A 57671-nucleotide genomic window follows, 5' to 3' on the forward strand; every position below is an offset into this window, starting at 1 on the left:
AATGAAAGATAACTGCTTACTCTCCGGGATTATGCTAAATTTGTTAACAAAACCTGGTGAGTTGTGCAACAGGCACAAAATGTAAATTTAATGCGGGTTTCAGCCGGTAATTCAACAGCAGTTCTTCGTTGCAACACCGCCAATTCGTCTTTGACGATTGACGAAAAATTTGAAATAATGAATAAACGAATTGGCTCCGTGCGAGCTTGAAAGTTCATCACTTAAAATCCCGCACTCCACTTACATAAACCGTTATAGGGCATTTTGAGAGAAAAAATCATGCAGACAAGAAAACATACAGCTTGGAAGAAAAATCGAAAATTCGGAGACGTAATGGGTGGACGAAAAAGACTCAAACTTGCTGATAATGTGTTTAACAGACAGCATAATTTGACCGCTCCAACTGACGATGAAGAAAAACCAATTTTTATAGTTGACAATCCTTCGCGTGACTTTTACTTTCCTGTGACAGTAGACGAGGTTAAAAAAGTTCTGGAACAACTTCCCAAAGAGCACATAGACCATTTGACACATATTTGGTTTCAAAAAATTAAAAAATCAGATTATCTGAACGGGAAGACATTTCAAGGTTTATTTATTTGCGGTAGCGGAGTTTATTTAATTGTTCTTCATCCATTTCCGACAGATAACAAAATGAGATTTGGAAAAACAAAACCACTAAAGAAAATTCTAAATTTCTATAAAAACTATACCGTAGAATTACACGAAGATAACGACAGCTGGTTTTTACAATGGACTGAAGAAACAATAAAAAAGTATTACATGAACAACCTACTACTTCACGAAATTGGGCATTCAATTGACAGTTTCTACAAAAGATATTGGAGCAAGGCGACAGAACAGAAAAAAGAAAATTGGGCAGATAATTATGTTGCCGTTTGGGCAGACCAAATACGAGAAATTTATGAACCGAATGAAAAAAACGTCCTATAACAAAGAACTATTTCAGGGCGGGGTTTGGTGGTACGCCAACTGCGTTCCGAGTACTCGGGATCGTTTCGCAGTTCCGTGTCCTTCGGACAGGAACACTCTCCGATCCCGATAGCTATCGGGACGCCCCGACAACTTGCAAGTGACCATTATGCTTAAATTTAAACGATGAAAAAGCTACTGACAATTATACTAGTCTTTTTGACAATTAACTCCATTGCACAAGTCGCTACTATTAATGACAAGGATGGATTTACAAATGTTAGAGAAAAACCTAGCATTGATTCAAAAGTGATTTATAAACTAAATAACAATAAAGTATTTTGGTATGACTATAGTGAGAAAAACGATACATCTGATTGGGCTGTAGTATATATTCCCAAAAACGATTTATCATTAGGTTGCACTGACTTTAAATTTTTAGTTGGATTTATTCATAAATCAAGACTTGCCCCTCTTGACAAAATGGAAGAATATAAAAAATCAGATTTCAAATTCTCTTACACTCTTAAAGATTTCAATCCAGACAATCGAATTATAGATTGGATAAATAATCGTTCTGTAAGTTCTATTGATGGTCAATCTGTTTGGGGAACAGATGGAGAATTGCCAAAAACTGAAATTGAGAAAATCTCTATAAAAATTGACGGTGAAGAAATAAATATCAATAAGGCTTTTTATTCGAATTTGTTTGAATGTGACAATGAGTTTAGAGTATATAAAAAAGAAGACACTTTTTTTGTTTATCAAGACAATAGTGATGGCGCAGGTTATTATCAGATTGTTTGGGTCTTAAACAAAACCGGTCTTATACAACGATTGCTAGGTACGATTTACTAAAAAAGCAATCAGTAACTGACAAACTGTAATGAGAACTAAACTTGATAAAAAAGGAATTAAGCTTACAATCATACTTTTAAGTATTGTTGGAGTAATTGTTATTTTGTATTTCTGGGCACAGTATGGTAAATCTAATTTTCCCAAAAGTGTTATCATTTTTATTGCAGGATTCCTTGGAGTATTAGCTGTAAGAATACCATTAAAACTATTATTTGAGTTAATAATAAAATTGATAAAAAAATAAAAATCTAAGCATAACACAGCACATATCACAGGGTGGGGTTCGATGGTACGCCAACTGCGTCCCAATGCTTCGGGATCGTTTCGCAGTTCCGTGTCCTTCTGCTGGCGCCGATTTGTAAGCACCGAGGGCAACTCAGGCAAACAAAAACAATATGCAAAATACACCGACAAATCAGAGTTTAACTTTTTGACAGAACCGAACTGATTAAATACAAAATGAAATCCAAATTCAGAAATACAGGAATTACTCTTTCAATTGCTTTCATATGCTTGCTTGCAATAATGTTGGTATTTGTAATGTGGACAAGATCTGGGTTTGCCTTTTTTTTAGTAAAAGTAGCACTCTTGGTTATTGGTATTTTAGGAGTATTTATTGTTTGGGCAGCAGTGAAACATATCATCAAAATGATTAAATGGATTATAAAAAAATAAAAAATCGAACGCATAAATTGGAAATTGCATTGCTGGGTTCGTGCGATGTCGTAGGCTGGATTCTCGTTTTGCAATTTCGTGTCCTTCGGACAGGAGCGCTCTCCGAAATCTGCAACGACAATTTGCAAATGACCGTTTGCAACAAGCAAAATAAAGCTATAGCTTTTTCAGAAGATATAAATTAAAGACTATGAAAATAACAAATGAAAAAACTTTACTAGCAGTTATTTATAGCTGTATTATATTTGTAGGTTGTGTAAAGGAGGATAACAATATAAAACCTACTATTATGTTCTTGCAACCTCAAAATAATTCTGAAATTTTAGAGGATTCAGTGTTAAGAATTATTGTTGTTCCTAATGATGAAGATGGTAGTATTTCTGAAATCGAATTATTTCTTGATGAAAAATTGTTGAAATGTTTAACAGTTACTCCATATCAATTTGATTGGGACCCTGACATTCAAGATATTGGATTACATGTTTTGAAAGCAGTTGCATATGATGATAAGAATGCGAAAGGGGAATCAGAACTTCAAATTAATATTGGAGATTATAGAGAATTCATTACTGGCGACTATAACGGAATACAAGTTAATACAATTATGGGATTAAGCCCTATATATGGTTCTTATCACGACACTTCAACTGTAACGGTCACTATTTCTATGTCACAAATTGATTCTATTGTAGATCTTGATTTTACTCCTGATTATCCATACGAGAATATTCCATTTAAATATACCATGGGTAGTTTGTTTTCTATTGAAATGTATCATTCTCCATATTTAAAAATTATAAACGACAGCCTATATTATAAGCATCGGCCAGGATTAGGTCCTAGTTGGACTGAAGTTTTTGCCAAAAAGATAGAATGATTTTACACCCCCAGTTGTCGAAAAGCAGAATTTTGAAAACAATGATTACAGATTTATAAAAGAAATAATGCCAGTTGCCAACATTTTGCATAAGTAATGGCAGGCAGTGTGGTTAATATCAAAGGTTTCTAATCCGCTCTATCTACGTAACGATTTGGCAGGAAAGTGCTGCGCAATCAGCCACTCCACATCTATTTCCCGTCATGCCCCATTGCACCCAACAGCGTCTGTTATCTCCCAAAAGATCATAATTCTTTCTGCGGATATTCCACAAGACTGATTTTATCTTATTGCTACACCAGCACAGCAAGTTAGCATTCCGGAAAGCGTAACTATTGGATGCGATTGGCGAAAATTTTAAATAACTTTACGGGTAATTAGAAAATCGGTACAATGAAAAAGATACTGTTAATTTGGTTGGTTTTCTTTTTCGGATTGTCCAATCAATTATTTGCAAAAGCCGGGATGGCAAATGACGAAACTGAATTTGCTTTGGCCCTGGCTGGTTTTCTTCTCTTAGTGGCAGGATTTTTTGAAGGAATCGGCTATCTGAAAAAAAATGGCAAGGGCCTTTTTATCAGGTTTCGGACATTTCTCAAAAATAAGCTGTTAATGCTAAGGAACTCTCATTGAACCCCTGCCGCACGGAAATCACATAATTGGAATCAAATAAAAAAAGAGGGTGTCCCAAAAGCTGTTAAAATCAGGTTCTCGCAAAGACACAAAAGAAGCGCAAAGCTCGCAAAGTGCACATCATCAGTTTCTGTTTTTGCGCTCTCTGGGTAAAACTTGGCGGACTTTACGTGAAATATACTTTTGGGACATCCTTTCTCTTCGGGCTTCGGGCTTCTTACTTAACAATATCCATTTCGTTTAGCAAATAGCCAGCGCCGGCAAACTTATCGACAATAAACAAAACGTAACGAATATCGAGCGAAATGTTGCGGCACACCTTCGGGTCGTACATAATATCGCTCATGGTTCCTTCCCAGCAACGGTCGAAGTTCACGCCAATCAGTTCGCCGTTGGCATTTACCACCGGGCTGCCCGAGTTTCCGCCCGTTGTGTGGTTGGAAGCGGTAAAACATACCGGAACCGTTCCGTCAACTCCGTAAGCGCCAAAATCTTTGTTTTCGTACAATTCTCTCAGGCGGTCCGGCACATCGTAATCGTAAATCTCCGGGTTATCTTTTTCCATAATACCGGTTAAGGTGGTGTAATACTTGTATTCCACCCCATCCACAGGCTCGTAACCTTCCACTTTTCCGTATGCAACGCGTAACGTGAGGTTCGCATCCGGGTAAAATGCTTTCCCTACGTTCTTCTCCATTAAACCGGCCATGTAAATTTTCATGGCTGCATCAATGGCTGCACTGGCTTCTCTTACTTTTGGGCTAACCGTGGTTTCGTTGATGTAATCGATTTGCTTGTACAGATTCACAAGCGGGTCTTTACGAAGTTTCAGCAATTGTTTGTCGGAACCATCCCGCAGCAACTTTTCCAGTTTTTCGCGGTTGGACAAAACCGATTTACGGTACACTTTTTCGACCAGTTCACGGCCACCGTATTTCTGCACCATTTCCTTTAGTTCAGCCGGAACAAACTCATCCGACAAGCCCGCTGCCAGCAGGGGCATCAGTTCGGCAAAAAGCTTTTCGTCGGTCGGCTGGTTGAAGTTTTTGTAGAAACCTTCCAAACCGGCCACCGCAGCTGCACGCCTTACTTTTGCCACTTCATCCTGCTTCCCTTCAATAAAATTAATGATTGAACTTACCGCCTGTGCATGCCGGAAAACCTCCACTCCGCGCAGCACAACCTCCGAATAGTAATCACTTGCTTTTACATATTTTGCATACACTTCGTACTGCTTTTCAAACTCGTCGAAAACAGGTTTATAGGTACTTTCCCAGGTTCCGTTTTGTTCGGCCCAGGCTTTAAACTCCTGTTCGTAAGCCAGTTTTTTATTCACTGCATCCAAACGTTCAAGGCCTTTTATCTCGCCCTGCCACTTTTTCCAGGCATTGCTTATGCTCTGGTACTTGGCAGCATACTGAATGCGTATGGCCGGATCAGATTCCATGTCGGCACCGATGATCTCCAGTTTTTTATCGCGCAGCATAATGCGATCGGGATCCCGCTGATTCATGGTAATATCCACCGCCTGGTGTGCCCAGTATTCGGTGGTTGTTCCGGGGTTACCAAATACCATGGTAAAATCGCCCTGCTGAACACCTTTCATCGAAACCGGGAAGAATTTTTTAGGTTGGTACGGAACATTGTCGGGCGAATAATCTGCCGGTTCGTTGTCTTTGTTGGCATACACCCTGAACAGCGAAAAGTCGCCGGTATGGCGGGGCCACATCCAGTTGTCGGTATCGCCTCCAAATTTTCCGATGGCCGACGGCGGAGCGCCTACCAAACGTACATCGCGGAAAACTTTGTACACATACAAAAAGTACTGGTTGCCATAAAAAAGCGGTTTTACCGATGCGGAGAATTTTCCTTCCTGCCCGGCATTTTTCACAATAGTTTGCGTGTTGGAACGGATCTTATCACGAAGAGCGGTTTCATCGAGGCCTTCGGTTCCTTCCATCACCTTGTCGCTTACGTCTTCCATGTATTCGAGAAAGCTGACAGTGAGTCGTTGGTTTGGGAGTTCCTCGCTCTTATTCATGGCCCAGAAACCGTTGGTAAGGTAATCGTGCTCAACCGAACTGTGCGCCTGAATGGCACCATACCCGCAGTGATGATTGGTAATTAACAGGCCTTCGTCGGAAATAAGTTCACCGGTGCAACCCCCGCCAAAAATAACCACGGCGTCTTTCATGCTTGCATGGTTCACATCGTAGATATCCTGCGCAGTGAGTTTAAAACCCATTTCCTGCATTTCCGCCAGGTTGTACTTTTCCAATAAAATGGGAATCCACATTCCCTCTTTGGCCGAAACCTGAAAGGCCAAAAGAAATACCAGCAATACTGCCGTCCAGTTTTTACACAACATAAGAAGTATTTGTAATTAATTCGTAAATGGAGTAAAAATCACGCTCTTAAAAAATGATTTTCAACAACCCCGGACAAAGATATAAATTAGTGGTACTTAGCCATGGAATTTCGGGCGGGCTTGCGCCTTTCAGTGGCTGCTTTCAATCAAAAATCATGATTCCGGGGAGTCACCAACAGAAATGAAAGTTAAGATCAATACTCGTATCCGGGATTTGTTTTTATTTTTTAATGCAGAATATCCAATGTTGAATTCCCAATATCCAATTTCCCGGACTTTGTTGGATATTTTACATTCAAAATTGAGAATTGGATATTTTTTAAAATTAACTCTCAAACAAAAAAAGCGGAAGTATACACCCCCGCTCAAAAAAAACTAACGTTAAATATAAAATCTCAAAAACGTCAAGAAGCCTATCTTTTGTTCTTTCTCACTTTTACTTTTTCTTCCTGCTTCTTTTCTTTCTTCTCTTGTCGCTTTTCCTTGATACTCTTTTGGGCTTCTTTCTGCCCGTCTCTTTTCTTTGCCATAGCATTTAATTTTAGATTACTACTAACATTGAATTTTATACTGTATTATAAAGCACTGACTGACAACAGCCAGCAACTCGTTCAAACAACTTCTCCCCGGCATTTGCACCGCGGAAAAAAAACTAAAAAGCAAGAAGGATTAGTTGACAGTAAACTGCCAACTAACCTTCCTGCCAAATGCAGTTACCTGCATTGAACTAAAAAAACGGAATGAATTAAAAAATCGCTAAACGAAGTTTCTCTAGGATAAGAAACCGGTTTATATATTAAAATCACCAACAGCTTCTGGCTGATAATGAATACTTAATACTTTTATGCGATGCTCTTTCCCCCATGCCTGGTAGGTAATTACATCGTTGCTCTTACGAAGAAAGATGGCCGAGCCCAGGTTTGAAAACACCGAGATTTTATTTTCTCTTACATTTTCAAATTCGGGATAAACCAACTCTAGTTTAAAAGTAAAATTATCGTCGTCGGTTTTTATTTCAATCACCGACCCCATGGTAATAATATCAGGCGGAATTTCGTCAACCTGTACCTTTTGTGCAGCCAATACCCTTTTTTTAAGCTGTTTCAGATTTACAATCTGATCGGCGTACTCCTTCTCTGCAGTTACAATGCACCGCATAATTCTCTCAAAATCCAAAACCGAGATGATCTCATTCTCCTGTGTCATTGACGTCATGGTTTAAATTATGTAATCCGGAAGCAGGTATTTCAAATTATAATTCGTACAGCACTTTTCGGCTCCTGTTATTTTCTGAAGTTCAGGTGGTATAATCGCCGTTTGCCTCGGGTTGAAACACGATGTTGCAGATTTTCATCTTTTTAAGCCCGCCGGGAACTTTAAATGAAACTACACTGTCGGTTTTGTACCCCAGCAAGGCACTTCCGAGGGGCGATAAAATAGAGATGTTACCTTTCTTAAAATCGGCATCTTTGGGATATACCAGGCGAATGGTCATTGATTTATTGGTGTCCATATCCACAATCTCCACCTGTGTATTCATCGTGACAAACTCAGCCCCGATTTTTTTTGAATCGATTTTTTTGGCCCTTGTAAGCTCAGTCTCCAGAAAGCTAACTTCTTTTGAAGCTTCCTTATTAAACTGTTTAATTGAACTGATAATGCCGTTCAACCTCACATAATCCAATTTTGTAACTTTTATAATATCTTCCATCATCTAATAGATTAAATTTTAACTAAAAAAAATAAACGGGATAATTCTAGCGCGAAAAACGGCTAGCTGAATGGCAAATACCAAGGCTTGTCACGTTTCCGGCAGCTACAGGAAAGAAGATCCTGTAACCTTCCACTGACAGTGGACGATCGCCTGAAACCAGCACATGTATATTTACTTTTTTTCTCATCTATAAATCGTATCCGATATTTTTATATCGTATCCGATGTAAATATATAAATTAATTTTATTACTTTCCATATAAAAAGTACAATACCGATGAATTATAGCTTGCTCAGGCAAACAATTGACTTACTGGAAGAGTATGAACAGTTTGAACAACCCGCTGATATTTTGGACTTTGCCTACTGGCTAGTTGGGAAGTACAGTACCGAAACAAAAGAAAGCATCTCCTACCCTTCGCAGCGGAAAAACTCGGAAACTACTGACAGCCCACTGGCTATCAAAAACTTTCGGCAGGAAACCCGGTTCCTGGAATACGTGGCTCGCATTGCCCGCTACCACGAATTTTACGTTCGAAAAGCCTTACAGGACCTGGACATCAACACCCGGCTCGAGTTTCTGTTTCTGCAAACCGTTGAGAGTTCTGACCTGGTGAAGAAGACCGACCTTATAAATATACACCTGTTGGAATACACCACCGGGATGGATACCATCCACCGCCTGATCAAGAAGGAATTTATAAAGGAAGTGCAAAGCACCGAAGACAAACGAGTTAAGTTACTGGCCATTACCGAAAGAGGAAAAGAAGTGCTGGAGCAAACCTCGAAAAGAATACTCGAAGAAAATGAAATGTTCTTTTTAGCCATCAATAACCGGTGGAAAAAAATGACTCCTCTCCTCGAAGAAATCGACAGTTTCCACCACAAAATTTATCAAAATCATAACAATAAACCTTTTGCCGAAATCAGTAACCTGATGGATTCGCTGAAATATTTATCGCAGTAAAATTTCCCCTTGTTTTACAGCAACTCTTCCAACAAAATATTCCCGATAACAAAAACCAACCGGAAATTCACATTCTGCGCTGATAAAAGCAAATTTTGAACGGATTCGTTTCAAAATGACACGATGCTAACAAAAATCATTTTAAATCATAATTAATTTCATTTTTCGTTAGTAGATGCGCTTTACTTTATTTGTTAGTTTTACCCCTTTCAACAAAATCTAAATTACAGTTTATGATTCTTGGCTTATTAAAAGAGTATGGAACTGAAACACGTGTTGCGTTGTTGCCTGAAACCGTAAAGAGCTTTACTGATCTGAAAGTAGAAGTTTTGGTAGAAAAAGGCGCAGGGGAACATGCGTGTGCCACCGACGCCGATTACGAAGCAGTGGGTGCCAAAGCAGTTTCGAGAGCAGATGTTTTTGGCAAAGCAGATGTTTTGCTGCAAATTCAGCCACCGGCAGAAGGCGATGTCGACAAGATCAAGGACTCGCAGGTATGGATCAGTGCTTTTAACCCGCTGTGGGAAACCGGGCTGGTAAAAACATTCCAGAACAAGGGAGTAACTACCTTCAGCCTCGACATGATTCCGCGTACCACCCGTGCGCAGGCGATGGACATCCTGTCGTCGATGGCAACCGTTTCGGGCTACCAGGCAGTGCTGGAAGCCGCGGCCAACCTTCCCACCTTCTTCCCCATGTTTATGACGGCCGCCGGTACCATTCGCCCGGCCAATGTGCTGATACTGGGTGCCGGAGTTGCCGGATTGCAGGCCATTGCCACCTCGAGGAAACTGGGTGCACAGGTTCAGGTGTTCGATGTTCGCTCGGCAGTAAAGGAAGAAGTAATGAGTTTGGGCGGTAAGTTTGTGGAAGTGGAAGGCGCTACCGAAGACAAAGCTGCCGGAGGTTATGCAGTAGAGCAAACCGAAGAATTCAAGAAAAAACAACAACAGGCCATCAACGACCACGCGGCAAAAGCCAATGTGGTGATCTGTACCGCACAGATACCGGGCAGAAAAGCTCCTTTGCTGGTTCCAAAAGAAGCCGTTGACAATATGAAGGCGGGTTCGGTGATCATCGACCTGGCAGCCTCCACCGGCGGAAACTGCGAACTCACCAAAGACAACGAAACAGTGGTTTACAAGGGAGTTAGCATTATCGGGCAGTCGAACTATCCGGCTAAAAAACCGATTGATGCCAGCCGCATGTTTGGAAAGAACGTGCTGAACTTCATGAAACTGATCATTGCGGAAGAAGGCGCCCTGAACCTGAATTTTGAAGACGACATTGTAAAGGGAACCTGTATTACGCATGCAAAAGAGCTTTACAACGAACGCGTTAAATCAGTCATCGAAACCAAATAAAAGAACCAGATATGGAAAACGTATTAACTTTTTTAACCGCGAATAAAGATGCGATATTCATTATTGTTTTATCGGTATTTCTGGGTTTCGAGGTTATTTCAAATGTACCGTCGGTATTGCACACGCCCCTGATGTCGGGAGCCAATGCCATCAGCGGGGTTATTATTATCGGGGGCATTATCCTGGTAGGACATGCTTCCACCACCTTTGAATGGGTGCTGGGTTCGCTGGCCCTTTTTATGGCTACACTGAATGTGGCCGGAGGTTTTGTAGTTACCGACCGAATGCTCGAAATGTTTAAAAAGAAGAAAAAATAACGATGAATGCTATGATTATACTAAATACATTAATGCCCGGACAGGTAGTCCTGGAATACAGTTATCTTCTTTCTGCCATTATGTTTGTAATCGGGCTGAAGCTTCAGAGCCACCCCGAAACCGCCCGTAAAGGAAACTTCTGGGCCGCTTCGGGTATGATTCTTCCGATGATTACTACCTTGATATTAAACCGCAACGGCGCCGGCGAAGCAATCGGGATGGGGAACGTAATTGCCATTCTGCTGATTATTGCCGCCGGAACAGTAGTGGGTTCCATTATGGCACGCAAGGTGAAAATGACCGCCATGCCGCAAATGGTATCTTTCTTTAACGCTACCGGAGGTGCTGCCTCTGCTGCGGTGGCACTGATCGAATACACCAAAAACCCCGACCAGGCAGTGCTGGTTGGCCTCCTGGGGCTGGTAGTGGGAAGTATCGCTTTCAGTGGGAGTATGATTGCCTACGGAAAGCTCGACGGCAAAGTAGGCGACATTTTTGCCAAATTCATGACCTATGTGAACCTGCTGTTCATGGCTGTGATTGTTGCCGTGATCCTGCTGGTTTTGTTCGGAGGCTTTGATGCACAAACCCGTACTTACCTGGTTTTCGGATTGCTCGTAATTAGTTTGGTTTACGGTGTAAGCTTTGTAATGCCCATTGGCGGAGCCGATATGCCGGTGGTTATTTCGCTGCTGAACTCGTTAACGGGTATTGCAGCTGCCATGGCCGGTTTTATTTACCAGAACGAAGCCATGATCCTGGGCGGTATTTTGGTAGGTGCTGCCGGAACCATCCTGACACTTCAGATGTGTAAGGCCATGAACCGTTCGCTGATCAACGTGATCATCGGATCGTTCGGAGGCGGTGGAGCCAGCCATGCCGATGTACAGGGCAGTATCAAGGAAATTACCTTGACCGACGCAGCTGTTTTGCTGAGCTACTCGCAAAAAGTAGTGATTATTCCGGGATACGGTTTGGCCGTTGCCCAGGCACAGCACATTGCACACGAACTCGACAGCCTGCTGGGAAGCAAGGGCGTTGAAGTAAAATACGCCATTCACCCGGTGGCAGGACGTATGCCCGGCCACATGAACGTATTGCTGGCCGAAGCCGATGTGCCCTACGAACAGCTGGTGGAAATGGACGACATTAACCCCGATATGCCCAACGTAGATGTGGCCATTGTAGTGGGTGCCAACGACGTGGTAAACCCAGCGGCTTACGACGACCCGGGCAGCCCGATCTATGGTATGCCGATCATTGATGCGCACCTGGCGAAGAACATCATTATCATGAAACGTGGTATGGGTAAAGGGTATGCCGGTATCGAGAACTTCCTGTTCTTTAACGACAAAACCCGCATGCTGTTTGGCGATGCCAAAGGTACCATGACCAAACTGGTAAGCGAAATCAAGAGTATGTAATTGAGCCGCAAGCTACAAGCTTCGAGCTTCGAGCTTTGAGTGATAAGGAAATGCCATTTCTGTCAGCTGACGGAAGTGGCATTTTTTCTGAAAGTGACCGGATTCCCGAAACATTCCCCCCTATTCATCAAAAACAAGACACTGCAAAAGAGAAGCATATTCTTTTGGAAGGTCCTACCGATTCAACATTGTTTTTAGAGAAATTGATCAAAACAAAAAACAACTATCCCTTAAAAACAGTTTTAAAGCTGAAAAAACCGGAACTACAATTTAAAATCCTCGAAATAAAGCGAATGGACAAAAATTTAAAGCAAATAAAAACGAAGATTTACGATAGATGTTCTTTTGAAATTTCAGACTTCAAACTTGAACAGGAAAGTAAAGAGTATGATGCTTGCCGGTTTAATTTAAACGGAAGCAGAATAGTAAGCAGAAATGCGAAAATTACACCTAAAAAGATTGGACAATTTGTGACATTTTGGAAGAGAAATGGAAACGGGCCCATTGAACCTTTTAATGACAGGGATGAAATCGACTTTTTTGTCGTAAACATAAGAACTGAAAATGAATGGGGGCAATTTGTTTTTCCAAAATCTGTGCTAATTGAAAAAGGAATAATCTCTACGCAAAAGAAAGAAGGAAAAAGAGCTTTCCGGGTTTACCCAAGCTGGGATAAAACAAAAAGCAAACAAGCGGAACAGACTCAAAAATGGCAATTGAATTATTTTTATGAAGTTGGAGAAATGACTGATTTTGAAAAAGTAATTCAATTATACAGCAAGGGATGAAAACAGTATTGTCTCGTAATAAGCCCGGAATTGCTTTCGAACAAAAAGAGGCTCCCATTCTTAGCAGGAATGCATCTGTTAATGCTAAATACGAAGCAGAAAGTCAAAATAAAGTCAAATTATTTGCCCCTTAACTCCAACTGCCCTTAATTTACCTCTATGAATGAAGTGGATAAATACATCGCCGGCTTTCCGGAAAATGTTCAGGTTTTGTTAAGCCAAATGCGAAATTGCATTCGGGAAGCTGCACCGGAAGCTGTCGAAAGCATTGCATACGGAATGCCGGCATACAAACTCAACAAAAAGCCGCTGGTTTATTTTGCAGCTTATGCCAGGCACATCGGTTTTTATGCAACACCAAGCGGTCATCGAGAGTTTGCCAGCGAACTGTCGGTATACAAACAAGGCAAAGGTTCGGTTCAGTTTCCGATTGACGAGCCTCTCCCATGCGATTTAATCCGAAGAATAGTAGCATTCAGAGTAAAAGAAAACGCGCTGAAATAATTGGGCATAAAACTATTCCATACTGTCAAATACCTGAGAGTGTAAACCTTTTTTTGTAATTTTGATCAAGGAACCAATAACCTAAAAGCCCATGAAATCAATTTTGCATATCCTGGCTTCTTTATGCTTCGGTATCGCATGTTTCTTACCTCTGACATCTCTTGGACAGAGTTCTCCCTCCGAACAGGACACCACGATTATGAACGACCAAATTGAGGAGATCACCATTACGGCTTTTCGTTCTCCTTACAATGTTTTTAATACACCGGCACCGGTCAACCTGATTCTGAGCACACAGTTAGAGACAGGGAATGCGCTCTCCCCGGTTGATGCCTTAAACCGCATTCCGGGAATTCTGATGCACCACGGGACACTCAATACCAACCGCTTAACCATTCGGGGAATTGGGTCGCGAACGCCTTACGGCACCAATAAAATAAAAGCCTATTTCGGAGAGATTCCGCTTACGGCCGGCGACGGAGAAACAACCCTGGAAGATCTTGAGAACCTGTCTATTCAGCGGGTGGAAATCATCAAAGGCCCCTCGTCGAGTTTATATGGAGCAGGACTGGCCGGGGTTATTTTGTTCCATCCTAAAAATGTCAACAAAGATTTTGTCCAATACAACAACACAACGGCTTCTTTTGGTACGTCAAAAAATACCTTGTCGGCCGGAATAAAAGATGGAAAGCTGAATATTTTTGCGCTTGGCTCGCTGTTAAACAGTAACGGTTACCGCGACAACAACGAAACCGACCGTGGAAGTCTGTTTCTGAATTCAGTGTACAAATTCTCCGAAAAAACACACTTACAGGCGCTGGTTCGGGTTACCAAAATGAAGGGGCATATCCCAAGTTCGCTCGACCTGGAAACATTCAACACAGCTCCCCAAAGTGCCGCAGCCAACTGGCTCGCGGTAGCCGGATACGAGAAATATACAAAGGCCCAGTTTGGCATTGCATTAAACCGCTTTACCATGCGCGACGGCAAAATTTCGGTAGCTGCTTTTGGCAGTTTCCGCAGCCTCGACGAACGAAGACCCTTTAACAAACTTGAAGAATCATCGGATTACCTGGGTTGGCGGGCCGAAATGCAAAAAGTGGTGGCTGTTCCCAATGCCCGCTTAGTACTTACTACCGGGGTTGAAATGTTTCGTGAAAGTTTTGACTGGAGTACGCACAACAACGACACCCACAGCCTGCTTTCCGATAACAATGAAAAACGGCAATACGAAAACCTCTTTGTTCAACTCGAATCAAACATCTACGATCGGATCTTTATCTCCACCGGAATCAATGGAAACCTTACCCGTTTTAACTATACCGATCATTATACGGATAACGGCGACCAATCGGGGAAACGGAACTACAAACCGGTTTTATCGCCGCGTCTGGGGATCAACGTGCTGTTACGAAACGAACTTTCGGTTTTCGGAAATGTCAGTCATGGCTTTTCTACCCCCTCGTTCCAGGAAACCTTGTTACCGGAGGGTGAAGTAAATCCGGATATAAAGCCCGAGACCGGCTGGAACTTTGAAATTGGTTTTCGTTCGCAGTTCAAAAACAGGTTACGACTTTCGGCCAGTTATTACCGCATATACATAAATAACCTGCTCGTAGCACGGCGCACCGGCGAAGACGCTTACATTGGAGTTAATGCAGGGCAATCGGTTCATCCCGGTGTGGAAGCAGAAATTACCTGGAACGCCATAACTTTTCACGGGACAAACTTGCTGATTCTTCAGGGAAGTGCCACTCTGGCTGATTATCATTTTACCGATTTTGTGGACCTGAATAAAAACTATACCGGGAAGCTGCTCCCCGGAACCGCCCGGCAACTGCTATCGTTTTCGGCTCAACTAAACCCGGTGAAAAATATTTCGTTTAATGCCTGGCATCAGTACACCGGGAAAATGCCGGTAAACGATGCCAATTCCGCGTTTTCAAAAGCATTTGGCGTTACAGGGCTCGAACTCAAATACCAGGGGAAAACGGGTCGATTGAAACTGGGAATCAAAGGTGGAATTCAGAACATTTTTGATGTGCATTATGCCTCGATGCTGGCGGTTAATGCCCCTTCGTTTAACGGTGCCTCGCCCCGGTATTATTACCCCGGAGACCCGCGAAACTATTACGTTAGTATTTTAATCGGGCTGTTGGAAAAACAATACTAAGCCAGTTTTTCCAGCTGCCGGAATACAGGAACAAGCGACTTTCCGCTTTCGGAGAGATAATATTCAATGTGCAAAGGTTTTTCCCGAACCACAACTTTTTCCAGCAACCCGGCTTCTTCCAGTTCCCGTAAAGCAACGGAAAGTGTTTGTTTGTTAATTCCTTCAATTTCGCGAAGCAAGCTGCTAAAACGCAACGGTCCATCTGTTGCCAACCGAAAGATCTCGGGTTTCCATTTCCCTGCCAACAACTTCAACATTGCCTGCGCCGGACAGGTTTCGCTATCTTCTGTATTTTTTCTGATGGTCATAAAAATCTGACTTATTGCACAACACTTAAACTATTCCAAACTTTGCGCAAAGATAAAAATTGAACAATACAGCCGTCTAATGAAGTTGACTCATCTGCTATTAATAACATTCTTAACATTGGCCGCCACAAGCTGCCAGTCTCAAAATAGAAATAATATGAACGAACAAAGCAATCCTTTGCTCTGCAATCCAGAAAGCGGAGTATGCGAAATACCCGCAAATCCTCAAAACTCCGCCGGCACCAGCAACATTCAATCAGAAAATAAACCGGTAAAAGTTATTTACTATACTGATCCGATTTGTTCTTCGTGCTGGGGAATTGAACCACAGCTGCGAAAATTAAAACTGGAATACGGAAACAGCCTCGAAATAGAATACCGGATGGGCGGCTTGTTGCCCGACTGGAGTTACAACAGCGGCGGTATCAGCAAGCCTTCGGATGTGGCTTCTCACTGGGACGAAGTAAGCATTTACTACGATATGCCCATTGATGGCGATCTTTGGCTCGAAGATCCGTTATCGTCTTCTTACCCTCCGTCTATAGCTTTTAAAGCGGCGCAATTGCAAGACAAAGAAAAAGCCCTGGAATTTTTGCGTGAAATACGGGAAATGGTCTTCCTGCAAAAAAAGAACATTGCCAAATGGGAACATCTGGAAACGGCTGCCAGGAATACCGGTTTTGACATTGAGCAATTCAAAGCAGATTACAACGGAAGAGCCCGCGAGTTGTTCAATGACGATTTGAAACAAGGCCGGGAATTGGGAGTCAGAGGTTTTCCAACGATGTTTTTCACCGATGCCAACGGAAGAACAGAAACCGTTTATGGATCAAGACCTTATTCCTTTTTTGAAGCTGCTGTGCTAAAACTTTATCCGGCGGCACAAAAAGCGAATTATGAAAAAAGACTCGATTTTGTGTTTTCGCAATACCACACCTTAACGGCCAGGGAATTTTCAGAGCTAACGGATACCCCCAGAAACGAAAGCGAAAAAGTATTAGATGAAGTGACTGCCAAAGGGAGCCTAAAAAAATATACGACTAGAAACGGGTCTATCTGGCAGGTAAACTCCGAACAAAAATAAGCGAATAAATTCTTTCGAATTATTATAACACAGGTTGTCGAGCGTATCTCCAGCATGGCTTGGCACCTGTTTTTCAATCATCTTCCCCAGACCAACTTCCTGACTTTAAAGTGTTTGTTTCTTTCCCTTTACTCCTGCTGTACCAATACTTTTTATGTTATGAAATCAGGTAGTTTCAAAAACAATGCTTAAATTAATCGTGTGTTTTCTGCCGGTCAATAAGCTCTAAACCCAAAATGCTTCATTCATTTGAAGGGAACGGATGCCTTTGACCCACAGAAGTTTGAACAATCATTTTACCTGAACAACACGGTTATGGAAGCAAGAAAATGCATGGAATGTGGCGAGCCTTTAAGAGGAAGAGCCGACCAAAAATTTTGCAACGACCTGTGCAGAAATGCCTACAACAACAATAAACTGGGCAAATCGTCGAATTACATGCGCAAAATAAACCGCTTGTTAAAAAAGAACCACGCCATTTTACGGGAGCTGAATCCGCAAGATAAAACCACTGCTTTTCGCAGCACACTCGAGAAACATGGTTTTGAATTTGATTACCATACCCATCTGTACACTACCCGCAGCGGACGTATTTACTATTTTGTTTACGATCAGGGCTATTCTGAACTCGACAACAACAAGTTTGTACTGGTAAAAAAAGAAGATATTCTGTAAGAAGAATGTCCTGTCTAAAACCTATAAACCGCGTAGCTTACACCGCAGCAACACAGGATTTTCACTGTCTGCAATTTGTTTCTGAAGCTGGTCGAAGCCTTTAACCTTTTTATTGGAAATTTTATGACCGCCAATTTTATAGGAACTAATTGGAATCAGAAGCTCGTCCTTTTCGGTCAGGAACTCCACTTTATCCCACATTCCTCCGTCAACGTCGTTCACGCCATGCGAGAAGTAGCGGGTCTCCCAGGTGTTTTTATTAACAATAGCAGTGGTTGCAGCCGATCCCACCCAGTAGTCGAGGTAAATAAAATTCCGGCTTTCCTGGTAATTCTTTACTTCTACGTGCTCCGTGTCGTGCATGTAACGCAGTGCATCTGTATCTTTCAAGGTATCAATCCTTTCCCACGCCTGAGCCAAGGTTGGCAGTACATCGCCCTGAAATACATATGCGGGAATCAACTCTGCGTTGGCATAAGTAAAAACAGTGTCGTTTATCGTTGTAAAAATATGCTCCTGATCCTTCCCTACCGAAACAACATTGGAATACAGCATCCGGCGTAAGCGATCGTTTGTAACACGGGCTACCTTCGTTTTGCTTTTCGATGGGTAAGTGCTTATTATCTGTGCAGGGTCTGTTTCGTTTACTACCACAAACCGGCCATTGTCAACAAAAAAAGAGGCTCCTTCCATGTTCGAGCGGTCCAGTTGCTTTAAGTATTTCCCATCTTTCCCTACTTCGTGAATCCCGTTGGAAGCCAGAATCGCATAGCCTTTTCCATAACTAATGATATCGAGAGGTTCCTTAATCTTCGAATTACTTCCGCCCGCCAGTTCAATAATAAAATCACCATTTTTTGAAAATCGCATGATACTGCTGCTCCCGGCCATTCGGCGTTTAATCAAAAAGTCGCCTCCAATCTCCTTTACATCTTCCATTTCACCGATATCGATACCGGCTTCCATCACTTTCAATTCAACATAGTCAACCTTCTCCACAAAACTGGAGATCGGAAGTATGTCTTTCGATTCTTTTAAAACAATGGTTCTTAAACCCTTATCGGCTGTTTCTGATGGCGAACATGCTGTTATAACTACAATGGCAGCTAACAGCATCATTTGTACTAATTTCTTCATTTCCTGTTCTGAACACAATTCTGGTGCCAAAGTAAACGCATTCAACTGAATAAGTTTGCCTGAAAAAAGAAGTTTTAACATTAAAATGAATAACGGGAAAAGCAGGGAAGGTATTATTTGGATTTTTTACCAAAGGATTTCCATTTTGAGAAACACAAAATAAGAGAAGGGGTCCAAAAAGTAATTTTCACTTAAAACGTGATCTCACCAACTTTTGGCCCCCCTCTTTTATTATTACACTACTCTTATCGGTCTAATTTAATGACTTCGCTGCCCGCCAGTAAAAAGGCGCCGGTGCCGTATACTTCCCAGCTTTCGGCTTTGAAATTCTTTTTGGGGTCTGCACCAATAGGCTGGCACCAGCCAACGTGTCCGTCGGGCTGAATCAGGCCATTTAAACCAACCCAGGCTTTTTCAACTGCCGGTAAATACTTTTCACGATCGAGTAATCCGTTGTTGATTCCCCAGGCCAGGGCATAGGTGTAAAAACCAGAACCGCTGGCTTCTCCGCCCGGGTACGAAGCAGGATCAAGCAAACTTGCCCGCCACAGTCCGTCTTTCTGTTGCAAAGCCAAAATACTCTCGGCCATTTCCCGGAAGTTTGTCACATAAAAGTCGCGGTTGGGGTAGTCGGCCGGAAGTTCAGAAAGAACGCGCACCAAACCTCCCATTACCCAGCCATTGCCACGCGACCAGAAAATTTTCTTTCCGTTGGCTTCCTTTTTGGCTTCAATGCCGGGTTCGTTCCATTTATACGACATGTCGCGGGCATACAGGTGGTATTCCTTGTCCCACAGTAAATCGTAACACTCTTTCCACAATTTATCGTTCCATTCAAAATATGTATCGTCCTGAAAAGTGACACCCATCTTCACAAATGCCGCAGGCGCCATAAACAAGGCATCGCACCACCACCAGGTAATTTCATGTATTCCTTTACCCTTGTAAGGCGTACTTATGAACTTCTCAAACGTTTCATGAAAAGGTTCAATCATTTTCTTTTCACCCGAAATACGGTACATGTCAATGTAAGTCTGGCAAATGGCATGGTCGTCGGCATGGTGCAGGCGGGGGCCGGGTTTCCACTCGTTGGCCTCCCCCATTTCGTACATGGCTTTCCATATTTTGGGCGATTGAGTGGTTTCATAAGCCGCAAAAACGCCAGCATAAAAAGCGCCGTTGGTCCAGTCGTACAGCTGGTGTTTCGGATGTTTAAGCTGCCAGTCGAGCGCCTTTTTCATCGTCTTTTTTATGTACGACTCCCTGAAGTATTTTTTGTTGTCTTTGGGGCTTGCAATAGAATGAGTTACAATTAGCAGAAGAATTAATAGAGTTGAAAAGAGTTTGTTCATCGATTTCTAATTTTTCAACAAAAATAGACATCCGGTCGGGGTTTCCAAATTAAATGTTCGCTGACTCATTTAGCCGCTAAATCAAACAACAACCTCTCGCCCTGCTAGCTGGCCATTTTCCCTTTCATCAGCATATCCACCGCTTCCTGTAGTGATCCGGCACGCGTAACTTTTCCGGTATTTACAAAATAAATAACATCGGCGTTGGCAATCGTATTCAAACGATGTGCAATAATAACTTTGGTAGTGGTTTCCGGCAATTTTTGCAGAATCTCATCCAGCAATTGTTCGGTTACCGTATCAATATTGGCGGTTGCCTCATCCAATATCAGCAAATCGGGTTTTCGAAGAACCGCGCGCATAAAGGCAATCAGCTGCTTCTGTCCTAAACTAATTCCATCCCCCGAAACATCTACCTTTGTATCCAACCCATTTTCAAAACGTTGCAACAAACTCTCCAGCCCTGTGTCTTTGAAAATTTGCATTAAGCGTTCGTTACTTATCTCTTTGAGTTCGTAGTTTCCGTACAAAATATTTTCGCGGATGGTTCCGCTAAACAGAAACGGATCCTGAAGTATAAACCCAATCCGCTTCGTTCTTTCTTCCGGGGTAAATGAACGAATATCTTCACCATTTAATAATACCTGTCCTTTTGTTGAATCGTAAAGCCTTGCGATTAACGAAGCCGTGGTTGTTTTTCCTCCACCCGTTGGCCCTACGAAGGCATACGTTCTGCCCTTTCGCAAATCGAAGGTAATTTTGTGCAATACATCGTTTCCGTTTGGATAGGCAAACGACACGTCACGAAACGAGAGCAAAGTAGCCGAATCATCCACACCTTGCGAATCGGTTTGGGGCATGTTGTTTGCCAACTCGATGATTCTACGAATACGCTCCCACGCTGCCAGCGCCACCTGGTAGGTTGACCACAGCGAGGCCATTTGCCGAAGCGGATTGTAAAAGCTGTTTACATAGGCAATAAAACTGATCAGCAAACCCACCGTAAACTGGCCGATGGAGATAAAATATATTCCGAGCGTGAGCACAATCAGCAAGCCCAGGTTCGAAAACAGCGAATACACGGGCAAAAACATGTGATTGGCAATTCCTGCTTTTATTGCCGTCTTGTAATTTTCCTGGTTAACCAGCCCAAAACGTTTTCTGAAATAATCGCGGCGATTAAAGGCTACCACCACTTTGAAATTATTCAGGCTCTCCTGCACTTCGGAGCTCAAACTTCCCACCGTTTTTAAACTCTCGGCATTTTTTCGCTTCACCCACGGCGAAGTTATTTTGGTGAATATCCAAATCAACAAGGCCGGAAGAAGTGCAGCCACACCCAGTTCCCACTGAATCGATACCAGGAATATGGCCGATCCGATCATGATCAGAATAATCCGCAGAAACTGCATCAGCGACTGCGCAAAAAACTGATTGATCTTTTCTGTGTCGTTGTTGATTCTAGATATCAGATCGCCGGTTTTATTTTGGTTGAAAAAGTCGTAGGGCAATTCCTGGAGTTTCTGAAATACTGAATTCCGCAGGGTAAACAACATTCTCTGCCCCACCGATCCCATTAAACGCGTTTGCAAATAACCGGCAAAAAGCGCAATCACATAAGCGCCCAGCAAAATGGCACCGTTGATAAGCACCCCGTGAAACCGGCTGGTCTGAATATAATTATCCACCGTATTACCTATGATTATTGGGCCCACCAGGTTGAGTACTGCCGTAATAACCATGGCCACAAAAGCGACCAGAAGCGTTTTCTTCTCCTCCACCATGTGCCCCACCAGGCTTTTGACCGATTGAAAGCCCAGCCGTTTCTTTTTCTTATCCTCGTTTCCTGTATTTAAATTGTAATTCATTGGTACAATAACTGATTGGATATTAATTACCCGGCCTCTACATCGTGGCTTACTTCATAATGGCTGGTGCTTTTTTGCGACTCGTAAATCTGAACATACTCGGGCGAAGTAGCCCGCAGTGTTTCGTGCCGGCCGGAAGCCACCACCTCGCCTTCCATCAGTAGAATAATCTGATCGAAATCGCGTACCGGACTTATTTTTTGCGTTACCGAAATCAGTGTCAGATCAGGGTAGTTCTGCTGAACGTTATTCAGGATTCGCTGTTCGGTTTGCGAATCAACACGCGCGGTAAAATCATCTAATAGCAAAATTTTAGGATTTAGCGCCAAAGCACGCGCCAGCATAATCCGCTGTTTCTGCCCGCCCGACAAACTGGTTCCCCGCTCCGAAACCATGGTATCCAAACGAGCAGGAAGGGTATCGATAAAGTCTTTTAATTCAGCTGTTTCAATCGCTTTACTCAGCGACTCATCAGTAACTGTTTCACTAAACGCAATGTTCTCCCGAAGGGTCATATTAAACATTACGCTGTCCTGAAATACAAATCCTATCTGGTTCTGAAAGGTCTCCTTGTTGTAGTCATTTACATCGGTTCCATCAAACAATATCTGCCCGTTATTGGGTTTTATCAGGCCGGTTAGCAGGTACAAAAGTTGTGTTTTCCCGGCAGCAGTTGGCCCGATTACAGCGGTACGCGAACCCGCTTTTACACGGAATGAAACCTCTTTCAAAGCCGGTTTATCGTCGTAAAAAACAGATACATCTTTTAATTCAATGTCGCCGTCCAGTACCTTTTCGATGGTTCCGGTATCAGCGGTTTCTTCGGCATTCAACACCAACTCAATCCGCTCGTAGGAGGCCGAAGCCTGTGCCATCATGTTACTGATAAAGCCAATAACAATGATGGGGAATACCAGGAGGGTAACATAACTGTTGAACGCGGCAAAATCTCCCAACGAAAGGTTTCCGGAAATAACCAGGTGCCCTCCCAGAACAAGGATGGTCAGGGTGGCCAGGTTGGCAAAAAAAGTGATCAACGGAATGAGCGTTGCAAAAAGCGTAACAATCGAAATCCCCACATCGCGGGCTTCACCACTGGCTTTCAGAAATTTCTGATATTCGGTTTGCTGCGAATTAATCACACGAATAATGGCAGCCCCCAGAATGCTTTCGTTGATTACTTTGTTGAGCCAGTCGACCACTTCGCGGCTGCGTACAAACTGCACCCGTAATTTCTTTAAAATGAAGTAAAAACTAAAGCCCACTGAAGGAATCAGCAAAAGTACCAGCAAAGCCAGCTTCCAGTTAATGACCAGCAAAAACACCGAAGTCCCCACAATCATAAAAAGTGAAGATACAATGGACGAAACACCGTTCGAAACAAACATCTTGACGGCGTCCATATCTGAAGTGAGGTTGGTCAGCAATTTAGAAGGGTTGGCCTTCAGCACAAAAGCATAACTCTGTTTCGATATTTTGTCGGAAAGTTGTTTTCGAAGATCAAAACCCACTTTTTCTGAAGCGTAAGTTTGTACCACGGTTTGTAGTACCGAAAACAAAAAGATCACGCCTACCGCAATTAGAAACTGAATCAAAATGGTGTTCAATACATAATTACCGGCGGAATAGGCGTCGATGCCGTGAGAAATAATTTTTGGAATCACCAGGTTGGCAGCGTTCCCGATCAGCGTAAAACCAATCAGCCAAAGAATCATCTTCCTGTAAGGTTTCAGGAGTTTGATCATTCCCATCCTGCCGCTACCTTTCGTTTTTTTTCCTGTCTGCTTCTGTTCCATGAATATCTCTGACTAATTTGCAAAGAAAACTAAAAACTGCCACACAGGTCACGAAATTTAAAAAGGAGTTTGCTCTCCCCCGAATTTTATACCGATCAGCTTCAAAACTGTATTAGTCTTCTTAAAATTGGGCTCCCCTTCCGGTGCCCTTATTATATTCAGCAAATAAAACCAATGGATACAAGAAATGTTCAGGTTGATTGAGATTAAGATTTGTGCTGACGAAAAGCTTTGGAGCCAGGCAAACAAGCTTTGTTACCATTTTAACTTTGCGAGCAGGTTTTCCCTGAAATGAAGGCTTACCGGTAGTTTGTATTCCCCTACTTTTACCAGGTTTCCCTCGAGGTACTCAACTTTGTTTAATGCAATTACATACGACTTGTGAATACGCTCAAAACACGCGGCCGGAAGCATCTCAATAAATTCCTTGAGCGTGCCGTGAACAGTGAGGTTTTGTTTTTCGGTTACAAAGCGCACATAGTCGCCTTGGGCTTCCAGGTAAAGGATGTGCTCCAGTTCGATCCGGTAGTCCTTTTTATCGGCGCGCAGCATAATGTGTGCCGGCTGCGTATTTTCCCTGTTCGAAGAATACCTTTCCACCGCCCGGTTAACCGCTGTCCGGAAGCGCTCAAACGAAACAGGTTTTAAAAGGTAATCCACTGCATCGATTTCAAAACCTTCCAGCGCATATTCGGGGTATGCCGTCACCAGGATAAACAAGGGGCTTTCTCTCATGCTTTTTACAAAACTGATTCCGCTTAATTTAGGCATATTGATATCCAGAAAAAGCAGGTCTACTTTTTGTTTCGCCAGCATTTGCCCGGCTTCGAGGGCATCGTTGCACGTACCTACCAGGTTCAGTTCCGGACACATCCCGGCAAAGTCAGTCAGCACATCCCGTGATAGGGGCTCGTCGTCAATTATCAGGCAGTTCAGTGTCATACAATCAGTTGATTTCGATCTGTAAATCTACAGTAAAAGTTTGTTCCGTTTCCGTAATTTTCAGTTTATGCCTGCCCGGATAAAGCATTTCGAGCCTTTTCCGAACATTTTCAATTCCGATTCCCTGGTAACGCAAATCTGTTTCCCCGGCCGATTTCCCCTTACTGTTGGCAATTTCCAATTCCAGTTTATGGTCAGAAACCGTTAACAGGATATTGACAAAAGCATTGTCGGCCCCGCCTTTTAAGCCGTGTTTAAAGCTGTTCTCGACAAAAGGAAGAATAACCATCGGCGCAACCATTTTCTCTTTCACTTCGCCATCCACGTGCAGGTTAATTTTATGCTGTTCATCGGTTCGCAGGTTTTGAAGTGTGATGTAATTCCGGATCATTCCGATCTCCTTTTCAAGCGGGATATAATCGCGGTCCGAGTCATAAATAATGTGGCGTAACAAATCGCTTAACTGAACGATTTTCTCCGGAACTTCTTTTGAATTCTTCCTGGCCAGGCTGTAAATGCTGTTCAACGAATTAAAAAGAAAATGCGGGTTGATTTGCGAACGAAGCGCTTTTAGCTCGGCCTTGTTACGTTCACTTTCTATTTCCTGCAGACGGAACCAGCCACGCGCCAGCCGCAGCAAACTGGTAGCCACCAGGTAAACGGCAAAATACAGCGAGATGTCCCAAAATCCGTAAAAAGCAATGAAATAATAGCCTTCAAAAAAGTAATCGACCCATTTATTAAAAAGCACCAGGTAAAAACCGGAGCCCAGGGCAATCAGCGACAAAATCAGCAAAGAATACAAAAGATACTTGCCTTTTTCGAGAAAAAACGGGAACAACAGGCGCAGGTTGACGTAAACAACCGCCACAATCGGAATATGAAAGATGGCCGCATAAATCAGGTCAATCGTTTTTACTTCGGCCGAAACTTTCAGTACGTTCATCAAAACCAGAAACGAAAGACACCAAAAGAACAGGTGCTGTAAAAACCTGTTCCTGATCAGCTGGTTAAAATATATTTTTAGTCTCCGCCACATATTAGTTCTTCCGATGCAGAATCACTTCCAGACCATCTTCAAAAGCTTCCTCCGAATTTACATATTTTGTTACAAATTTCTGAAGTTCCTGCGGCTTGGCAGTGAGCAAAATAAACTCGTCGTTTGCCTCATGATGTATCCTGATTTTATTTTCGCGGATCAGTTTTGCCAGCCAGTCGGGATTAAACCAGCGGATCTTCAATACATCTTTTTCCACCTCTAATTTGGCAATGGTATGCACCGGAATAACGTGAAAAGTAGAAAGTCTGAATTCACCGTCATTAGGATACTCCTTTAAATAGAAATCGAGGAAATATTGCCCTGCAAGTTTAACAATATGAACCAGAAAAGTGGATGAAACTTCTTCTCCGTTCTCCTCCGAATGCAAGGTTAAAACATAGCTGCAACTGTCCACTTCTGTCATTTCCTTATCGATGTACGGATGCGCAAAATTCCATACATCTTCGCCCTTGTTGAATTTTACAACCTGGTCGTCGTTTTCAAACCATTCTCCCGTTAAAATATCGTTCGGAAAAAGATCTTTTTCGGTATAAAGCGGGTAAAACGAAAACACCACACAGCCTGAAAAGAAAAGAGCGATCAATCCTGTCAAAACATATACTTTCTTTTTCATGACACTTTTGTTTTTGATTTTTACTCAAAGGTAGAGAGCAGAAAACCTTTCTGCCATTTTTTTCGATGACGCAAGGTATTTTATCGTTGACATAAAAAAGCGATAGCCTCACACAGGGTGAAGCCATCGCAAAATATTCTTAGTATCTCAACAGATGTTTTCCTAAAATCCTAATGTATTCGGCAACCAGAGTGAAATTTCGGGAACATAGGTTACCAGCAACAAAACAACAATCATAACCGCAAACATGGGCAATAAGGGCTTCACCACGGTTTCGATTTTTACTTCGCTCACGCTGCACCCGATAAACAGCAACGAACCTACGGGCGGTGTTCCCAAACCAACACTTAGGTTCAGTACCATAATAATTCCGAAATGAATCGGGTCGAGCCCCAGGTTGGTAACAATCGGAAGAAATATGGGCGTGAAAATCAGTACTGCCGGTGTCATATCCATAAATATGCCCACAAACAACAGAATCAGGTTGATAATAAGCAGGATTACAAATTTATTGTCGCTGAGAGCGAGCAGCGCTTCACTTACATTTTGCGGAATATTTTCGTACGCCATAATCCACGAAAGGCCGATACAGGTTGCAACCAGTAACAATACGAAGGCGGTGGTTTTTACCGAACGGAGAATCACATCGGGCAAATCTTTCCACGACAATTCGCGGTACACAAAGGCCAGTATCAGTGCATAAAGAACAGCCACCGCCGAAGCTTCGGTCGCGGTAAAGAAACCGGCAACAATACCACCGATCACAATTACCAGCAACATTAAACTGGGCAAAGCATTTAAAAAAGTTCGCAAGGCACGTTTTGCCCCCTGTTTGTGCTTGCTGGCATAAAATCCGAAACCACCGGCAAAAAGAGCAGCCAATCCGCCGTAAATAGCCGTTGCAGCTCCCGGAGAAACAAGCGATTTTACTTTGTATATTCCCACCGCAACAAGGACTATTCCAACCAATACTGCCAGGAATTTTGAAACGTTCCGAACCATTCCCTTCACCCCGAAATGTTTGTAAGAGAACATGGCCAAAGCCATTCCCATAATTCCGAGCCCGGTTAAAATACCAGGTGCATAACCGGCCAAGAAAAGTGCAGTAATGGAAACCCCGCCACTGGCCAATGAATATACGATCAGGATATTACTCGGAGGGATCGAAAGTCCCGTAGTAGCAGAAGTAATGTTTACCGCCGCGCTAAAGTTTTTATCGTAGCCTTCCTTGTTCAACTCGGGCATCATAATACTACCGATGGCAGAAGCAGAGGCAGCTGCCGAACCGGAAATGGCACCAAACAGCATATTGGCAAATACGTTTACAAAAGCCAAACCGGCGGGCCAGCGCCCTACCAGAACACGGGCAAAATCAATCAGCCGGATCGCTATTCCGCCCTTGTTCATGATGTTTCCGGCCAATATAAAAAAGGGTATCGCCAAAAGGGCAAAACTATCGAGCCCCGTTGCCATTCGCTGGGCAAAAGTGGTGGCCGCCGGTAAAGGCATGATGGTCACCAACATGGTTAAAATACCGGAAATCCCAATACTAAAAGCGATTGGAACCCCGATCACCAATAAGAATATAAAACTTACTACCAGTACAATTACGCCTAGGAATTCCATTAGTCTTCAATATTTAGGTTGAGTGAATTATCGATTGAATAGTATATAATAAGCAGACCGCTGACAGGTACCACCAGGTAAACATAACCAAGCGGCAAAGCCAGCGCAGCAGAGTTAACTCCCAGGTAAAAACGGGTGTAAACAAGCCATGCTCCACCAATTACCATCACAAAAAGAGCAAAAAGCCCCACAATACTGTTAATGATGATTTGCAGCCTGCGTTTTTTCATCCCCTTCATTTTCTGAAGCAGCAAGTCAATGGCCAGGTGTTCGTTTTTACCCGCCACGTAAGCAGAACCAAGTAGGCCGACCCAAATCAGCAGAAAACCCGCCAGCTCGTCGGTAAACGAACTGGGTGCCGAAAGAACGTAGCGACTGAATACCTGCCACAAAACATCGATAACCAGGATGCTCATCAGCGCCACCAATACAATTTCTATAATCTTGTCAATTTTTTGTCTCATAGTTTTACAACGGTTTAAAGGTTAGTCTTCCACTGCTTCAATTCTTCGAATCAGGTCGCCCAAAACTTTGTCTTCCTTGTATTTATTCAAAAGCCCCTGAACTTTATCGGCAAATAACTTTTTATCAGGATAGTGAATTTTCACCCCTGCCTCCTGCACAACCCGCAGCGATTCTTCCACCGACTCGGCCCAGTATTTCCGTTCAACCGGCACCGATTCATCGGCCGCTTCCTGCATCCATTTCTGTTCCTCTTTGGTAAGGCTGTTCCATACTTTGGTACTGATGATCAACACATCGGGCACACAGGTATGTTCGTCAAGCGAATACTCTTTGCATACCTCGTAATGGTGCGAAGTATACAAACTAGGCGGATTATTCTCGGCTCCATCCACCACCCCACTTTGCAGCGCGGTATATAATTCACCCCACGAAATAGGCGTTGGAGAACCTCCCAGCGCTTTTACCATTTCCATGGCGCTCTGACTTTTCATTACCCTGATCTTCAATCCATTCAAATCATCCGGGGTTTTGATCGGTTTGTCGATGGTATAAAAACTCCGGAAGCCTGCATCGTAAAAGCACAAGCCACGAATCCAGTATTCTTCGGTACCCAGCAGCAATTCCTTTCCGATCTCTCCGTCAAAAACATTAAAGGAATGCTCTTTCGTTCTGAAAATATAAGGCAAGCCAAGTACTTTGAACTTTGGGGTAAAACTCTCCATAACTGCGGCGGAAACTTTAGTAATAGCCAGGCTCCCGATCTGCAGTAATTCCACACACTGCTGTTCGGAACCAAGCTGTCCGCTCGGATAAATATCAATGGTAAGCTGTCCGTTTGATTTTTCGGCCAGACGCTGTGCCATGAATTCCATTCCTTTGTGCACCGGGTGTGTCGGGTCGAGGCCGTGCGCCAGCTTGAGCACTTTGTGGTGGCTTGCATTACTGCACCCCATAACAATCCCCAAAGAAAGTAAGGCAATAATTATTTTAACAGGTTTCATTTTTATTGGTTTAAGTCTGATTTTTTACGATCAAAGTATATTGAGACTATGATTTAAGGCGCTGAATGATTTGCAGCGCTTCGGCACATTTTTCGGTAATGTAGGCATAATTTCCTTCGGCCAACACTTCTTTGGGAAATAGCTGCGATCCCATTCCCACGCAGGTAACTCCTGCATCGAACCATTGTTTCAGGTTTTCTTCGTCGGGAGAAACGCCGCCTGTTGGCATAATGCTCGCCCATGGCATAGGCCCTTTAACGGCTTTTACAAAGCTTGGCCCCCCAACCTGCGAACCGGGGAAAATTTTCACGACTTCTGCCCCCAGTTCGTGTGCGCGGCCAATTTCTGTAACCGAACCGCAGCCCGGACTCCAGGCAATTTTGCGTTTGTTGCACACTTTTGCTGTTCCCTCATCGATCAGCGGCGCTACCACAAAGTTGGTTCCTAGCGCAATGTACATAGCAGCAGTTGCCTCATCCACGATAGAACCAACTCCCAGAATCATTTCCGGGCACTCCTGGATAGCCCATTTGTTAAGTTCAGCAAAAACAAGCGTGGCAAAATCTCCGCGGTTTGTGAATTCGAACAAACGAACTCCCCCCTCGTAACAGGCTTTTACCACTTGTTTGCAAACTTCCACATCTTTATGGTAGAACACCGGTACCATCCCGGTTTCTTTCATTGTTAGTGCGACTTGTATTCTTGAAAATCTTGCCATTTTTTTGAGTTTTCAGTTGACAGTCGCAGTTATCAGTTTTCGTTTGAAGCAAGACATGCCACTCACTGTAAACTGCGACTGAATACTATTTTTAATTAGCGGTCAACACGTGCGCTTCCGCCGCCGATTATTTTTTCCACTTCGGATAAAGTAGCCATGGTTGTATCACCCGGAGTAGTCATGGCCAAGGCACCATGCGCCGCACCGTATTCAACGGCCCTGGCTCCGTCATTAAACTCAAGGAAACCATAAATTAAACCCGATGCAAAGCTATCTCCACCACCCACACGGTCCATAATCTCCAGGTCTTCGCGGAGCTGAGCTTCGTGAATTTTACCCTCGGAATAGCAAATGGCACCCCACGAATTTACGGTGGCCGATTTTACAGTACGCAAAGTGGTGGCTATCACCTTGAAGTTTGGAAACTCGGCCATTGCATTTTTAATCATGCTTTTATAACCCGACAAATCCAGTTCTTTCAGGTTTTCATCGTTCCCTTCCACTTCGAGTCCCAAACAAGCTGTGAAATCTTCTTCGTTACCGATCATCACATCCACATATTTGGCAATTTCGCGGTTTACTTCCTGTGCTTTGGCTTCTCCGCCAATGGCTTTCCAAAGCGAGGGGCGGTAATTCAGGTCGTATGAAACAATCGTTCCGTGCTTTTTGGCAATTTTTACGGCTTCGATAACCGTTTCGGCAGCTGTTTCGGAAAGTGCTGCGAAGATTCCACCGGTATGCATCCAGCGAGCTCCCAAGGTTCCGAAAATGTATTCCCAGTCAATATCACCCGGTTTTAGTTGAGACGCTGCCGTATTTCCACGGTCAGAAACGCCTTTTGCCCCCCGGATACCAAAACCTCTTTCGGTGAAATTCAACCCGTTACGAACAGAACGGCCACAACCATCGTAATCCACCCACTTTACAAATTGGGTATCCAATCCTCCCTGAAGCATAAAATCTTCGATTAAGGCACCTACCTCGTTGTCAGCCAATGCAGTTACAATAGCTGTTTTCTTCCCAAAACACCTTCTGAGACCGCGCGATACGTTGTATTCGCCACCGCCTTCCCAGGCTCTGAATTGACGGGTAGTACGTATGCGACCTTCCCCCGGATCAAGTCGTAGCATAACTTCTCCAAGAGAAATGCAATCATAGGTGCATTCTGCTTTCGATTTAATGTTCATTTTGGCCATGATTCAGTTTTTATATTTTCATGCAATCGATTGCAAAGATAGCAATCCACGCTAATATTTTATTCAGTTGCTTCTACTAAATACTTATTTCACTAAAATTTAAAGTATTCTTTCGCATTGTTGAAGCAAATGTTTTCAACCATCTTACCCAACAATTCCAAATCGTACGGTATCTCGCCATTTTCAACGTCTTTTCCCAGCAAATTGCACAGTGTGCGGCGGAAATATTCATGACGTGTGTAGGATAGAAAGCTGCGGGAATCAGTCAGCATTCCCACAAAACGGCTCAGTAAACCAAGATTGGAAAGTGCATTCATTTGTTTTTCCATACCGTCTTTCTGATCGAGGAACCACCAGCCCGAGCCAAACTGCATTTTACCGGGCACCGAACCATCCTGGAAATTTCCGATCATGGTTCCGATCATCTCGTTGTCTTTGGGATTCAGGTTGTACAAAATCGTTTGGCTGAGTTTGTTTTCCATGTCCAAGCGATCGAGCAAACGGGATAAAGGACGGGCAATTTCAAGATCTGCGATCGAATCAAATCCCACATCAGCTCCCAAACGTTTGAAAAGACGGGTATTGTTGTTGCGCAGTGCTCCGATATGAAACTGTTGTGTCCAGCCACGCGAATGATCCATGATTCCAAATTCGTACAACATGGCTGACTGAAACTTGCGTACCTCTTCTTTCGAAAGATCGCTTCCACCTCTTACTTTTGCAAAAATCTTTTCAATTTCCGCTTCGGAATAATCTTCGGCCAAAACCGTTTCAACACCGTGATCACTTAAACGACAACCATTGTCGTGAAAAAACTGGTGCCGGTTGTCGAGTGCATCCATCAGGTCCGAAAAAGTACGAATGTTTTCATCGGCGGCTTCCTCTAGTTTATCGATATATTGGTTGTAAACTTTTGAATTTTCCACCGCCATGGCCTTATCAGGACGCCAGGCAGGCAGAACCTCTGTTTCAAAGCCGTCGGCTTTAATCGCGCGATGGTATTCCAGTGAATCCACCGGATCATCGGTTGTACAGATGGTATGTACATTGGCCATTTTTATGATCCCACGACACGAATATTCGGGTGTTTGCAATTTTGCATTGCATGCTTCCCAAATTCCTTTGGCAGTGGATGGACTCAGCAAACGCTCCTCATTGAAAAACCGTCTCAACTCCAGATGAGTCCAGTGGTACAAAGGATTTCGCAGGGTATTTGGAACCGTTTCCGCCCATTTCTCAAACTTTTCGTAATCGCTGGCATCGCCCGTGCAATAGCGTTCATCAACACCATTGGTGCGCATGGCCCGCCATTTGTAGTGATCGCCCGCCAACCAGATTTCGGTTATATTTTTGAATTGCCTGTCTTCGGCTATCTCCTTAGGATTGATGTGACAGTGGTAATCGAAAACCGGCATTTTCGCCGCATGATTATGATACAGTTCCTTTGCAACATCGTTTTGCAAAAGAAAGTCTTTATCCATAAATGGTTTCATAGGATATTCTTTAGTCGAAAACCGGCTGCCCGGAGTCCGAAGTTGTAATTATTGTAAGTCGAAAAGTCTTTTCAAATGTCTTTCGTAGATGTTTTCCTCTACACAGCCTCCAACTACATCGGCGTATTTTTTGAGCAGATCGGTATACCTCTCTCCCATTTCAGCAGCGACTTTGTAGCCCACGTGGATCAACTGGCGGAAATTGGGATTGTAATCCGGATGACCGGGAATGTGGCGTAAGGTGTCACCGTATTTTTCGCCCGACCAGCTTTCTACCTCCTCCACTGTTGGCAATTTGCTGTCGTCAATATCGATCACATCGGCATAAGGTGCACACAATTCATCCTTACGGGCCAGTGCCTTTGCATAAATTTCCTTGGCTGCCGCCAATCCTTCGTCGCCCGAAATCGCCAAACCAATCACTTCTTCCAACCAGGTTGTTCCGGCGGTTTTTACATGAATACCTTTGTCGTATTTCGCGATAATTTCAGCCATAACCGGGTAGATGGTAAATTTATCGGAACCTGAATGCACACTGAGTTTCAGATCCTCGGGCAAACCAAACTCTTTCACCGCATAATCAATCACCAACACATCCTGCTCAAATTCTTTTGCAAACTGATCAACATCGCCTGCGTAATCGACACCTTTATTAAAACGCCCTGTAAACTTTGGGGCAATGGTTTGTGCCGGTATATCCTCGTCTGCAATCATTTTCAAAATAAAAAACATGTCAACCGGGGTCTGCGGAGTTTCCACTTCGTCCATCGAAACTTCGGTCACAAATTTGCCTTTTCCTTTGAACGACTCAATGTGCCGGTAAATTTCTCCCGCCTCTTTGATTGCTGCCAGGTATTTTCCGGCTACTTCATCCAGCAACGAATCGGTGATAACAATCGGCTCTGCGATTCCCGGAATTTCTACCTGATTACCCAAAGCACTACATGAGTTTTTGAAGCTGGCAATATCTTCTGCTGAACTTTCATTACCGATGTACATGGCCACATCCAGGGTAAAAAAATCGCAATGATTGATAAAACGATCCACATTGCTTAGATTGATATGGTCGGCGTCCACAAAGTAAGGGCCTTCCCATCCCTGATTTTTAACGGCGCTGTCGGCCTCTCTTCTTGTTCCTTCCGGTTCGGAGTGAACGATGTTGTGTTCGCGATTCGATTTATTCCATACCGGGGTAATTTCGATTCCCTCCGAAGTGGCAATGATAAGTGCACTTAGCTGTGCTTCTCCTTCATGATTGAAGCGGTCTCCTACTCCAAAACTGTATTTTCCAAGTTCCATTTTTGCTGTTTAGATTGATACGTTACTGATCCAAATCTCGTTTCCGTGTACGTGCACGAAAATAGACAAATTATTTAATTTCTGAAAGAGCAACTCAACATTCTCTCGAATATTGAAAATGTGATTCTGGACTAACTATATACTCCAAAGACTTTATTGGTAAAATCTCACCAAATGCGCCTATCCACTAAATAAAAACAGCCAGTCTCTCATTTATCAATAACTTACATTAAAACTATCTGCACTTTTATTCATGAAATCCTAATTTATAATTTAATTTGCCCGTAATGAAAACCGCAACTCTCCTATTAACCTTTTTAATGGCGATAACGCAGTTGACCGCAAGCGAAAATCGTGATCGCACTCCATTTAATTCTAATGACAGTTCTGTAATTCGATTAACAATAAGCACAGATGACGGCGAAGGACAGTTAACTGAAGACAGTTACTGGATTGCTACAGAGATATTGGAGGAAAACGGAAATACGTCCCAAATATCAGCAAAGCTGATAAGGATAAAATCGACTTCAAACTTTAGAATGCTTGGTTCTTATATCCTTCCTGAAACCGATAGTTTTGACACGCAGGGATATGACATTCCAAGAAACACTAATGAGCTCATTCAACGACACATGATAAACAAAATCTTCACCTATGAAATTATAGAAAAGAATGAAGTTATAAATGTAAAATTTAAGGATGAAACCATAACCGAAATTATCAGAAATGCCCAAATTGAAGGAATACTGGAAAAACATGACGCCTTGTTCGAAACGATTCTTAATACCGATTACCTTAAAGAAATTCTTGAACTGATATCAACTTCTGGAAAAACCGGAAACAGGAATGGATTCTTCAAGAATAGTAATCATTTCCAGAAAGGCAGATTTACGACTTCGCTGAGAATTGGAATCGATGGCATGCAAAAGGAAGAACAAGTCGACTCCAGTGTTATTTCGGGTAAATTCACAAACGCCAATAAAAACAAAGAATACTGTTTTTTTATTGGTAATTATGTTGACAGGAGTGATTTTGACTATAACATCACAACTGATTCAACAGGGTATTTTTATTTAAACGCAAAGCTTAAAAAACCTGTTGAGGTAATTATATATCCACCCTACAATAATTCACATTTAATATCAGATATTACGGATCAGACCCTCAGTTGGAATGAGAACATTCTTATTGAACCGGGCGATAGCATATTTCTAAAAATAGACAGAAATGGTGTAAAAGCCTCTGGAAAAGGAGCATTTAAAACAAATCTTCTGAACACCTTGTTGACTTTTGCAGTACCTGATTCATCATTACCGGCAGACGAAGTTTTAAGGATAGCAAAAGTCAACATTAAGCGTAACCTGCAAACAATAGAACAATCTAAAGATTCGCTAAGTAACTGGGCTTATAACCACCTGCGTACTTCAACCTATTACTGTGAATATTATAAACTCTACGGCTATTTCTTGCTTCGCAATCCCTTATGGAAACCTACAGATCATTATTATGTCGATCTTTTCAATATACTCTTTAGTGAAGTTAACTTTAACGACTACAGTAGCAGTAGCTCTCTTATGTTTAGACGTTTTATACAAACCTATGTTTTTCTGAAACAGAGTATTAATTTCAGGAATATTAAGGGCCATATGTTATCGCCAGAAGAGAGCTATAGTTTTGCAAAAGAAAACCTTAACGGCGAGGTACGTTATTTTATAATGGCGAACATGGTTAATTGGGCATTTCATAACACTAAAAACAATCAAGGGCAAACTTTATACAACGATTTTTTAAAAATATTCCCCAATAAACCGTTCACTCAAAACCTCCTTAAGACCGATAGGGAAAGGCCAACACTCTCCACCGGTGATCATGCTGCAGATTTTACGCTGGAAGATTTTGATGGGAAAAAAATAGCGTTAAATGATTTTCAAGGAAAATGGATAGCGCTTAGTTTTCTGGATCCTGGTTATATCCGAATTTCCAGTCGGGATCGTGCAACCCTGATGCCGCTTGATCAGTTAATTGAACAAATTCCGGCAAACAGGTTTCAACAGCTAATTGTCCTTAGTAATTATGAAAAAACCAATGTTGACACCATAAAGAAAGATAACAATTTGAAGGGGGCAATCTTCTTAAAAAATGACAACTGGGAAAACCCTGATTTAAAACCTTATATGAAGGCACCCATAACAAATACTTACATCATTAATCCGGAAGGTATACTAGAATACGCAAACGCCGGTTCTCCGAGAAGACCAGCTATTGAAAAATTTATCAAATACATCAACTATTCAATAAGCCACGAAAAGCAGCCAACAAAAAGAAATACAAAGGCAATTCTGGGCGTACTTGCAGGGTTCATTCTGCTGGCATTACTTTTCCTAATCATCTACAAATGGCGAATGCAGATGATCAAAAAAAAGGAAAAGCGGCAGCGCGAAAAGCTGGAACTGGAGATGCAGGCTGTTCGTTCGCAATTGAACCCTCACTTTTTATTTAACTCCATGAACTCAATACAGCACCTTGTAAATGCGGATGAGAACGAAAAAGCAAACCTTTTCCTCTCAAAATTCGGGGCTTTAATGCGCAAGGTTCTAAACCAATCGGAACTAACCTTGATTCCGTTAAAAGAGGAACTGGAAACCATTGACACCTACCTGGAACTGGAAGCCTTACGTCATAAATTCAGTTATTCCGTTTCATGCGACGAAACAATTGACCAGTTTAATGTTGAAATTCCACCGCTTTTGTTACAGCCTTTTGCTGAAAATGCTGTGATACACGGGATTGGTGGAAATCCGAATGGAGAAATTGAAGTTAAAGTTCGAAAGGAAAATGAAGCAATCCGGATCGAAATAATTGACAACGGCGTGGGCATTGAAAAAGCCCGTTTTGCAGAATTGAAGGGGAAAGGACTGCAGATTACACAGAAACGGGTAGATTTGATGATGGAAAGTTTCAAAAACGAAATTTTGTTCAAACTAATAAACCGGGCCGAAACTGAACCCGGGCAAACAGGTACGATTGCTGAAATTATTTTTAAACTGGAAGCCTGATAACAATGGAAAAAATAAGATCAATAATAATCGACGACGAACTCAACAATTGCGAGAACCTTAAAAACATCCTTGAACGTTATTGTCCTGAAGTTGAAGTTGCAGGCATCGCACATAATGCTGCCGAAGGACTTGGATTAATATCAAGAGTAAATCCACAACTTATTTTTTTGGATATCCAGATGCCAGGTGGATCGGGTTTCGATATGCTTGAATCAATCAAACAGCCAACATTCGATGTCATTTTTGTAACAGCCTACAATCAATATGCAATAAAAGCTATCCGGCAAAGTGCTATCGACTATTTGCTGAAACCTGTAAATATTCTGGAACTAAAAGAAGCTGTTTCGAGAGTTGCAGAAAAGATAAACCATAAGTATAACGAAAAACTACTAAACTATCTTGAAAACCAGAAAAATACAACGTCGGAAAGAAAAATTGCCCTTCCTTCTTCCGAAAGGCTTTTATTTGTAAAAATTGAAGACATAGTTCGCTGTAAAGGCGAGAATAACTATACGTACATTTACCTAATTGACGGTAGCTCAATATTGGTTTCAAAGACATTAAAAGAATATGAAGAAATACTTTCGGAAGAAAAATTTATTCGTGTCCACCAATCACACCTGATTAATGCCAGACATGTTGTTTCATTTGAAAAGTCAGATGGAGGCTATCTTAAAATGAGTGATGGCAGAACAGTAAATATCTCGCGTCAACGAAAAGAGTTTGTCTTATCAACCCTCAGCCGGTTAAATCGATAATACAACACTCCATTTCACTCCTTATTCATCTTCCCTTCGAAGTTTCCCGACCGACCTGAAAATGCGGCCATCATCACCAAGTCCTTCAATAATATACGTATAGCTTGTCGACGGATCAGCCGAATAAAAACGAACAAGCGTTTCTGCTCCGGCCTGCACCGAGATGTTCGGGTTCCAGTAAACTGTAGAACGCATATCAGGTTGTTTCGCCATCCGAACAGAATCGATCTCGTATTTGGGAACATAAAACTCCACGGGTTTCTGATACCCCAGGGGCATAATCTTTTTCACGCCTTTCAGTTCGTACTTAAATGTTCCCCCTACTTTCAGATTGATGATAATAACGCCGCCACCGCCACCTTTCCGGCTGTAAACTGCTGCACCGGCACCTACGATCAAAGCAATATGATCGATATTATCCGAATACAGGTCTCTTAAATCATCCAGACTTTGCTCCATTCCATCCACCTGAATTTCAGCAGGTCCATTTCCCCTGGCCAGGTACACATTGCTACCTTCAATTCGCGAAACTCCGGGAAGTGTGCGAATTACCGCATCCAACAATCGCGGAGTAGGGAAAAACTTCGAAATCCGTTCTTCATCAAAAACACTGCCCGATAAGCCGTATTCTTTTTCCAAAGCATGCTTTGTTTTGTCAGCGGCTTCCACACTAATTTCATCCAGCACAATCATTTTTCCTCCATCTTCATAATACATGCGTTCGGTCGCATTTTCAAGTGCGGTGCCTTTAAAACCTTCCGCCTTTTCAGGAATAAGCCCCCAATGCCGGAAAGCAGGAAAAGTATCTTTGTCAAACTGGATCAATCCCGCCGGCTCTTGCTTTATATTGGTAAAACGCTGCGCCTGCACTGTAAATACCGTACTATCCGGAAAGTCCAGTTCATTAAACAGGAAGTTGCTGTTCTCGTCGGTATAGGACGAAGCTGTAATAAACGGATCAACCGACAATGCGGTTATTTCGGTCGGTTTATTTCTGTGCATCAGCATTTTCTCGTACTTGCCTGAAATGGTTTGCCCCAGTTCCAGAAAGTACTTTGCCGGGGGAAGCCCGCGCTGCAACAACTCATTTACATCAAAGCGTTTCCAGCCTTGGGTAAGCATCAGTAAATCGAGATTAAAATTTGTACTGTTGGCATCGTCGAAAAAATAAGCCCCCGCATTTTCAACATACCCCTTTAAATCGGAAGTCAGCAGTAAATTGGAATAAATGTTATCGTTTAAGGAGTCAACATCCACCACCAAATCGTCGGTAACCGCCATTGAAAAACTTCCTTTGTATGAAATCGTGTCATTCTGTGGCAATGAAAGAGCCAGTGAAACCAACTCACGCCTTTTGTAGTTTTCTTTGTCGGGCTGCACCAGAAGATTTGCATTCGTGCCTTTCTTAATAAATACCAAGCGACTCGACACGGCCTGGTTTTTCTCATTAAGCAACACAAAATTTATGATACCTTCCGGAAAAATAGCTGTTGGGATTTTGTAAAAGGTATCCTCCAGTTTCTGCGTAAAAATCAATTTTTCGCCTGCATGCGCCATAATGTAGTACGTACCCACGGTCTCCAGCTTTTGCTGCCTTATATTTAAAAGAATGGCTTTCCGGTTGTTTACAAGCGACAATGCCGCTCCTTTCTCCAGATGGCGGGGCAGCTTCACATGTACCACATTGTTATCCACATCCCTGATTTCGGCTCGGTATTCTTCGCCGGTTTCCGGAAGCAGGTAAAACGCCCCCATTCCAAGATGCTGGCTTGACAAAGTCGTTACAGTATCGTTTTTACTGTTCAGAACCACCCCCCACACTTCTCTCGAAAGCCCATCGGCGCCAACGGCTTTGAATGCCACCCGGTTTCCAACGCCGGCAATAAGGTCTCCGCCTTCGGGAAAGAACTGGACATCCAGCTTTTCTTCCGTCTCTCTGTCCAAAAAGAATTTTGTACTGTACTCCGCAGCACTACCTTCAAAAGCCACTTCAATAAACGGATTGGAGGAAGCATCCTTTTCCGGAACGAAATCAAAACTCACTTTCCCGTCCTCACCTGTTTTTCGCGTTAAAACATCAGCCTTTGAACCACCCAAATGCAAAGTGCACTTAACTCGGGTACCGGTCACCGGTTCCCCTTTTTTATCGGCAAAATAAATAGTGGCTGTTTTTTTACCAGCCTCCCCGTCTCCGATCTCTATTTTTGAACTTATCCGGTGGGTTTGTAAATTTCCGATGTGAATCGCCTTGTGAAAAGCATAATCGGTGCCCGCATTTAACATCCAGGTAGAGTAAGCCCTGATAAAATAACTTCCTTCCGACATGTCCTGCGCCAGCTTTATATTTCCGCTGAATACACCGTCTATCTTCTTTACTTTTATTCGGCTGACCAGCGAATCTGCCTGGTCAAATAATTCAACGTAAATAAAATTGCTTAAAACATCCGGGATATTTCCATTTGCTCTAACCAGATAGCCCCTGAACCAGATCGTCCCTCCGGTTGCATATCTGTCTCGGTCGAGATGAAGGTACAGCTTTTCCATGGGCGGCCTTTTGGCAAACGACTGAAACGAAGAATCGATGGAAGCAGAAAGATCCTGAGAAAAACTACTGCTGAAGCATCCTGCAAAAATGAAGATCAACAGGAAAAACCGGGCTGTTTTTGGCATGGGTAGTATTGGCTTAATTATTTTTACAATTTTACATAACCCATCGAAACATTACAAGTTTTATTTTATGAAACAAATCCCCATTATTGACTTTTGATCAATAATTTACCGGATGTGAATACAGATCAGTCAAAATTTCATTATCGACACCTTTCGTGTAATTTTAGAATATGTATCTTAGCGAAAAATTAATTCAAGAACTAATTACTTTTAAAAAAATTTCAAATCTAATGAAGTTCATCTTAATTACCGTTGTAGCAACAATCCTTGCATTAACCAGCATCTCTCATGCGCAAACTCCCGACTGGGAAAATCCGGCCATGTTTGATCAGAACAAAGAAAAACCGCACGCAACACTGATGCCGTTTCGCACGGTTGACGAAGCGTTGACACAAAAGAAACACCAGTCTGTTTATTACCAGACCTTAAGTGGAACCTGGAAATTTAATTGGGTCAGGAAGCCTGCCGACCGCCCTGTTGATTTCTTCAAACCGGAATACAGCGTTGCCGACTGGAACGACATTCCTGTTCCGTCGAACTGGGAACTATTGGGCTATGGAATTCCAATTTACGTAAACCACCAATATGAATTTGCTGACCACAAGGCACCGGTTTCGAAAGAAATTCAGTTCATTGAGAATCTTTATCCGGCCAATCCCGGACAGGTACCCACCGATTACAACCCGGTAGGCTCGTACCGCCGCACTTTTACGGTTCCGGAAAGTTGGGACGGTCGCCGTGTTTTCATCCAGTTTGGAGCCGTAAAATCAGCTTTCTATATCTGGATTAACGGCGAAAAAGTAGGTTACAGCCAGGGAAGTAAAACACCGGCAGAATGGGACATTACCGACTACCTGAAAAAAGGTGAAAACATAGTAGCCCTGGAAGTTTACCGCTGGTCTGACGGATCGTACCTCGAATGCCAGGATTTCTGGCGCATCAGCGGAATTGAACGCGACGTATTTTTATACTCTACTCCACAGGTCAGAGTGCGCGACTTTTTTGCCAAAGCCGATCTTGACACCGATTACAAAAACGGAAAACTCAGCCTTGATGTGGACCTAAAAAACCAGGTTTCCAAACTTCGTTCAGGAAACTACAAGGTGAGTTACCAGATTTTTGACGCCCGCAACCATGAAGTTGCCTCAGATGAAGCAGAAGCAAAGATCAACCGCAAAGAAGAACTGTCGCTTACCTTCAATAAAGAAATTGAAAACCCGCTGAAATGGACAGCAGAAACGCCGAATCTGTATTCGTTGGTCATCAGTTTAAAAAACAGCGAAGACAAAACCGTTGAAGTGGTAACGTCTAAAATTGGCTTCCGGAAAATTGAAATAAAAGATGCCATCTTTTACATCAACGGAGTTTCGGTAGCCATTAAAGGGGTTAACCGTCACGAACACGAACAATACAAAGGACATGTGGTTAGTGAAGAAGCGATGATCCGCGAAATTGCATTAATGAAACAATACAATATTAATGCGGTACGCACCAGCCATTATCCTCACGACGAACGGTTTTACGATTTGTGCGATCAATACGGTTTGTACATTACCGACGAAGCCAACATCGAATCGCACGGAATGTACTACGGCGAACATTCACTGGCTAAAAAACCGGAATGGACCGCAGCTCACGTTGACCGTAACATGCGCATGGTAGAACGCGACAAAAATCATCCGAGTGTGATCGTTTGGTCGATGGGCAACGAAGCCGGCGATGGTGAAGTTTTCACCGAAGTATTTAAAAGCATCAAAGAACGCGACCCTTCGCGCCCTATTCACTACGAACGTGCGATTATGGGGCCCAACACCGAAATTTTCTGTCCGCAGTACCCCGGTGTTCAGTCGCTGATCAACTACAAAAAGAAAAAACAACCGCTGCCGTTTATCTCCAGCGAATACTCGCACGCCATGGGCAACAGCAACGGTAACCTGGCCGACCTGTGGGATGTTTTCAACGAAGACCGCAACGACCAGCTTCAGGGTGGCTACATCTGGGACTGGATCGATCAGGCACTGGTAAAAAAAGCTGCTGACGGAACTGAATTCTGGGCTTACGGCGGCGACTACGGAGAAAACATGCCAACCGATTACAACTTTGTTTGCAACGGAATTATTTCTGCCGACTACACGCCTCACCCGGCCATGCAGGAAGTAAAATATGCGTACCAGTACGTTCTTTTCGATAAAACAGAAAAAGGCTACCGGGTAACCAACTACCATGATTTTATTGATCTGAGCGACTACGAAATTACGTGGACCATTTCAGACAACGGAATCAAAAAGTTTGGCGGAACGTTTGAGAACCTCAACCTGAAACCCGGTGAAAGTCAAATTCTGAATTTCCCGGTACCCGCCATGGCTTTGCTTCCCGGCATTGAGCGTTTTGTTGATTTTTCAGTAAAACTGAAAGTGGACAAACCTTTCCGCCCGGCCGGATTTGAAGTGGCTCACGAGCAGTTCAAAATGGAAGGAGAATATGCGCAGCCTGCTGCTTCTGCTGAAGTTGGAACGTTGAACATCGTTGAAAATGAACAGGTAATTAAAATTGAAGGCGAAAATTTTGTGGCTGAATTCGACCGCGTATTGGGCGCACTTTCTTCTTATGAAGTAAACGGTGTTGCATTGATTCAGAAAGGTCCGCAAATTAATTTCTGGCGTCCCCTGAACGACAACGATAAAGGAAGCAACATGCTGGGCCGCCTTGGTATTTGGCGCGAAGTTTCGCGCAATCTAAGTGCGCCGTCAGTAAAATTAACACAGGCAGACAACGGAGTTGTAATCGTACAGACAAAATATCAGCTAGACAAAGCAGAGTCGAATGCAGAAATTACCTATACTGTTTATGCGAATGGACTTTTAGACATCCGGACTAGTTTTAATACTGAAAGAAACGACCTTCCTGACCTGCCACGTTTTGGCGTTCGCTGGGAAATGCCGGTGAATTTCGATAACCTGAAATATTATGGCCGCGGCCCGAACGAAAACTACATAGACCGCAACCGCAGCGCTTTTGTGGGAATTTACGAAAGCAAGGTAGCCGATCAGTATTTCAAATATGTGCGCCCGCAGGAAAACGGCTACAAAACCGATGCCCGCTGGTTTGAGCTGAGAAACGAAAACGGCGTGGGTCTGAAAATTACCGGCGCTCCAACGGTTGGCTTCTCAACCCTGCACAATCCGATCGAGGATTTTGACATGGAAGATAAAAACGATTACCGCCACACCAACGACATTGTTAAAAAAGACGGTGTTTTCATTACCACCGACCTGAAACAAATGGGGGTAGCCGGCGATAACTCATGGGGCGCCAAACCAATGAAAAAGTACAGCATTCCTGCCCAGGACTACGAATTCAGCTTTACAATACAGCCTGTTTTTTAGTAATTTTAGGGAAGGAAAAGCAATTGTCAAAATAAGTAAAGAGATGAAGAAACTTGTATCACTGTTGTTCCTGGCTGTTTTCAGCCTGGGACTTTCCGCCCAAACAGTTGATGTAATTCCGCAACCGGCAAAGGTGGTTGCGCAGGATGGCCATTTTACGCTGACACCCTCCACAAAAATTCTTTTCAACATTACCAATGCTGAAGGGAAAGAATTTGTGGCGCAGGCGCAGGATCTGTTCATGGATGCCACCGGGTTTAAACCCGAAGTTGTTTCCGTATCGGGCCCTGCCATTCCGGGAAATATCCTGGTTCAGCTTAACAATCCGTTAAATGCTCTCACGGGTACGGAAGGCTATTTGCTAAGAGTAGAGAAAGACCGTGTATTTCTGAATGCCAACACTACAGCCGGTTTGTATTATGGTGTGCAAACGCTTTGGCAAATGCTCACTGCCGGCGACGGAAAAACCATTCCCTGTGTGGACATCACTGACTATCCCCGCCTCAGCTGGCGTGGAATGATGCTCGATGTATCACGCCACTATTTTCCGGTGGAGTTTATCTACCGGTACATCGACTACCTGGCCATGCACAAAATGAATGTTTTTCACTGGCATTTGGTAGACGATCAGGGGTGGCGAATCGAAATCAAAAAATACCCGAAGCTGACCGAAATTGGCGCTTTTCGTGCTGACCGCGAAAACCTGGACTGGAATTCAAGAAAAGCACCGGTAAAAGAGGATGAACCGAAGTACGGCGGCTTTTACACCCAGGAACAAATTAAGTCGGTAGTGGAATATGCCCGCCAAAAACACGTTACGGTGGTGCCCGAGATCGAAATGCCGGCGCATGCAATGGCAGCACTGGCAGCTTATCCCGAGTTATCGTGCACGGGCGAATACCAGCCGGTTCCGTCGGGCGGAGTATGGCCCATCACTCATATTTTTTGTGCCGGGAAAGAACAAACCTTTAACGTTCTGGAAGATATTCTGAAAGAAGTGATGGATCTTTTCCCGTCCACATTTATTCACATTGGCGGCGACGAAGCCACCAAAACCGAATGGGAAAAATGTGAGCTTTGCCAAAAGAGGATGAAAGACGAACAACTGGCCGACGAACACGAACTTCAGGCGTATTTTATCAAGCGCATCGAAAAATTCCTGAACAGCTATGGCAGACAACTCATTGGCTGGGACGAAATTCTGGAGGGAGGTTTGAATCCTTCGGCAACCATTATGTCGTGGAGAGGAACCGCCCCCGGTATTGAAGCAGCCAAAGCCGGCCATGATGTGGTAATGTCGCCAACCGGTTATTGTTATTTCGATTACTACCAGGGCGACCCTTCGCTCGAACCTAAAGCTTTTGGCGGTAACATTACATTGAAAAAGGTCTACAGCTTTGATCCCGTGCCCGAGGAACTCACCGCCGAAGAAGGCAAGCACATTATCGGAGTGCAGGCGAATTTATGGACAGAACACATTCCAACACCGGAACATGCAGAATACATGATCCTGCCGCGAATGACTGCTCTTTCAGAAGTTGCCTGGTCGCCCAAAGATGCCAAAGACTGGGGCAGTTTTTCAAAACGCATGGAAAGCCAGTACAAACGCTTTGAGAAAGCAGATGCAAATTATGCCACCAGCGCTTTCCAGGTGAAAGGTTCTCCCGAGTTAAATCCGGAAAACCGTTCAGTAAAAGTAACGCTGTCAACCGAAGCGTGGCAACCCGAAATCCGCTACACAACGGATGGTTCGGAGCCCGGAGTAAATTCAGAAAAATACGCCGGCCCTTTTGAAATTCAAAAAACGACAACCGTAAAAGCAGTGGTGGTCAAGGATGGTCAAACCATGTCAAAACCCCTGTCTTCCACTTTTTACATGCACAAGGCCATTGCCTGCCGGGCAAGCATGAAGTTTCCAAACAGCAAGTACTACAACTCCACCGGAGAATATGCGCTGGTTGACGGGATTAAAGGCTCATCGAACCACGGCGACGGCCACTGGAAAGGATTTAACGGCGACGACCTGGTAGCTACCCTTGACCTGGGAAAAGAAACTTCTTTTTCGGAAGTTACCATTGGCACACTGCAAAATGCCGGAGCATGGATCTTCTACCCTACTGAAGTTACGGTAGAAAGCTCAAACGATGGCCTCACCTTCAGGAAAGTAGGATCAGTGAAAAACAAGGTAAATGCTATGGACGGTGCCAATCAGATCAAAGACATTACGGTGAAGAAAAAGGCTTCTGCCCGCTTTGTTCGCGTTACCGTTAAAAACCTTGGTACCTGCCCGCAAGGACATGCCGGCGAAGGAAAACCAGCCTGGTTATTTGTGGATGAAATCTCAGTAGAATAAAATAGGAGCAAAAGCAAATTTATAGTTTCTGTTAAGTTATTGAATGAAGGAAAAATGGGATCGCCGGACGGTGGTCCCATTTTTTGTGTGTGTACTTTCGGCAATGAAGTATTGCCCAAAAGTAAAACATTACTGTTCTGTACTTGATGAAAACAGAACGCTAATGACACCGACTTTGACAGATACTCACAGACAAAACAGCGAAAATCAGTTGAATCTGAGTTATCAGTGTTCTGTTTGATTTAAATTTCATAGAAGCAAATTTCATACAGAGCATGCCAGCCGTATCACAAAAAAAGCGGGAACACCTTGCGATGCCCCCGTTTTTCATTCTATTATAACTATAAACTGCATGAAGCTCATTGCAAAAACGATATCAGAACACCGGCTGCAACGGCAGATCCGATCACACCCGAAATATTGCTGGCCATGCAATACTGCAAAATGTGGTTCTTTTTATCGTACTTCAAAGCCAGCTCGTTGGCAACACGCGAGGCCATCGGAACGGCACTTAAACCGGTTGCTCCCACAAGCGGGTTGATCTTCTTTTTAGAGAAGGTATTGTAAATTTTCACCGCCAGAATTCCGCCGGCAATGGAAATGGCAAAGGCCACAAAACCACCTACCACAATGCCAATGGTTTTGGCCGAAAGGAACACTTCCGAGGTCATCGTGGCGCCAACGGTCAGCCCCAAAAAGATGGTAGCTGTGTTCATGATCGGCCCCTGCGCCGCATCAGCCAAACGACTGGTAGATGAACCAATTTCCTTGATCAGGTTTCCAAAAAGCAACATTCCCAGCAGCGGCACCGACGACGGAACCATAATGGCCGCCAGCGTTCCCAAAGCGATCGGGAAAATGATCTTGGCTGCTTTCAGGTTCTTGATCTCGTATTTGGCCGGATATTTCCTATCCATCTCTTTCATGTTGATTGTAAACTCCTTCTTGGAAATCAGCAATTTTGCCACTAAGGGAATGATCACCGGTACCAGCGCCATGTACGAATACGCAGCAATGGCTATCGGTCCGAGCAAATGCGGAGCCAGTTTAATGGTAGTATAGATCGCGGTAGGTCCGTCGGCACCTCCGATAATCCCCAGCGAAGCCGCTTCTTTTGCAGTAAAACCAACCGCCACAGCACCCAGGAGAATCGAAAAAATCCCGATCTGTGCGGCAGCTCCAAACAAAGCCAGCTTCAGGTTACGAAGCATCGGTCCAAAATCCGTCAGCACACCCACGCCCATAAAAATAATGGGGGGCAGCAAACCCGTTTTGATCAGCGAATAATACAGGTAATTCATGATCCCGTATTCATGCGCAATCTCAAAAAGGTTCATATAGCGTCCTCCTTCCAGCTCAATCAGCTGGGCATCCACAACTCCCATTTGTCCTCCCGGAAAGTTGGCCAGCAAAACCCCAAAAGCAATGGGAACCAGCAACAAAGGTTCGTAGCCTTTTTTAATTCCGAGATAGAGCAAAACAAAAGCTATCGCCCACATGATCAGTGTTTGCCAGGTTATATCACCCAGCGCTGTCATGTTAAACAGTTCTCTCAATATTTCCATACGAATGTGTGCTTAAGCCAGTTGAATCAATACATCGTCTTCCTCAACCGTGTCACCGTTGGCTTTCATAATCCCAACTACTTTTCCGTCTTTCTCGGCAACAATGGCGTTGTAGGTTTTCATCGATTCAATGTAACAAACCAAATCCCCTTCTTTTACGGTATCCCCTACTTTCAGCGGCGTTTCCGATGTATCTTTTGTCAGCATGAATTTCCCTTCCAGCGGAGCCAGCACATCAAATGCTTCGGCCACAGCAGTTGCTACCGGAGCTTCTTTTGCCGCGGGAGCCATCTTACTTTTACCATTGCCATTGCCGTTTGTGGACGTTTCAGCAACAATGTCGCCATAAGAGACACCTACTTTAAATTTCTCGCCGTTGATATCGATGATCATCGACTTGGGCTCGCAATTACCAACCGGTACTTCCACCTTTTCGGGCTTCGCTTCTTTGGCAGCTTTTTGTGCAGCCAGATCAGCTTCAAAATCAGCTTTGGCTTTTCCCGATTTGTACGCACGGTACTGCTCCGGGTGCATTGCCAGTTCCAGCAATTCTTCGTCGTCTTGTCCGAAATCCCAGTTGTTTTCTTTCATTTCCTGTTTGAAAACGTCCAGGTTATCCGGATACAGATCCTGTGGAACGCCGGTATAGAATTCTTTTCCGTTGGCTTTGGCCAGCTTGATAATCTCCGGATCCAGTTCTCCTGGCAGCTGACCTGACTTACCAACGATCATATCCCAGATATTGTCCGCGATCATACTCCAGCGCTCGCGGCCTTTTATCAACTGAATAACATTCATCAAAGCCAGGTTCTTCACGTACTGGCTAAAAGGAGTTACCAGTGGCGGATAGCCCAGTTTAGGCCAAATGTATTCCACTTCATTAAACAGCTTGATTAGAAGATCATCCTGAGTTAAAGTTGGTTTATTATTTTTTACGAGCCATTTATTCAGGCTTTCAAGATTGTTCCCGAGGTCAGCCATCAAACTTCCCATCATTCCGCCCGGAAGACCTGAACCGATCAGCAGCGAGTTCATGTGACGGTTCTTCGGGTCGATATAGTAACCCAGAAAATCATCGATAAATTCCTGTGTCAGCGAACGTACTTCCATGTACGCTTTCATATTGATGTCTTTTACAGCGTATCCAGCGTCTTTCAACATTCCCTGAACTGCCAGCACATCGGCATGGCCGGTACCCCAAGAAAGTGGTTCCATGGCCACATCCACATAATCAACACCTGCCCGCGCAGCTTCCAGGATACTTGCCATGGAGAAGCCAGGCCCCGAGTGACCGTGGTACTGAACAATGGTTTTTGGATGTGCCGATTTAATATTTTTGATGATTTTACCGATAAACGCCGGGCGACCAATACCCGCCATGTCTTTTACACAAATCTCGTCGGCGCCCATTTCAATCAGCTGGTTGGCCAGTTTGATGTAATACTCCACCGTGTGTACTTCCGAAATGGTCAGACTCAAAGCAGCCTGCGCAATCATGCCGCCTTCCTTGGCAAATTTGATCGAGTTTTCAAGGTTACGCGGGTCGTTCAATCCACAAAAAGAGCGCGCAATATCGGTTCCCTGCAGTTTCTTTACTTTAAACATCAGTTTTCGCACGTCGGCCGGAACCGGGCTCATACGAATGGCATTCAGTGCACGCTCAAGCATGTGAGTCTGAATACCGGCATCGTTGAACGGCTGTGTCCAGCGGCGGTTTGCCACGTTTGGGTTTTCGCCAAACAACAGGTTAATCTGTTCAAAGCCACCACCATTGGTTTCGACCCTGTCGAAACATCCCATATCGATAATCGCCGGAGCTACTTTTTCCAACTGATCTACCCGGGGAACATATTTCCCCGATGACTGCCACATATCGCGGTACAGCAAACTAAATTTAATCTCTCTCTTCATTACAGTCAAAATTTTGGTTTTTATTGGATTTCGGGTTATTCGTCGATCTTCTCTACCGAAGAAACTTTGCCTTTGCCACGGGTAACCACGTCGACCGCAGAAACGATGGCGGCCAGTTTTGCAGGCTCAATCCCCCGGGAAGTCGAAGTTTTTCCCGGCTGATTCGAAACTACAGCAAAAGTATTGGTAATCCGGATGATAACGTTGCCGAGTACCACTACCATAATCAGCATAAAAAACACGGTACCCATGCCGGTCAGCATTAATTGTATTGCGTCGGTCATTTTGGTTCTTATTAAATTGAAAGGCGCAAATTTATGCTTATTCACGAATTGCGTCGAAAATACAATTATGAAATGAAAGCAAACTTTGACAATTTCTTACATTTTGAAAGCCGTTATCGCAAAACGGTCCACAATTTATTTTTATAAATTCCTGCAACATATGCAGTTATGCAGATACTTACTTTCTGAAAATTCAAGAAACTGTTCTTCAACATATTCTTAAGATACTTAACATTCGGAGCACCAAAAGCACAAATGTGCTTAACATAAAACCTCAAAATTATCTTCCGAAGACCTATTTACAACACAAAACGAGTATCCAAATTCCATCAGGGCAGCATCTAAAAATAAAACACCCGAAAGTTTATCGAAACAAAAAACAAACCGTCTATAGTTCTGATCTTTCGGGCTCTCAGCACTCTTGCATTTTATCTCTCCATGTACACCGAAAGCTTAAATCCTTTTTTGGGAAATCTTTCAAGCCAAAAAAAAGGGAGTGAAAACTCACTCCCTTCTGCCCTATGAAATTTTAATTTCCCTGGCCGGCTTTGGTTTCACTTCTTCGCGTTTAGGCAATTTCACGTGAAGGATGCCATTGTCGTAATTCGCCGTTATCTTTTCGGCGTTAATCACATTTTCCGGCACAGTAAACGATCGTTGAAACGATTGATAACTAAACTCACGGCGTGTTACCACCTTCCCTTCTTTCTCTTCTTTTTCATCTTTCTTTTCCGAAGAAATGGTCAACCGGCCATTGTCATAATTTAGTTTAAAGTCCTTTTTATCCATCCCCGGAGCAGCCACATCAATCTGGAACTCGTCTTTGTTCTCCACCACGTTTACTGCAGGCAGGGTCGAATCTGTTCCTGCAAAATTCCGGGAATTCCAATCCATCAGGTTTCCTTCAAAAAACTTGTCTAAGAACGAAGGAAGCGATGAATAATCACTGTTGAATAATCTTGGTAGTGCCATAATTTATTCCTCCATCTTTTAATTAGACATTCAATTAATTTTTACACCCTGATAAAAACAAAGCCGGTGCCAGACCGCCTTCCAATTTCTAGCCTGTTTCTTCATTTTTCTGATTCACAATCGCTTATAAAAACAACTAAAACTCCAGCCAAAAAACAAGCACTAACTAACTCTGAAAGAATGACATAAACTAATATTATCAAAGTGATTTTTTGACATTTTTCATGAAATTCTGACACCAAACAAAAGTGAAAACCGAAAGCAAAACAATTTCACAGCCCAATAAAAAACCGGAAACCAAATGCAACAATCAATCACAAAAGTTAAGTATTACTTCATTAATTAAATTATATCTTTGTCGCAGTTACCTGAAGTTGGATGAAATGAGCAGCCGTAATTTCATCATAATATACCAGGCAAAGCGATTACCGGTCAGTTGACAAACAGATGAAACCTGATAAGGAAACGATCAGTCAGATGAAAAGAATAGGAGAAAGAATAAAAAGAAAAAGGGAACAGTTTAACTTTCAGCTAAACGAATTAGCCGAAAAAGTTGGTATCAGCCCCAGCGCCCTTTCGCAAATCGAAAAGGCCAAGTCATTTCCTTCCATTATTACGCTAAAAGCCATCGCCGAGAACCTCCATACAACGGTGGGCGAACTTATCGGCGAAAACGACTCGCTGGCCAACAATCCGGTAGTACACAAGGCTGACATTAAGTTTATTGAACAAAACAAGTCGGGAGCGATGTTCTATCTTTTGTCGCAACACGACACCAGTAAACAGATGGACACCTACCTTGTACGGTTCTCAAAAGCATCGGCTATTGATGGTTTTTTCGCCAACGCGTTCGGGCAAATATTTTCATATGTTCTTTCGGGCGAAGTTCGATTCGATTTAGACGGCAAGAGTTTCATTCTGAAACCCGGCGACAATATTTACTTCAATGCAAAGTCACAATTTAACGCCATAAACCACTTCGATGGCATAAGCGAAATTCTCTGGATACAATCTCCTCCCCATTTTTAACTTTTCGTTATCAAATTAAGGACTGCTTCATTAATTAAGTAGCAAAGAATTATCTTTGCCGCTGTAATTATTAAAGCAATGGCAAAATATTCTGCATTCTTTCGATACAGAACCCACTCCTTCACAAACGATGCCGTTTACCAAAAACAGGCATCGCTTCAAAAGTATGGTTTTCCGGAGCCGGAGAAGCCAGCCTTGTTGCAGGAGCATTTTCCAACTTTTCATGGCCATTCAACCACAAATTACCAACAAATTAAACAATGCGTAAAAATCAAAAATGAGCCGGTAATGTGTGGAAGCGTTTTAAAATTACAGAATAACCTTTTTAGAAATACCCAATTATGAATGACTTACTTTCTGTTTTAAAAAGCAAAAACATTATCGTTCCGGATAATATTGCTCAACTACTGAATGAGTGCAAAAGCTACACAGTATTCAATACCACTGAAGAGTTGGCCGAAGCCTCTACCAACGGAAAAGAAAACGCAGAATTTGAGGTGGAGTACGACGTCCCCGGAAAAGGCCCTTATGTGGAAGCCATTGTTCAACGGGTAAAAAACGGAATCTCGGCCAATTATACCGAGGCCTATATGCGCCGCCGCGATCCCGAAACCATGGTGATTGCCGACGACAAGCCAACCGATAAAAAACGTTTTACTGACAAATACGGTTACCCCTTCTCCAACTTGCAGGATGAAACCTTTGAGTGGCTGAAAGGACAAGACCTGGCTGTTTTCTTCTACTTTGCCGGAAGGGTCAACATCGGCTCTCTGGGCATTGCCATTGCTCCGGCCAACGCAGCTTTCTTTGCGCTGGGATTATCCATGCTCCAGGAAATGGTGGCAGTTGACGAGCTAAAAGACAACGCCGAACTAAAATCGGTAATTTTTGTAGCGCCGGTTTTCAGGCATACTCATTTTAACGGAAAACAAGTGGTTGTTCACAACCGTACCGAATCCATTCACGAACTTTATTCCTACAATTTATACCCGGGGCCAAGTGCCAAAAAAGGGCTGTACGGCGTAATGCTTACGCAGGCTGAAAAAGAAGACTGGATTATTGCGCACTGTTCTGCAGTTCAATCCGTGAGTCCGTACGACAATATAACCACCTTTATGCACGAAGGTGCCAGCGGTGGCGGAAAGAGCGAGATGCACCAGCACATCATCCGCGAAACCGACGGGCGTGTACTCATTGGGCGCAATTTAATAAACGCTGAAGAAAGGTTTATTACCATTCCGCGCTTCTGTTCTTTTAACGCGGTAGCCGACGACATGGCGTTCTGCCATCCTTCGGTTCAGAAAAAGGACGGCAAACTTCGGATTATTGATGCAGAGAATGCCTGGTTTGTTCGCGTCGACAGCGTAAAACAATACGGAGATGATCCTTCGCTGGAAAAAACGACGATTAATCCATCGAGCCCGCTTTTGTTTTTAAACATCGAAACCAACCCGGGCGCTACGGCCTTGATCTGGGAGCACATTCAGGATGAACCCGGAAAAGCGTGCCCCAACCCGCGCGTCATCATTCCGCGCAAATCGGTTCCCAACGTAATAAACAGACCTGCGCCGGTCGATATCCGCAGCTTTGGGATACGGACACCCGTTTGCACCAAAGAAAATCCGTCGTACGGAATTATCGGTCTGTTCCATGTTCTTCCGCCGGCTTTGGCCTGGTTGTGGAGACTCGTTGCGCCACGCGGGCACAACAACCCCAGCATCGTTAGCTCGGGAGGCATGCAAAGCGAGGGCGTAGGCTCTTACTGGCCTTTTGCCACCGGGAAACGCGTTATTCACGCCAACATGCTGCTTAAACAAATAATTGACACACCGCGTACTACGTTTACGCTGGTTCCGAACCAGAACATCGGAGTGTGGCAGGTAGGCTTCAAGCCCCAGTTGCTCATGCGCGAATACCTTACCCGAAGAGGCGCGGCACAGCTTCGTACCGACCAATACCAGCCGGCACGTTGTCCGCTGTTGGGGTATGAGTTGAATTACCTCACCCTCGAAGGGTCCAAAATACCTTCCAGGTTCCTAAAAGTGTACAACCAGCAGGAAGTTGGCACTGAAGGCTACGATGCCGGAGCTGAAATACTGAAAGAGTTTTTCAGAACCGAATTGCAGAAATACTTAAAATCCGACTTGCTGCATACCGGGAAACGCATTATTGATGCCTGTTTGTCGAACGCATCGATTGATGAATACAACGACATTGTTCCCATGAGTTTCCAATACGAATATTCATTTAATAAAATAGAAGACTATGAGCAAAGTAGTAATAATAATGGGTTCTAAAGCCGACCTTGAATGGGCGCAGAAAATAAGCACGGCTTTACAAAACCTGGCAATCGATTCTGTTTTAAGGATAGCATCGGCGCATAAAGTGCCTTTGAAGTGCTACAACCTGATCAAAGAATACGAAAAAGAAAACGTGGTGTTTATCACCATCGCCGGTATGAGCAATGCGCTGAGTGGTTTTACCGATGCACAAACACATTGCCCGGTAATTGCCTGTCCGCCTTACAGCGACAAGTTTGCAGGAGCCGATTTGTACTCAAGCATCCGGATGCCTTCGGGCGTTGCGCCGCTAACCGTGCTAAGTCCTGAAAATGCAGCCCTGGCTGCCGCCAAAATCATAGGTTTGTCGAACCCAAAAGTTCAAAAGGCCATTGTCGATTTTCAGGATAAAAAAAGAAAAGAGCTGGAGGAGGCCGATAATAATCTGGCACATGACAAATAACAACATGAGCAAAGCAGCCCAAATCATCCAGCAAGGTGGTCTGGTTGCTTTTCCTACCGAAACAGTATATGGATTGGGTGCCAATGCGCTCGATCCTTATGCTGTTGCTAAAATATTCGCGCTAAAGGAACGGCCTTCGTTTGATCCGCTGATTGTTCACATCGCGTCGTTCGACGACCTTGAACAGCTAACCAGCGGAACGGGCGAAAACGTACTGCGTCTGGCCAAGCATTTCTGGCCCGGCCCGCTAACCATTGTTCTGCCCAAAAGCGATAAAGTACCCGATATTGTAACTTCCGGACTGCCGACGGTTGGGATTCGCATGCCCGACAACCCAACGGCACTGGAGCTGATCAGAACCTCGGGCTGCCCCATAGCTGCCCCGAGCGCCAATAAATTCGGACAACTGAGCCCGGTTAGCGCTTCGCATGTAAAAAAACAGCTACCCGACGTGGATTACGTACTCGATGGCGGAGCCACTTCGGTGGGGATCGAATCGACTATTGTTTCCATCGAAGGCAATACCTGCCAGTTGCTGCGACCGGGTTTTATTACGCAGGAAGACATTGAGCAGGCATTCCCCGGCACCTTTGTTTTCAACCAGTCGAAACCTGAAAAACTGGTTTCGCCGGGCTTGTTAAAAAGTCATTATTCCCCCAAAAAGCCTTTGTATATTTTAAGCGAAGCGGGGAAATCCCTGCCCGAAGCATCGGGGCTCATTTTACACAGTGTCGCAAACAGTGCTCACACAGCCGGCAAAGTGATCTACACATCGCAAACCGGAAACCTGGTGGAAGTGGCCGCCAATTTGTTTGCCGCCCTGCATACAATGGAAGAAGATGCCCATGTGAAAAACATTTTTATAGAACCGGTTGTTGAAAAGGGGTTAGGCATGGCAATAATGGATCGCGTTAAGAAAGCCGCCTATCAATACAATAATCATACGAACTAAAAGCAAATGTGGACACATACCAAGGAATCGCAGGAAAAAATGACGCCCCGGGAAGCACTGGGCTACTTAAAGGAAGGTAATCTTCGTTTTGTAAACAACCTGCAAACCGACAGAAACCTGCTCAAACAGGTCAACCTTACATCAGAAGGCCAGTTTCCCTTTGCCACCATACTCAGTTGCATCGACTCCCGCACATCGGCCGAATTAATTTTCGACCAGGGGCTGGGCGATATTTTCAGCATCCGCATTGCCGGAAATGTGCTGAACACCGATATTCTGGGAAGTATGGAATATGCCTGCGGCCTGGCAAAATCGAAGATTATTGTTGTTTTGGGGCACACCAACTGCGGGGCGGTCATCAGTGCGTGCAACAACCTGGAAATTGGCCACCTTACTTCGCTGCTGAATAAAATAAAGCCCGCTGTTGAAAGCGAGACCACGGTAACAGACAACCGCACCGGCAGCAACCCCGATTTTGTGAGTAAAGTAAGTACCGCCAACGTAAAACACACCATCCGCCAAATTCGCGCACAAAGCCCCATCATCAAAGACCTGGAAGAAAAAGGAGACATCATCATTACCGGTGGCCTCTACAGTGTCGAAACCGGCGTAGTTACTTTTTTTGACAACTAAGCCGTTCGCGGCAATGCTTCAATGCTTCAATGCGTGAATGCTAGAATGCTTTAATGCAAGAATAAGCTGCGAGCCTCTAGCTGCGAGCCACAAGCTTCAAGCTATTGGAAATTGAATATTGGAAATTTTACCTTTTCAATCCTTCAATCCTTCAATCCTTTCGATGGCAATGCTTGAATGCGAAAATGCTTTAATGCAAGAATGAGCTGCGAGCTGCGAGCCTCTAGCTGCGAGTCATTGGAAATTCTGCCTTTTCAATCCTTCAGTCCTTCAGTCCTTCAATCCCTGTAAACTGCGACTGAGTTTTCCTTCCATATATCCTGATTTTGGATTCGTAAAACCCCACTTTAAACAAGCCAAAGCTAACTCTGCGGGAGATAAAGCTACCTTTCAACAACAACTTTCTCCCTTTTAACAAGAACATCCTGGCTAAAAACGAGACAATTCTAACTTTAAGTGAGAACATCCTGGCAAAAAGCAAGAACATCCTAACTTTTTACAAGAACATCCTGGCAAAAAGCGAGAACATCCTAACTTTTAACGAGAACTTCCTTGTAAAAAGTGAGAACTTTCTCACTAAAAACGAGAACGTTCTAAGTTTAAGCGAGAACAAGCTCACTTTTTTCTAGCCTTTCGGGGTAAAAAGTGAGCTTAACGAGGGTTTTACTTAGAACTGCGAACTCCGGCCGGCTGTTTATGCCCGATAACACCCTGTTTAGAAAAGCTTTGGTTGATTTTCTGTTTATATTTAGGCAGCAAATCATTAAAAACCGTTGAATACGCTTTATCACAAAAAAACAGAGAAATTAATAAAACAGAATAGGTGTGCTTATCCCCATTTGGGTGTATAACAACACTTTTTTAAACGATAAAAGAGAAATAACAACAGTGGTGACATACAAATGTTATGGACAACTTGGAGAATGCATACAGCAAATAGAAATCTTAATATGAAATTATGGATATAGAAATTAAAAACTGTAATAATATTGAGACTGGTAAAATAGAAATTACCAAAGACAAGTTAAATCTAAAGTTTGGTATAAATGGAACAGGAAAAAGTACCATTACTAAAGCACTTCAATTAAAAGTTGATTCTCCTGAAAATCTAAAAGAATTATTGCCATTTA

General features: G+C 43.5%; 48 protein-coding genes (1 of these 48 running past the window's edge). 24 read left to right on the forward strand and 24 right to left on the reverse strand.

Annotated elements, in window-relative coordinates:
• Positions 1-279 precede the first annotated feature (279 nt).
• The 5 genes from D1614_RS17845 to D1614_RS17870 all read left to right on the forward strand — a co-directional run bounded on the left by D1614_RS17845 (position 280) and on the right by D1614_RS17870 (position 3343).
• Positions 280-954: a hypothetical protein gene (locus D1614_RS17845; protein ID WP_119439343.1), complete on the forward strand. Its 675-nt coding sequence runs from the start codon at positions 280-282 to the stop codon at positions 952-954.
• Positions 955-1119: 165 nt separating this feature from the next.
• Positions 1120-1791 carry a hypothetical protein gene (locus D1614_RS17850; protein ID WP_119439344.1) on the forward strand — a complete coding sequence of 224 codons (672 nt, stop codon included), beginning with the start codon at positions 1120-1122 and terminating at the stop codon, positions 1789-1791.
• A 28-nt stretch (positions 1792-1819) separates the two neighbouring features.
• Positions 1820-2035: a hypothetical protein gene (locus D1614_RS17855; RefSeq protein WP_119439345.1), complete on the forward strand. Its 216-nt coding sequence runs from the start codon at positions 1820-1822 to the stop codon at positions 2033-2035.
• Positions 2036-2250: 215 nt separating this feature from the next.
• Complete coding sequence (locus D1614_RS17860; protein ID WP_119439346.1) at positions 2251-2466, forward strand: hypothetical protein; 216 nt, start codon at positions 2251-2253, stop codon at positions 2464-2466.
• A gap of 190 nt (positions 2467-2656) precedes the next feature.
• Entirely contained in the window at positions 2657-3343 is a 687-nt protein-coding gene (locus tag D1614_RS17870) for an Ig-like domain-containing protein (protein WP_119439348.1), read from the forward strand.
• 850 nt (positions 3344-4193) lie between these two features.
• Here the strand turns inward: D1614_RS17870 and D1614_RS17880 are convergent.
• The 4 genes from D1614_RS17880 to D1614_RS25770 form a co-directional block, all read right to left on the reverse strand.
• On the reverse strand, positions 4194-6344 hold the full coding sequence (locus tag D1614_RS17880) for a S46 family peptidase (protein WP_119439350.1): 2151 nt from the start codon (positions 6342-6344) through the stop codon (positions 4194-4196).
• 789 nt (positions 6345-7133) lie between these two features.
• Positions 7134-7550, reverse strand: coding sequence for a GreA/GreB family elongation factor (locus D1614_RS17885; RefSeq protein WP_162304549.1), 417 nt, complete (start codon positions 7548-7550; stop codon positions 7134-7136).
• A gap of 91 nt (positions 7551-7641) precedes the next feature.
• Positions 7642-8058: a GreA/GreB family elongation factor gene (locus D1614_RS17890; RefSeq protein WP_119439352.1), complete on the reverse strand. Its 417-nt coding sequence runs from the start codon at positions 8056-8058 to the stop codon at positions 7642-7644.
• A gap of 43 nt (positions 8059-8101) precedes the next feature.
• Complete coding sequence (locus D1614_RS25770; RefSeq protein WP_162304550.1) at positions 8102-8245, reverse strand: hypothetical protein; 144 nt, start codon at positions 8243-8245, stop codon at positions 8102-8104.
• Between the two features lie 89 nt (positions 8246-8334).
• On the opposite strand from D1614_RS25770, the gene D1614_RS17895 reads away from it, so the two are divergent.
• The 7 genes from D1614_RS17895 to D1614_RS17925 all read left to right on the forward strand — a co-directional run bounded on the left by D1614_RS17895 (position 8335) and on the right by D1614_RS17925 (position 15594).
• Positions 8335-9024 (forward strand): MarR family winged helix-turn-helix transcriptional regulator, encoded by a 690-nt coding sequence (locus D1614_RS17895; protein WP_119439353.1) that lies wholly within the window; start codon positions 8335-8337, stop codon positions 9022-9024.
• Positions 9025-9257: 233 nt separating this feature from the next.
• Positions 9258-10388 (forward strand): Re/Si-specific NAD(P)(+) transhydrogenase subunit alpha, encoded by a 1131-nt coding sequence (locus D1614_RS17900; RefSeq protein ID WP_119439354.1) that lies wholly within the window; start codon positions 9258-9260, stop codon positions 10386-10388.
• 11 nt (positions 10389-10399) lie between these two features.
• A complete protein-coding gene (locus D1614_RS17905) occupies positions 10400-10705 on the forward strand; it encodes an NAD(P) transhydrogenase subunit alpha part 2 (RefSeq protein ID WP_119439355.1) in 306 nt (101 codons plus the stop codon).
• An 11-nt stretch (positions 10706-10716) separates the two neighbouring features.
• Positions 10717-12129, forward strand: a complete 1413-nt coding sequence (locus D1614_RS17910) for an NAD(P)(+) transhydrogenase (Re/Si-specific) subunit beta (protein WP_241558133.1) — start codon at positions 10717-10719, stop codon at positions 12127-12129.
• Positions 12130-12164: 35 nt separating this feature from the next.
• The gene (locus D1614_RS17915) at positions 12165-12917 is read left to right on the forward strand and encodes a MepB family protein (protein WP_206610067.1); all 753 of its coding nucleotides are present in this window, start codon (positions 12165-12167) and stop codon (positions 12915-12917) included.
• Between the two features lie 159 nt (positions 12918-13076).
• Positions 13077-13421, forward strand: a complete 345-nt coding sequence (locus tag D1614_RS17920) for an iron chaperone (RefSeq protein ID WP_119439356.1) — start codon at positions 13077-13079, stop codon at positions 13419-13421.
• Between the two features lie 199 nt (positions 13422-13620).
• Complete coding sequence (locus D1614_RS17925; RefSeq protein ID WP_162304552.1) at positions 13621-15594, forward strand: TonB-dependent receptor; 1974 nt, start codon at positions 13621-13623, stop codon at positions 15592-15594.
• Here D1614_RS17925 and D1614_RS17930 read toward each other — a convergent pair.
• On the reverse strand, positions 15591-15902 hold the full coding sequence (locus D1614_RS17930) for a winged helix-turn-helix transcriptional regulator (protein ID WP_119439358.1): 312 nt from the start codon (positions 15900-15902) through the stop codon (positions 15591-15593). The two genes, D1614_RS17925 and D1614_RS17930, sit on opposite strands and share 4 nt — an antisense overlap.
• 157 nt (positions 15903-16059) lie before the next feature.
• Between D1614_RS17930 and D1614_RS17935 the strand changes: the two genes are divergently transcribed.
• Positions 16060-16986, forward strand: coding sequence for a ClpXP adapter SpxH family protein (locus D1614_RS17935; protein WP_175579292.1), 927 nt, complete (start codon positions 16060-16062; stop codon positions 16984-16986).
• A 315-nt stretch (positions 16987-17301) separates the two neighbouring features.
• The gene (locus tag D1614_RS17940; RefSeq protein ID WP_119439463.1) at positions 17302-17661 is read left to right on the forward strand and encodes a hypothetical protein; all 360 of its coding nucleotides are present in this window, start codon (positions 17302-17304) and stop codon (positions 17659-17661) included.
• Positions 17662-17682: 21 nt separating this feature from the next.
• Here the strand turns inward: D1614_RS17940 and D1614_RS17945 are convergent, their stop codons facing one another.
• The 14 genes from D1614_RS17945 to D1614_RS18010 all read right to left on the reverse strand — a co-directional run bounded on the left by D1614_RS17945 (position 17683) and on the right by D1614_RS18010 (position 34227).
• On the reverse strand, positions 17683-18798 hold the full coding sequence (locus D1614_RS17945) for a DUF4934 domain-containing protein (RefSeq protein WP_147384313.1): 1116 nt from the start codon (positions 18796-18798) through the stop codon (positions 17683-17685).
• A 245-nt stretch (positions 18799-19043) separates the two neighbouring features.
• Positions 19044-20150 carry a glycoside hydrolase family 88/105 protein gene (locus D1614_RS17950; RefSeq protein WP_119439361.1) on the reverse strand — a complete coding sequence of 369 codons (1107 nt, stop codon included), beginning with the start codon at positions 20148-20150 and terminating at the stop codon, positions 19044-19046.
• A 104-nt stretch (positions 20151-20254) separates the two neighbouring features.
• The gene (locus tag D1614_RS17955) at positions 20255-22018 is read right to left on the reverse strand and encodes an ABC transporter ATP-binding protein (protein ID WP_119439362.1); all 1764 of its coding nucleotides are present in this window, start codon (positions 22016-22018) and stop codon (positions 20255-20257) included.
• Between the two features lie 26 nt (positions 22019-22044).
• Positions 22045-23814, reverse strand: a complete 1770-nt coding sequence (locus tag D1614_RS17960) for an ABC transporter ATP-binding protein (protein ID WP_206610068.1) — start codon at positions 23812-23814, stop codon at positions 22045-22047.
• A 255-nt stretch (positions 23815-24069) separates the two neighbouring features.
• Entirely contained in the window at positions 24070-24756 is a 687-nt protein-coding gene (locus tag D1614_RS17965) for a LytR/AlgR family response regulator transcription factor (protein ID WP_119439363.1), read from the reverse strand.
• A 4-nt stretch (positions 24757-24760) separates the two neighbouring features.
• Entirely contained in the window at positions 24761-25795 is a 1035-nt protein-coding gene (locus tag D1614_RS17970; protein WP_119439364.1) for a sensor histidine kinase, read from the reverse strand.
• 1 nt (position 25796) lies between these two features.
• Complete coding sequence (locus D1614_RS17975) at positions 25797-26429, reverse strand: hypothetical protein (protein ID WP_119439365.1); 633 nt, start codon at positions 26427-26429, stop codon at positions 25797-25799.
• Positions 26430-26591: 162 nt separating this feature from the next.
• On the reverse strand, positions 26592-28055 hold the full coding sequence (locus D1614_RS17980) for a TRAP transporter large permease (RefSeq protein WP_119439366.1): 1464 nt from the start codon (positions 28053-28055) through the stop codon (positions 26592-26594).
• Positions 28055-28519, reverse strand: a complete 465-nt coding sequence (locus D1614_RS17985) for a TRAP transporter small permease (RefSeq protein ID WP_119439367.1) — start codon at positions 28517-28519, stop codon at positions 28055-28057. Before D1614_RS17985 ends, D1614_RS17980 begins: the two co-directional genes overlap by 1 nt.
• A gap of 21 nt (positions 28520-28540) precedes the next feature.
• Positions 28541-29521 (reverse strand): TRAP transporter substrate-binding protein, encoded by a 981-nt coding sequence (locus D1614_RS17990; protein ID WP_119439368.1) that lies wholly within the window; start codon positions 29519-29521, stop codon positions 28541-28543.
• Positions 29522-29567: 46 nt separating this feature from the next.
• The gene (locus D1614_RS17995) at positions 29568-30239 is read right to left on the reverse strand and encodes a bifunctional 4-hydroxy-2-oxoglutarate aldolase/2-dehydro-3-deoxy-phosphogluconate aldolase (RefSeq protein ID WP_119439369.1); all 672 of its coding nucleotides are present in this window, start codon (positions 30237-30239) and stop codon (positions 29568-29570) included.
• 95 nt (positions 30240-30334) lie between these two features.
• Complete coding sequence (locus D1614_RS18000) at positions 30335-31435, reverse strand: sugar kinase (protein WP_119439370.1); 1101 nt, start codon at positions 31433-31435, stop codon at positions 30335-30337.
• A gap of 92 nt (positions 31436-31527) precedes the next feature.
• Positions 31528-32928, reverse strand: a complete 1401-nt coding sequence (gene uxaC, locus D1614_RS18005; RefSeq protein WP_119439371.1) for a glucuronate isomerase — start codon at positions 32926-32928, stop codon at positions 31528-31530.
• Between the two features lie 48 nt (positions 32929-32976).
• Positions 32977-34227 carry a tagaturonate epimerase family protein gene (locus D1614_RS18010; protein WP_119439372.1) on the reverse strand — a complete coding sequence of 417 codons (1251 nt, stop codon included), beginning with the start codon at positions 34225-34227 and terminating at the stop codon, positions 32977-32979.
• A gap of 632 nt (positions 34228-34859) precedes the next feature.
• Here D1614_RS18010 and D1614_RS18015 point away from each other — a divergent pair.
• Positions 34860-37283, forward strand: coding sequence for a histidine kinase (locus D1614_RS18015; protein ID WP_162304553.1), 2424 nt, complete (start codon positions 34860-34862; stop codon positions 37281-37283).
• Positions 37284-37288: 5 nt separating this feature from the next.
• Entirely contained in the window at positions 37289-38044 is a 756-nt protein-coding gene (locus D1614_RS18020) for a LytR/AlgR family response regulator transcription factor (RefSeq protein WP_206610069.1), read from the forward strand.
• Between the two features lie 21 nt (positions 38045-38065).
• On the opposite strand, the gene D1614_RS18025 is transcribed toward D1614_RS18020, so the two are convergent.
• The gene (locus tag D1614_RS18025; protein ID WP_119439375.1) at positions 38066-40714 is read right to left on the reverse strand and encodes a Plug domain-containing protein; all 2649 of its coding nucleotides are present in this window, start codon (positions 40712-40714) and stop codon (positions 38066-38068) included.
• 230 nt (positions 40715-40944) lie between these two features.
• Between D1614_RS18025 and lacZ the strand changes: the two genes are divergently transcribed.
• Both lacZ and D1614_RS18035 read left to right on the forward strand, forming a co-directional pair.
• Positions 40945-44100 carry a beta-galactosidase, LacZ type gene (lacZ, locus tag D1614_RS18030; protein ID WP_162304554.1) on the forward strand — a complete coding sequence of 1052 codons (3156 nt, stop codon included), beginning with the start codon at positions 40945-40947 and terminating at the stop codon, positions 44098-44100.
• A gap of 43 nt (positions 44101-44143) precedes the next feature.
• On the forward strand, positions 44144-46453 hold the full coding sequence (locus tag D1614_RS18035; protein WP_119439377.1) for a glycoside hydrolase family 20 protein: 2310 nt from the start codon (positions 44144-44146) through the stop codon (positions 46451-46453).
• A gap of 359 nt (positions 46454-46812) precedes the next feature.
• On the opposite strand, the gene D1614_RS18040 is transcribed toward D1614_RS18035, so the two are convergent.
• From D1614_RS18040 to D1614_RS18055, 4 genes are all read right to left on the reverse strand, one after another.
• Positions 46813-48018: a sodium ion-translocating decarboxylase subunit beta gene (locus tag D1614_RS18040; RefSeq protein ID WP_119439378.1), complete on the reverse strand. Its 1206-nt coding sequence runs from the start codon at positions 48016-48018 to the stop codon at positions 46813-46815.
• A gap of 12 nt (positions 48019-48030) precedes the next feature.
• Positions 48031-49929 (reverse strand): biotin/lipoyl-containing protein, encoded by a 1899-nt coding sequence (locus D1614_RS18045; RefSeq protein ID WP_119439379.1) that lies wholly within the window; start codon positions 49927-49929, stop codon positions 48031-48033.
• Positions 49930-49964: 35 nt separating this feature from the next.
• On the reverse strand, positions 49965-50213 hold the full coding sequence (locus D1614_RS18050) for an OadG family protein (RefSeq protein WP_119439380.1): 249 nt from the start codon (positions 50211-50213) through the stop codon (positions 49965-49967).
• A 519-nt stretch (positions 50214-50732) separates the two neighbouring features.
• Complete coding sequence (locus D1614_RS18055; RefSeq protein WP_119439381.1) at positions 50733-51185, reverse strand: Hsp20/alpha crystallin family protein; 453 nt, start codon at positions 51183-51185, stop codon at positions 50733-50735.
• 477 nt (positions 51186-51662) lie between these two features.
• Here D1614_RS18055 and D1614_RS18060 point away from each other — a divergent pair, with 477 nt between their 5' ends.
• From D1614_RS18060 to D1614_RS18095, 6 genes are all read left to right on the forward strand, one after another.
• Positions 51663-52214 (forward strand): helix-turn-helix domain-containing protein, encoded by a 552-nt coding sequence (locus tag D1614_RS18060; RefSeq protein WP_162304555.1) that lies wholly within the window; start codon positions 51663-51665, stop codon positions 52212-52214.
• Positions 52215-52555: 341 nt separating this feature from the next.
• Positions 52556-54511, forward strand: coding sequence for a DUF4914 family protein (locus D1614_RS18070; RefSeq protein ID WP_119439384.1), 1956 nt, complete (start codon positions 52556-52558; stop codon positions 54509-54511).
• Positions 54480-54956 carry an AIR carboxylase family protein gene (locus D1614_RS18075; RefSeq protein ID WP_119439385.1) on the forward strand — a complete coding sequence of 159 codons (477 nt, stop codon included), beginning with the start codon at positions 54480-54482 and terminating at the stop codon, positions 54954-54956. Before D1614_RS18070 ends, D1614_RS18075 begins: the two co-directional genes overlap by 32 nt.
• Positions 54946-55908, forward strand: a complete 963-nt coding sequence (locus D1614_RS18080) for an L-threonylcarbamoyladenylate synthase (RefSeq protein WP_119439386.1) — start codon at positions 54946-54948, stop codon at positions 55906-55908. The genes D1614_RS18075 and D1614_RS18080 overlap by 11 nt, the downstream gene beginning before the upstream one ends.
• 6 nt (positions 55909-55914) lie before the next feature.
• Positions 55915-56541 (forward strand): carbonic anhydrase family protein, encoded by a 627-nt coding sequence (locus tag D1614_RS18085; RefSeq protein ID WP_119439387.1) that lies wholly within the window; start codon positions 55915-55917, stop codon positions 56539-56541.
• 958 nt (positions 56542-57499) lie between these two features.
• Positions 57500-57671: the start of an AAA family ATPase gene (locus tag D1614_RS18095; RefSeq protein WP_119439389.1), read on the forward strand. The gene runs 1925 nt beyond the window's last position; only the first 172 of its 2097 coding nucleotides appear in the window; it begins with the start codon at positions 57500-57502; its stop codon lies off the right edge, out of view.

It is taken from the genome of Maribellus luteus (assembly GCF_003576475.1).
Classification (GTDB): domain Bacteria; phylum Bacteroidota; class Bacteroidia; order Bacteroidales; family Prolixibacteraceae; genus Draconibacterium; species Draconibacterium luteum.

What these genes read in the sequence shown, in the direction of transcription:
- D1614_RS17845 (WP_119439343.1), top strand. Translation starts at nt 280, where the DNA reads ATGCAGACAAGAAAACATACAGCTTGGAAGAAAAATCGAAAATTCGGA.
- D1614_RS17850 (WP_119439344.1), top strand. Translation starts at nt 1,120, where the DNA reads ATGAAAAAGCTACTGACAATTATACTAGTCTTTTTGACAATTAACTCC.
- D1614_RS17855 (WP_119439345.1), top strand. Translation starts at nt 1,820, where the DNA reads ATGAGAACTAAACTTGATAAAAAAGGAATTAAGCTTACAATCATACTT.
- D1614_RS17860 (WP_119439346.1), top strand. Translation starts at nt 2,251, where the DNA reads ATGAAATCCAAATTCAGAAATACAGGAATTACTCTTTCAATTGCTTTC.
- D1614_RS17870 (WP_119439348.1), top strand. Translation starts at nt 2,657, where the DNA reads ATGAAAATAACAAATGAAAAAACTTTACTAGCAGTTATTTATAGCTGT.
- D1614_RS17880 (WP_119439350.1), bottom strand. Translation starts at nt 6,344, where the DNA reads ATGTTGTGTAAAAACTGGACGGCAGTATTGCTGGTATTTCTTTTGGCC.
- D1614_RS17885 (WP_162304549.1), bottom strand. Translation starts at nt 7,550, where the DNA reads ATGACACAGGAGAATGAGATCATCTCGGTTTTGGATTTTGAGAGAATT.
- D1614_RS17890 (WP_119439352.1), bottom strand. Translation starts at nt 8,058, where the DNA reads ATGATGGAAGATATTATAAAAGTTACAAAATTGGATTATGTGAGGTTG.
- D1614_RS25770 (WP_162304550.1), bottom strand. Translation starts at nt 8,245, where the DNA reads ATGAGAAAAAAAGTAAATATACATGTGCTGGTTTCAGGCGATCGTCCA.
- D1614_RS17895 (WP_119439353.1), top strand. Translation starts at nt 8,335, where the DNA reads ATGAATTATAGCTTGCTCAGGCAAACAATTGACTTACTGGAAGAGTAT.
- D1614_RS17900 (WP_119439354.1), top strand. Translation starts at nt 9,258, where the DNA reads ATGATTCTTGGCTTATTAAAAGAGTATGGAACTGAAACACGTGTTGCG.
- D1614_RS17905 (WP_119439355.1), top strand. Translation starts at nt 10,400, where the DNA reads ATGGAAAACGTATTAACTTTTTTAACCGCGAATAAAGATGCGATATTC.
- D1614_RS17910 (WP_241558133.1), top strand. Translation starts at nt 10,717, where the DNA reads ATGATTATACTAAATACATTAATGCCCGGACAGGTAGTCCTGGAATAC.
- D1614_RS17920 (WP_119439356.1), top strand. Translation starts at nt 13,077, where the DNA reads ATGAATGAAGTGGATAAATACATCGCCGGCTTTCCGGAAAATGTTCAG.
- D1614_RS17925 (WP_162304552.1), top strand. Translation starts at nt 13,621, where the DNA reads ATGAACGACCAAATTGAGGAGATCACCATTACGGCTTTTCGTTCTCCT.
- D1614_RS17930 (WP_119439358.1), bottom strand. Translation starts at nt 15,902, where the DNA reads ATGACCATCAGAAAAAATACAGAAGATAGCGAAACCTGTCCGGCGCAG.
- D1614_RS17935 (WP_175579292.1), top strand. Translation starts at nt 16,060, where the DNA reads ATGAACGAACAAAGCAATCCTTTGCTCTGCAATCCAGAAAGCGGAGTA.
- D1614_RS17940 (WP_119439463.1), top strand. Translation starts at nt 17,302, where the DNA reads ATGGAAGCAAGAAAATGCATGGAATGTGGCGAGCCTTTAAGAGGAAGA.
- D1614_RS17945 (WP_147384313.1), bottom strand. Translation starts at nt 18,798, where the DNA reads ATGAAGAAATTAGTACAAATGATGCTGTTAGCTGCCATTGTAGTTATA.
- D1614_RS17950 (WP_119439361.1), bottom strand. Translation starts at nt 20,150, where the DNA reads ATGAACAAACTCTTTTCAACTCTATTAATTCTTCTGCTAATTGTAACT.
- D1614_RS17955 (WP_119439362.1), bottom strand. Translation starts at nt 22,018, where the DNA reads ATGAATTACAATTTAAATACAGGAAACGAGGATAAGAAAAAGAAACGG.
- D1614_RS17960 (WP_206610068.1), bottom strand. Translation starts at nt 23,814, where the DNA reads ATGGAACAGAAGCAGACAGGAAAAAAAACGAAAGGTAGCGGCAGGATG.
- D1614_RS17965 (WP_119439363.1), bottom strand. Translation starts at nt 24,756, where the DNA reads ATGACACTGAACTGCCTGATAATTGACGACGAGCCCCTATCACGGGAT.
- D1614_RS17970 (WP_119439364.1), bottom strand. Translation starts at nt 25,795, where the DNA reads ATGTGGCGGAGACTAAAAATATATTTTAACCAGCTGATCAGGAACAGG.
- D1614_RS17975 (WP_119439365.1), bottom strand. Translation starts at nt 26,429, where the DNA reads ATGAAAAAGAAAGTATATGTTTTGACAGGATTGATCGCTCTTTTCTTT.
- D1614_RS17980 (WP_119439366.1), bottom strand. Translation starts at nt 28,055, where the DNA reads ATGGAATTCCTAGGCGTAATTGTACTGGTAGTAAGTTTTATATTCTTA.
- D1614_RS17985 (WP_119439367.1), bottom strand. Translation starts at nt 28,519, where the DNA reads ATGAGACAAAAAATTGACAAGATTATAGAAATTGTATTGGTGGCGCTG.
- D1614_RS17990 (WP_119439368.1), bottom strand. Translation starts at nt 29,521, where the DNA reads ATGAAACCTGTTAAAATAATTATTGCCTTACTTTCTTTGGGGATTGTT.
- D1614_RS17995 (WP_119439369.1), bottom strand. Translation starts at nt 30,239, where the DNA reads ATGGCAAGATTTTCAAGAATACAAGTCGCACTAACAATGAAAGAAACC.
- D1614_RS18000 (WP_119439370.1), bottom strand. Translation starts at nt 31,435, where the DNA reads ATGGCCAAAATGAACATTAAATCGAAAGCAGAATGCACCTATGATTGC.
- uxaC (WP_119439371.1), bottom strand. Translation starts at nt 32,928, where the DNA reads ATGAAACCATTTATGGATAAAGACTTTCTTTTGCAAAACGATGTTGCA.
- D1614_RS18010 (WP_119439372.1), bottom strand. Translation starts at nt 34,227, where the DNA reads ATGGAACTTGGAAAATACAGTTTTGGAGTAGGAGACCGCTTCAATCAT.
- D1614_RS18015 (WP_162304553.1), top strand. Translation starts at nt 34,860, where the DNA reads ATGATAAACAAAATCTTCACCTATGAAATTATAGAAAAGAATGAAGTT.
- D1614_RS18020 (WP_206610069.1), top strand. Translation starts at nt 37,289, where the DNA reads ATGGAAAAAATAAGATCAATAATAATCGACGACGAACTCAACAATTGC.
- D1614_RS18025 (WP_119439375.1), bottom strand. Translation starts at nt 40,714, where the DNA reads ATGCCAAAAACAGCCCGGTTTTTCCTGTTGATCTTCATTTTTGCAGGA.
- lacZ (WP_162304554.1), top strand. Translation starts at nt 40,945, where the DNA reads ATGAAGTTCATCTTAATTACCGTTGTAGCAACAATCCTTGCATTAACC.
- D1614_RS18035 (WP_119439377.1), top strand. Translation starts at nt 44,144, where the DNA reads ATGAAGAAACTTGTATCACTGTTGTTCCTGGCTGTTTTCAGCCTGGGA.
- D1614_RS18040 (WP_119439378.1), bottom strand. Translation starts at nt 48,018, where the DNA reads ATGGAAATATTGAGAGAACTGTTTAACATGACAGCGCTGGGTGATATA.
- D1614_RS18045 (WP_119439379.1), bottom strand. Translation starts at nt 49,929, where the DNA reads ATGAAGAGAGAGATTAAATTTAGTTTGCTGTACCGCGATATGTGGCAG.
- D1614_RS18050 (WP_119439380.1), bottom strand. Translation starts at nt 50,213, where the DNA reads ATGACCGACGCAATACAATTAATGCTGACCGGCATGGGTACCGTGTTT.
- D1614_RS18055 (WP_119439381.1), bottom strand. Translation starts at nt 51,185, where the DNA reads ATGGCACTACCAAGATTATTCAACAGTGATTATTCATCGCTTCCTTCG.
- D1614_RS18060 (WP_162304555.1), top strand. Translation starts at nt 51,663, where the DNA reads ATGAAAAGAATAGGAGAAAGAATAAAAAGAAAAAGGGAACAGTTTAAC.
- D1614_RS18070 (WP_119439384.1), top strand. Translation starts at nt 52,556, where the DNA reads ATGAATGACTTACTTTCTGTTTTAAAAAGCAAAAACATTATCGTTCCG.
- D1614_RS18075 (WP_119439385.1), top strand. Translation starts at nt 54,480, where the DNA reads ATGAGCAAAGTAGTAATAATAATGGGTTCTAAAGCCGACCTTGAATGG.
- D1614_RS18080 (WP_119439386.1), top strand. Translation starts at nt 54,946, where the DNA reads ATGACAAATAACAACATGAGCAAAGCAGCCCAAATCATCCAGCAAGGT.
- D1614_RS18085 (WP_119439387.1), top strand. Translation starts at nt 55,915, where the DNA reads ATGTGGACACATACCAAGGAATCGCAGGAAAAAATGACGCCCCGGGAA.